The organism is Novosphingobium aeonii (assembly GCF_052279045.1).
Classification (GTDB): Bacteria; Pseudomonadota; Alphaproteobacteria; order Sphingomonadales; family Sphingomonadaceae; genus Novosphingobium.
The window spans coordinates 2,558,921-2,614,901 of record NZ_CP176832.1; the positions used below are offsets into that span (position 1 = coordinate 2,558,921).

Consider the following 55,981-nt stretch of genomic DNA (forward strand, 5'->3'; position numbering starts at 1 on the left):
CTACCTCACGACTGACCTCTAGGCGCATTGCCTTCTCCAGCGCGGGAATGAAAAAGAGGGGCGCAGCCAGTAGCTGCGCCCCCGATCGTTGCCCGGCGATATGGTGCCTTCGCGGACGCTTGCAGGAGGAGAAGCGCGCCCGCCCGCGGAGGATCACCGAGACATCAGAAATTCACGCTCGCCCGGACGCCGTAAGTGCGCGGCGGCTGGAACTGGTAATTGTTGGTGAACGACACGAAGTTCTGCTGCGCATAGGCCAGCACATTCTTGTCGAAGATGTTGCGTACGAAAGCCTGGATCTTCCAGCCTCCAACGTCAGGCTGGTAGGCCAGAGACGCATTCGCCATGAAGAAGTCTTCCGTAGAGACATCATCCAGATTGAAAACGGAGAAGTAATATTTCGAGGAATACTTCCCGTCGAGATGAGCCGTGACCTTTCCACCGGCGAAGAGGAAGTCCTGATCCAGTGAGCCGGTCACGGTGAACGTCGGGGCATTTGGCAGACGGTTGCCGCTGATATCCACGGGGCTGTTGTCGCCATCGTTGACCTCGATACCGTTGCCGAACTTGGTGTGCAGGTAAGTGCCGTTGACGCCGATCCGCGTATGCTCGGCCACCAGCGCCTTCACTTCCGCCTCGGCACCGAAGATCTTGGCATTGCCGACATTGAAGATGCCGCTGCCGCCGTCGATCACGCTGGATGTCTGCGAGGCCTGATAGCCCCGATAATTCGAGTAGAAGACGTCAGCGTTGATCTGGAGCGAGTTGCCCAGGAACGAATTCTTCGTACCCAGTTCGAAGGCGTCCAGCTTTTCCGGACCGTAGGGTATCGAGGCCGCGCTGCCGTTGGAATTGAAGCCGCCCGATTTGTAGCCGCGGTCGTACTTCGCATAGATCAGCGTATCGGGCGTGGGATGGTAGTTCAGCCCGGCGTGCCAGGTCGGCTGGCTCTCGCTGAGCTTGCCTTCACCCGGCGTAACGATCGGGTCCGCAGAGATGAACGGGCTGGCCAAAGCTGCAAGGTCCAGCACGGCCTGACCTGTGCGGCTCTTCTTGTCCCAGGTGTAGCGGCCGCCCACGCTCAGTTCGAGTTGATCGGTAAGATCGAAATCGACCTGCCCGAAGACCGCCTGCGAGCGGGTCTTGATCCTGTAGTCGAACTTGATGCCGTATTGATCGGGCTGCCCCAGTGCCGCCAGCGGGCCGCCGATCGCAAAGTCGCCGGTCATGTCGCGGTTGTAGAGCCCGGAATCGACGGTGTTGTTCTCCTGGAACCGGAAATAGCCCGCCTGGAAGAACAGACGCGAAGCGGAGTCATTGCTCACGCGGAATTCGTGGTTCCAGGTCTTGGGGGTCTCGCTCTGGCGGAACTGGCGGTTCGCCGGATAGGATGGCCCGGTGGCATCGACCACGTTTTTCCAGTGCTGTTCGTCGTAGCCGCCCGAATAGATGAAGTTCAGGTTGCCGCTGGTGTTGTAGGCCAGTTCCCAGCGAACGCGGTCCCCTTCGAGCCGCGTGGAAATCGGCGTGGTACCCACGAAGTCTCCGATATCGTCGAGGTCAGGCTGAGGGCCGCCGAGCGTCCCCCGCAGCACGGCATCGCCATGGACCTTGCGGGAGTCGTGCTGGTAGGAAACCCATGCCGAGAAGCCACCCGACTGATAAAGCGCCTGAAGCCGACCCGATGCAAAATTCTCGTCGTCGGCATCCTTCGTCGGCGCGTCCAGCTTGCGGTAGCCGTCATGGGTCATGAAAGTGCCCGAAGCGCGGATCGCGAAGTTGTCGCTCACCGCGAGATTGGCGCCCATCTCCCCGTTGAAGGTACCGAAGTTGCCCACTTCGACCGAACTGTAGCCCCCGTTGGAGAACTGCGGCCGGTTGGTAATGATGCTGACGAGACCGCCGGTGGAGTTGCGCCCGTTGAGCGTGCCCTGCGGCCCCTTGAGCACCTCGATACGCGCGAGATCGTACATCGAGGCGTTTATCGAGAACGGTCGGTTGGTGTAGAATCCGTCGCGTGCAATCGGCACGGAAGGATCGCCGATCTCCGTCACGTCGGTGGAGGCAACGCCGCGCACTGCAACGAATGCTGCGCCCGCCGAAGGCGAGATGTTCACGCTGGGGTCGATCAGGGCGAGGTCCCGGACCGACACGACGCCGGCATCGCGCAGTGCATCGCCGGAGTAGACGTTGAGCGCGATCGGGGTGTCCTGCGCGTCGGAGGCGGTGCGGTTTGCCGTAACGATGATATCGCCCAGACCCTGGCTCTGCGCGGCCGTATCATCGCTTGCCTGAGTGGCAGTCTGCGCGTGGGCCATGACAGGAACGGCCAGCGCGGACGTCGAAAGAAGCACGAATGCCAGTCTCATCAAACTCTCCCATGTCGGCGCTACCCTCAACTCGGCGCACCTTTTATAAAACCGGAATACCTATTCTAATTATGACGCGAATCGCGCCCCGTCAAGCGGCGAGCGGTCCAAACTGCGGGACATGAGAAAAGCGGCGTGCTGCCAGAGCTATCGCCCTGGAAACACGCCGCTTTCGATATTGCTGTTTACAGCGTTAGTGCGCCGCGAACGCGGATGCCGGCTGCCTGTAGGGAAGAAGTTGCCCTGCCGCTTCCACCAGCGGGTCTCTCCCGACGGCGATGGCGAGGCCCTGAGTCACCTGGCGCAACTGCGCACAGTTCAGCCATGGATGGCCCGCGCCATACTGATTGACCATGACGCCATACAGCCGGTCCAGCGCCCGGACACCGTTCTTCACGCCATAAAGGTGAACGTAATCAGCCCTGACCCGGCGCGCGGCGAGATCGAGATCGCCACGATGCACGCGGCTGAATGTCCGATAGTCGGCCTGAAAATCGTCGCCGGTGTTTTCACAGCGCATGGCTGTCACTTTCAGCATCGCATCGAGGCGTTGCAGGCGTTCCGCGCTGGCGTCAGCATGCAGGGCGGCGGCCGGCGGTGCCAATCCCAACGTGGCAACGCAGACGGCAGCGATCAGCGATCCGGCTCGAACCCGGCGTTTCGCAAGGCAGGTGCGCATGATGGTGCTCCTCCTCCTTGGCGGGAATTGGCTCCCGTCTCGTTAGGAAAATTCCCATAACGTAGTTAACATCACCTAAACAGGCACCCCGGCCTGCGAGCCTCATTGCCGGAAGGCATTCGGCGTCTATATCTGCGGTCCTTGCGGTTCATTTGCATGAGAAGGATTCACACCATGACCATCGCCGTTGGTGACAAGCTGCCCGACGTAAAGCTCATCAAGGCCACCGAGAGCGGCCCTGAACCGGTACAGAGCGCCGACTTCTTCGCAGGCCGGAAAGTGGCGCTGTTCTCGGTCCCCGGCGCGTTCACCCCGACCTGCTCCGCCAAGCACCTGCCCGGCTTCGTCGACAAGGCGGCCGATCTGAAGGCCAGCGGCATCGACGAAATCGCCTGCACCGCCGTCAACGATGCTTTCGTCATGGGTGCGTGGGGCAAGGCTTCGGGATCGAGTGATGTGACCATGCTGTCCGACGGCAACGGCGATTTCGTGAAGGCGATCGACCTCGTCATGGATGGCACCGGCTTCGGCATGGGCCATCGCGGCAAGCGCTTCTCGATGGTCGTCAACGACGGCGTGGTCGAACAGCTCAACGTCGAGGCGCCGGGTGCGTTCGAGGTCAGCTCGGCAGACTACATGCTCGGCCAGCTCTAAGCGCCCTGCGAAAACCGGAAAAAAGGCGGCCTTCCTGTGGGAGGGCCGCCTTTTTTCACGTCCATTCCATCGACGGGGCGTTGGCTTGCCCTCTCCTGTCCTGATCGCCTTGCCCGGCTGCCGGGGGACGTTTAGCGTCGCCACAAAGCGAGGAGTTTTCATGGCACGTTCGGTTATCGTCACCGGTGGTTTCGGCATTCTTGGCGCCGCTGTCGCCGCCGCATTCGCGCAGGCCGGCAACAAGGTCGCCCGCATCGACTTCGCCCCTGCCGCCAGAGAGCCGCTCGCAGGCGCACTGGATATCGGCGGCGTGGACCTGGCCGACGCCGGCGCCACCGGCGAAGCACTGGCCCAGATCGTTGCGGCGCACGGCGGGATAGACGTGCTGGTCAACGTCGCGGGCGGCTTCACCTGGGAAACGCTGGAAGGCGGATCGATCGCTGCCTGGGCGAAGATGCAGGCCATGAACCTGACAACCGCCGCCACCATCACCCAGCTCGCACTACCCGAACTGCGGAAGTCAGAGGCCGGCCGCATCGTCAACATCGGCGCCGGGGCCGCCATCAAGGCCGGCGCGGGCATGGGCGCCTATGCCGCCTCCAAGTCGGGCGTCCACCGCCTGACCGAAGCTCTTGCGGAAGAACTTGCGGGCACCAGCGTCACCGTGAATGCCGTGCTGCCCAGCATCATCGACACCCCGGCCAATCGTGCCGACATGCCTGACGCCGATTACTCCACCTGGGTGCAGCCCTCGGCCATCGCCGAAGTCATCGGATTCCTTGCCTCGGATGCAGGACGCTCGATCACCGGCGCCCTGATCCCCGTCACACGGGGAGGGTGAGCCCGCAGGCTTGCCCGGCGCCGCTTTCAGGCCCGGTCAGCGCCTTTTCGGAACATAGACCTGCATTCCGTCCTGCCCCCTGAACACCCGCCGCCATTTTGGCGAGCGGCCCAGTTCACGCGCGAGCGGCGCATTGTGGTCTTCCTGAATGAGAAACGCGGCCGGATGCCATTTGGCAATGACGTCGACCAGAGGAACGTACCCGTTCTCGATGCCGCCGTTGTATTGCCACTCGTCATGGCCGTAGCGGTAGTACCGGCCGTCGTAGGCAACGCGCCAGGCCGGCCAGCCTGCATCGATGATAGGCCCACCATAAGGAAAATCGGCATAGACCGTGCCGCGCACGCCCTGCTTCTTGAGATGCGCGATCGCCTCCAGCGGCAGGTTGGGACCGAACCGGGTAGGAGCGGCAAACGGGACGACCAGCACCACCGCCAGGACGGCGGCAACGGGCAGCCAGCGCGGAACCGGCCGGACCTCATCCGGCGATGCCGTTCCTGTCGCAGTCGCCGCGCGGGCGATCACCGGCACCATCGCCAGCGCCCAGAACAGCACGAAACGATAGGCCGTCACGGTCATGACGAGAAGCGCCAGCGCCACCAGCAGTTCGCTCCAGTCGAAGCGGCGTTCTTTCTGGCGCAGCAATAGCCAACAGGTCACCAGCAAGGTCAGGAGAACCGGAATCGCGTTCTCCCAGTTCGCCGATATCCATAGCGGGCGCCATTCGCTCGCACCGATGGCAAGGCTCATCTCGGCATTGGTCGCCGATATCGCCAGAATCGAGAAACCATCGGGTGTCGCGAACATCGCGGCGATCGCCGCCACGGTGAGGATGGCCGAAGCAATCGGGATGCGCCGGGTCCGGCCGCGCAGCCAGGCCAGTGCGTCAACGGCGGTGTGAACGCCAAGCGCCAGCACGCCGACGCTCACCGAAGGGTGAAAGTTCTGCCAGAGCACCAGCAACGGCAGCCCCAGCCCGATCATCACGAGCGGCTTCGGCCGAAGCCGCAGCATTGCGAGCAATAGCCCAAAGCCCAGCGCGGCGAAGCTTTGCGGGCGAATGCTGGCCGTGGGCAATGCGGCCAGGAATGCAAGGACAAGCGCCAGCGCAACAGCATGAGCGGCTGCCCCTCGGCTGCGACATGCGGCGGCAACGGCCCAGAACCCGCCAAGCCAACAGAGCGCATCGAAGGCGCGAAGCGCGCCCCAGCCGCCCAGAGACCTGACGAGAGCCATGCTCGCCTGCGCCAGCCAGCCGACCGCCGGAAGCGGCTCGCCCAGATGGAGCGCGGCGAAGGGTTCCCGCGCGATCGGGCCGCCATGATCGAGGATGATCTCGCCCAGCTTGAGCTGCCAGAAGATGTCCACATCCCAGACGCTGCGCAGCAGCAGGACGAGCAGCATGGCAGCCGGGACGAGCGCGATCATCCCATGCAGCAGGCGAACCTTGCTACGCCCTTCGATGCTTTCGATCCGACCGCTCACCTTATCCCCCGCCGCATGGCAAGCCGCTTCCTTCGCCGCAGGCCGGGGACGGTTTCAAGCCCCTCGCCTGCGGAAGCGGGGATAAGCGCGCCGGTTTCCCGGATTGGGGATGGTTTCCGCGATCAGTAGCCCATCAGGCTGAGCACTTCCTTGCGGCTGCGCTCATCGTCGAGGAATGTCCCCATCATGCGGCTGGTGATCATGCTCACGCCCGGCGTGCGCACGCCCCGCGCGGTCATGCAGGCATGGCTGGCCTCGATCACGACGGCGACGCCCTGGGGCTTGAGGTGTTCCCAGATGCACTGGGCCACTTCGGCAGTGAGGCGCTCCTGGATCTGGAGGCGCCGCGCGAATCCGTGAAGCACGCGGGCGAGCTTCGAGATGCCCACGACATGATCCTTGGGCAGATAGGCGATCGCCGCCTTGCCGATGATGGGCGCCATGTGATGTTCGCAGTGCGACTGGAACGGAATGTCCTTCAGCAGCACGACTTCGTCATAGCCGCCCACTTCCTCGAACACACGGCTGAGGTGAACTGCCGGGTCTTCTCCATAGCCCTGGCAATATTCCCGCCAGGCGCGTGCCACGCGCTTCGGCGTGTCCAGCAGGCCTTCGCGCGAGGGATCGTCGCCCGCCCATTCGATGAGGGTGCGGATCGCCTGCTGCACGTGCTCGGGGACGGCGGGCTTGCCCAGCGGGTTGTCCTCGTCGGGACCGTCGAGGCTGCTCATCCCTTCTTACTCCTTCGCAATCTATCCATAAGGTGCAGCCGCATGAGCTGCCCCTTGCGGCGGAAGAGACCGCGCCGCTCGATCGGCTCGAACATCTCCCCGGGACGTTCCGGGTCGAGCAGAGCACTTTCACCGAGCGCTCTTTCAGCTTCGGTGAGATGTTTCAAGGGCAAGGGTTCCAGATGTTTGCCCAAGGGCACAAGGCTTTCGATCATGGCCGCCATCGAACCCTTGCGATCGAGCGCCTCGGCGATGGTCTCCTCGGTCACACCGCAATGCTCGGAGAGCAGGCGATAGCGCAGGCCCGTGATCGCGGAAGACACATGGGCATTGGCGGGCCGCGCGGCATCGATGAACACGTCGCATTCCGAATCGAGGCCCATCGAGCGGTTGTTCATGTTCGCGGAACCCACCCGCAGTATCTCGTCGTCGACGATCATCAGCTTGGCATGAACGTATATGGGCGTGCCGTCGGAGGCGACCGGATAGAATATGCGGAACCGCCCGGCATGATCGGCATTGCGCAGCGTGCGGACGAGTTCGACGCGCGCGGTATCCATCGCGATCTGCTCCAGCCAGCCGTCGGCGGTGCAGGGATTGATGATGAGAAACTCGGGCGGATCGTCCTCCAGAAGCCGCTCGCAGATGGCCTCGGCAATGGCGCGCGATGCGAAGTACTGGGTCTCGGCATAAACGAAGCGCTTCGCCCGGCGGATCTGCTCCACGAACAGCGCCTCGATCTCGCTCACTTGCGGGCAATCGCCATATTCGGCGCGGGTGCGGGCGATACCGATCTCCACGTTCTCGAATTCGGCGCGCAGTTCCTCGGGCCACGGGCTGAAATCCTGCGGCGCGCAAGGCACCAGTTCGGCGCCGCCCGCCACCTTCCAGCGTTCCCGCCCCAGATCGCCCAACGCGCCTGCCACCTCGCCTTCCATCACCATGGTAACGTCGTGCCACGGACCATAGAGCTTTCCGGTCGGCTTCCGCCGCCGCTTGTCCCTGGGCAAGTGCTCGGGCGTGTCCCAGCGGTCGGAAGTCATGTCGATCCCGCCGCAGGCCGCGAAAACATCGTCCACCACCACGATCTTCTGGTGATGGCTGCATCCGATGGGATGGGCGCCGTCGAACTTGAAATCGATTCGATCGCGCAAGGCCCAGCGGATCAGGTCAACGATCATGGTGCCCCGAAACAGCGACTTCACCAGCGAGAAATTCCACTTCAGGAGCAGGATTTCCAGACGAGGATTGCTCTTCACCAGCCAGATGATGAACGAGCCGAGCCGCGCCGGAAACTTCTCGTGCCGCCCTCGCTGCCACCATCGCCTTCCCGAAGAGAGCAATATGCGCGAATCGAAGTCCCAGCCGATCATGAAGATGCGCTGGCGTGCCTCCTCCATCACCCCGCGCATCAATTCGAAATAGTCCGCCGCGTCGATAACGACGTAAGCGCGCTTCGCCATGGCATAACGCCAGACCGTCGGCGACGCAGGGCCATCGCCCTCGCCTCCGTTTTCAGAATCCCGATCCATCGCTTGCCTTGCTGAACCACCCACCATCCGCGATCAAGCGTCCAGCCCACAGGATGTTCCCTGCCCCATTTGTCCGACAGATGGCACAGCCTGTCGCCCCGGGAATCTCCGTATGGCGGATTTCCGCCATTTCGCCGCGAAAATACGTCAACTGAGCGGTTGATCCGGCACAGTTCAGCCGCCATTCCGTTTCGCGGATGCAACATGCATCGTTCTCGTCCGTTCCTTCCCACGTGACAAATGCACGCGGAACGGACTTTCGGCTTCAAGCCGAAACCAACCGTCCGGGTCGTGTTTTCCGGACCACCATTCACGCTTCTGCGCTGCGACTGTGCAGAAGCCGAGCCGGGACCGTTGGGTCGGTTCCCGCATCGAGAAGGAGTACGCCATGAAGAAAACTCTCATCGCCGCCGCGATCGCCGCAGCGACCCTGTCTCCGGTCGCCGTGATGGCGCAGGGCGCGGCCGCAACCGCCGTCGCACCGACGGTGGGCGCCAAGGTCTATGGCCCCGACGGCACCGAAGTTGGCTCCGTTGAAGCGGTGCAGAGCGGTGTCGTGACCGTCAACACCGGCACTGCGCGCGCCGGCCTCCCGGTCGCTTCCTTCGCCATGCGCGAAAAGGGCCTGACGATCGGGATGAACAAGGCGCAGCTCGAAGCCGCCGTCAGCGGCGCCAAGGCCGAAAGCAGCGCCGAGCTTGCCAGCGCATTCGTTGCCGATGCCCCGGTAAAGAGCAGCGACGGTGTCGTCCTTGGCACCATCAGCAAGGCTGAAGGCGACGACGTGTTCGTCAACCTCAGCAATGGCTCCGTGGCCCAGCTCAAGAAGTCCTACTTCGGCCTGGGCGCGGACAAGTCGCTGGCGCTGGGCATGACGGCCGCCTCCTTCAACTCGCAGCTCCAGTCCAGCTCGGGCGGTCAGCCCGGAGCCGATGCCCAGGCAGCACCCTCGGGTGCGGCGGGCGCGGCTGCGACGCCCACCGGCCAGTAACGCTTCCGCCTCGACGCGGATCAAAACAAGGAGCCGGGGACACGCCAGTGTTCCCGGCTTTTTTTCGCCCTGACGCGCCCGGAGCGCATTCTTCGGGACCGGTGCGCATGAAGCGCGAATCTCAGAGCGGCAGACGCGAAAAACCCCGCCCGAGCCAAAGCCCTGCGGGGTTTTTCGTGGGTGCTGCAATGGTGCGCCCGGAACGATTCGAACGTCCGACCCTCAGATTCGTAGTCTGATGCTCTATCCAGCTGAGCTACGGGCGCATATTGCAGTATCTATGTCTGTACCCCCATCGGCCAAAGGCCTTTGAAGGAGAAATGGTGCGCCCGGAACGATTCGAACGTCCGACCCTCAGATTCGTAGTCTGATGCTCTATCCAGCTGAGCTACGGGCGCAAAATTTCATTTTCCAACCAATGCCCACACCCCCGAAGGAGAATGGTGCGCCCGGAACGATTCGAACGTCCGACCCTCAGATTCGTAGTCTGATGCTCTATCCAGCTGAGCTACGGGCGCGTTGGAGAGGCGCCAATAGGAGCGGTTCGCTCTGCCGTCAACGCCTATATTGCCTTCTGGCGCAGGAATATGGATAACTTTTTCGCAAGGGGATAATCGAGCGGCGGCATCGAGAGATCGGCGATCGCATCCGGGCCATACCATCCGAGCGCTTCCGCCTCGATCGGTCGCGGTTCGCGGCCCCATTCACTGCATGCATATAAAAGAATGACAATGGCCCGTCCTGCCCGGCCATCCTTTCCGGCGGCACCCGGCCCACTGGCGAAGCCTACAGGCATCAGGGAAGCCGGATCGACCAATAGGCCCAGTTCCTCTTCCAGTTCCCGCGCAGCGGCCTGCTCCGGCGTTTCGCCCGGATCGACCTTGCCGCCGGGGAACTCCCAAAGCCCGCCGTGCATCGACGTGTAGGGCCTTTGCTGCATCAGGACCTGCCCATCCCCGCGCACCAGCGCCACGGCGACAACCAACAGGGGTGTAAAGGAATTTTCCAGTTTAACGCCCTCCTTTAGGAACTCTTTAACGCTAAAATGCTATTTTATGAAATACTCAGGTCAGGTGCAGGTATTCATGACTATTGATTCAGTCATAATCAGACTCATCAAAGACAAGTCCGGCGCCACTGCCGTTGAATACGCCTTGATTCTTGCGATGATCGTCCTCGTCATGATCGTTGCTCTGGATGGCGTCGCCACCGAGACCGTTGGCATTTGGGACAATATCGCTGAAAAGTCGGCCGCAGCCACATCGGGTCAGTGAAAACGTTTCCGGTTTAAGTTTTTTTCAACACTTGTGGGGCATTCCTAAGCCTGTCCAAAGCGCCGAAGCGAGTGCCTGGCGGGGCGGACCGGGTACACAAGACTGCTTTCATTCAGGAGACACCACATGAAGTTCCTCGCCAAGCTGCGCCGCAACGAACAGGGCGCCACCGCCATCGAATACGGCCTGATCGCCGCCCTCATTGCCGTTGCCGCGATCGCCGCGATGCAGGGCATGGGCTCGCAGCTCAAGTCGACCTTCGAAAAGACCTCGACCACGCTTGAGAACGCGAACGCCGACTAAGCCCGGCCGCGACAAGCGAAAACAGATCGGGGCGGCGGGGAAACCCGCCGCCCCTTTCGTTTGCGGTTCGTACGAAGGCGAACTCAGTAAGTCACTATCTTGACCTTTTGCCCCGGAACCAGGCGCGTTCCGGCCTGCATGCCGTTGAGCACCAGGAACCGATCCAGCGCGGCATCCGTGTAAGCCATCCGGCCGGCCAGCGATTGCACGGTGTCGCCCGCCTTTACAGTCAGCACGGAGAGACGGCGCGGACGGACCTGCCCGGCTTCGGCAACTGAAATCCGGCGCATGCTCTTGAACATCCCATTGAACGCCCCGGCACCGCCCACACGGGTGATCGTCACGAAGTGATAGGCTTTTCCGCCTCCAAAATCATAAGCGAAGACCGTCACGTCCACCGGCCCGCTCGATGCCTGAACCCTCGCCACGCCGTAAGCAGCCGAAAGACCGTTCACATTCGCCCGCTCGATGCTGGAAGGCACGATTCGCGCCTGCCCCGATTCGGTCAGGCTGGAAAACACCGACTGGATGTAGGCGTCGAGCCCGGTCCCCATCTGCCCGCCGGAAAACTGCGCCTTGCCCGATTCCCCATTGATCGACACGGCCTGGGTTCCGTTGACGAGATAGAAGCCGTTAGGTGCCTCGAAGGCCAGCCGCAGTTCCGGATGCGTGAAGCGATTCCCGTCGATCATGCCCTGCTTGGGATCGTCTCCGTAGACCAGCCCGTCGATTCGGGTGAGGAATACGTCGCGATTCGTCATTCCCGATGCGCCGCTCCCCGCCTGCGCAAGCGCGTCCCGCACGCGAGAGGCAGGGTCCGGGTGCGTGGAAGCCCATTGCGGTACCTGATTCGCCGAGCCGCGCAATTGCGCCTCAAGCGCATTCTGGCGCGCCAGGCTGTCGAGCACGGTACTCATCGCACGCGGATCGTATCCGGCGCGCTTGAGATAGGTAATGCCGAGACGGTCGGCTTCCAGTTCCTGGGAGCGCGAGTATTTAAGCGTCAGCATCTGCGAACCTTGCGAAGCGATCTGCTGGCCCAGCCGCCCGAACGCATTGTCGCCCAGCAGAACCCCGGAGAGAACCGAGCCGAGCACGCCCAGCAACTGGTTGCGCGATGCCGCTTGCTGCCGCTTGGCCGAATGTCGCGCCGCCACGTGGCCGACCTCATGACCCAGCACGCCCGCCAGTTCCGCCTCGTTGTTCATGAGTGCGGTAAGCTGCCGGGTGACGTAGATGTAGCCACCGGGGATGGCGAAGGCGTTGTTCACCGGCGAATTCAGCAGCGTCACGGTGAAATCGCCGCGCGCGTTGGACAGACCGGACTGCACGGCGATGGTCTTGCCCACCTGCTCGACATAGGCGGCCTGCGGCCCCGTCACCGAGCCGCCGAATTCGGCGAGCAGGTCGGGATGGGCCTTGGCGCCTTCCGCCTTGTCGGCGCGGCTGATCGCACTGACTGTCGCGGGATAGGCCGCGGCGGCGGCCGACGCCATGCCGGTGGCGGTCGGAAGGAACGACATGGCGGCGGCAGTAACCGCCATTACCGACCGGCTCCTGACTGAATGAACTGCGAACATGGCCCCTTCCCCTCCGGCTATCTTGATCTGCGTCTTCTTCCCGTCAGGCAACGGCAAGCGCAAGTGGTTGTTCCCGCTCTTTTCACCCCCGCGCGAGGGGGTGGCGGGCATTCACCAGTGCGACCAGCCGCGCACTGTCGACATGCGTGTAGATCTGCGTCGTCGCGATGTCGGCGTGTCCCAGCAACATCTGGAGGACGCGCAGGTCCGCGCCGCCTTCCAGCAGATGCGTCGCGAAGGCATGGCGCAGGACATGCGGCGAGACGCGCGTGGGATCGATATCCGCCCTCGCGGCCAGTGCGCGCAGCAGCTGGAACAGGCGCACCCTTGTCAGATGCCCGCTCTCTCCGCTCGAAGGGAACAGGAACTTCGAATTTCCGCGCCGCACCGCCAGCCACTGGGTCAGCACCGACCTTGCGCGCCCGCTCACCGGCACCATGCGCTGTTGCCCGCCCTTGCCGGTAACATGGAGAAACGGCGCATCGCGGGGCACCGCCGCGAGCGGCAGGGAGACCAGTTCGGTTGCGCGCAGCCCCGATCCGTAGAGCAGTTCCAGCAAGGCCAGCAGCCGGACCGCATCCGACCGTCCGCCCCGTGCCTCCGCTTCGGCCGTGGCCAGAAACCGTTCGACTTCCTCGTGAGAAAGCAGGCGCGGCAAGGGACGGCGGGTGCGCGGACGCGGCAGGGAACCTGAGGGATCGTCGCCCCGCACCCCCTCGTCGACTAGGAAGCCGTAGAACTGCCGCAGCGCGGAGCAGCGCCGCGCAAGGCTCGACGCAGCAAGGCCGCTCCACGCATCTCCGAGCCTGGCCAGAGCATCGCCATCGGCCGTCTCGATATCGCCGAGCGCCTCAGCCGCTGCCACGAGGTCGCGGCGATAGGCGGCCAGCGTATTGGCCGCCGCTCCGCGTTCGGCCGCCAGCATGGCCAGGAAACGCTCGGCGTGACCTTCGCCGACCATGCCGCGTCAGGCCCGTGCCACGGCTTCCGCAGCGATCATCCGCGCCTCTGCGTCAAGCCCGACCGTGCGCAGCGCCGAAACGATGTGATAGAGATAGCGCGGGGTCATACGCTGCCAGTTGGCCCCTTGCATGCCGAGCCCGGCCAATAGCGCCACACTGGCCGGATCACCGGCTGCAGCCGCCTTGTCGATCGCGGCCGTGAACAGGGTCGTGCTGTCGAGTTGCAGGCCCCATTCGCCCGAGTAGCGTGAGGCCACGCCCTGATCTACGCGTTCCAGACCGGCAAGCCCCGCGACGAGGAAGGCGCTCTTTCGCTTGTTCCGGCTTTCGTCGGCATCGAAATACGTGCTGATCGCCCCCGAATCCACAGAGCGTATCCGGCCCGGCGCCGCCAGTGTCAGCAGCCCCCAGCCCTCGCTACCGGACGCAACGATCGAAGACCACGCCAGCGCATTGGTATCGTAACCGGCTGCCAGCATCGAGGCGATCAGCGCCGAGGCATCCGCTTCCATGTCCTTGCTCGGCGCGATGCGGGCGGCGGCGGCGGCCGTCAGCACCTGCCGCGAATAGGCCGCATCGCCCCCGCCGGCGCCGTTCCACAAGCTCTGCATTGCCGAGAACCGCGCTGCGGGAGCGTCCAGCGTATAGGCATCGCGCAGGCTTTCCGCCCGCTTCTGCCATTCGCCGGTAACATCCCCATCCGCGTAGATCTGGGCGTAGAGATCGACCATCGCCGCATTCGAGAGCACGCCTGCCCCGCCCGCCCGGTCTGCCGCGACCGCGCGCCGTTCCAGCCCGACCATCGGGGCCAGCGCCGTGGCATAGGCATACATCGGTCCGGCGCCGGACATCGCGCTTTCCGGCGGGGTCAGGCCCACGCCAATGGCAAGGCCATAGCGCCAGGGCGTCATCGTATCGACGTTGTTCCACTCGATCGTAACGGCCTTGCGCGAACGCCCTGCCGCGCCGGCGTATTTCTGCGCCAGCAGCGAATCGATGCGCTCCAGCTTGCCGCTGACACGCGCGCGTTCAAGCTTCGAGATCGCCGAGGCACCGCCGCCCCGGAAGGCCTCGCAGATCGCCTGGGCTGCGTTCCATTCAGGATCGTCCCGCAGCGAACCCTGGATCGACATGACCGGGCACATGCCCGTGAAATCGGCGGAACGCTGATAGACGTCGAACGCCTCGTTTCCGATCTCGGGCGTGAAGTTCGATATGTCGATACCTTGCAGCAAGGCGCGGGCGGCATCGGTTTCACCCATGCGGAGCAGCAGGCCGACCCGCAGGGCCAGGAACTGCTGCGGGCTCATTCCCGCCGGAGTCTCGAGACGCGAGGCAAGCGCGCGGCGCAGCAGGATATGGCCCCATCGCGAAAACACCGCGCCCCGGTTTGCCGCGATCGCGGACTGGACAAGATAGGGATTCTGCTCGGCGAGCGACGCCTCCGGCATCCCGCCCTCGCTCTCGTCGATAAGGCCGATCCGCTCCATCGAGCGGCGCGCGCCCGAAGGCATGTCGAGGTCGAGCTTGTCCCCCAGCAGGGCTTCGAAATCCTCGGGCGACATGCGCTCCAGTTCTTCGAGGCTCGGCAGGCGTGACAGCGTGCTCTTGCCGTTCACGTCAGTGGTAACGAAGGAATCCGTGGCGAATGGCGGCACCTGCGCAGGCAACGGCTGGACCACGGGGGTCGACACCGAACGCGGCGCCGTGGCCGGCGTGCCCGTGGCAGGGCGATTCGCAGGTGGCGGCGTAGCGGGCGCCTGCGTGGGCGCGGGCTCTGAGAACATCTTGGGCAGCAGCGATTCCGGGGCATCCTGCGCCATCGCCCACGCGGACGTCACGGCGAGCGAAGCGCCGGCGAGCAAGTGCCAGGTCCTCATATATGTTCCCTTGCGAGGCTTCATCGCGGCAGCTCCGGAACCGGCACCGGCTGGACGATATCGCGGACCGGAGAACGACCGCCATCCATCCACGCCCAGACACCCAGAACGACCGCCAGTACGACGATGGAAACGGCAGCCACGCCTGAAAACCTGCGCCTGCGTTTTTGTATCGTCACTCGCCTTCCTTCACCGATGCTTGCGCTGCGACCTAGCGCAACTATAGGCGATGGAGCAATGGACGTTCAACAAACCCGGTTTTCCGCACAGGAAATTGCCGCACTCGCGCGGCGCATCGATCGCCCCATCGTGCTGGTCGGAATGATGGGCGTGGGCAAGTCCAGCGTCGGCAAGCGCCTTGCCACGCTGCTCGACTGCGCCTTCGTCGACGCCGACGATGAGATTGAGCGCTCGGCGCAGATGACGATCCCCGAGATTTTCGAGACTTACGGCGAGGATTACTTCCGCGACGGCGAACGCCGGGTAATCTCCCGCCTCATCGAATCCGGCGTGGAACGCTGCGTGATCGCCACCGGCGGCGGCGCGTTCTGCAACGAGACGACGCGGGCGCTGATCCTCGACAAGGCGATCACCGTCTGGCTCGACAGCGAGGTGGACACCCTTGTCGAACGCACCGCGCGCAAGGATCACCGTCCGCTCCTGCGCGGCGGAGATCCGCGCGACATACTCGCCCGGCTGCGCGAAGACCGCAGGCCGCACTATTCGCAGGCACCGATCCATGTGATCAGCAACAGCGGGCCTCACGTTCAGACCATCAACAAGGTCCTTCAGGGAATTTCGCAATGGCTGTAATCCCCGTCGATATCGCCGGTCGTCCCTATGAAGTCCGGGTCGGAGCCGGTCTGCTCGCGGAACTCGTGCCGCAGTGCCGCGGGCGCCTGCGAAAGCGCGGCGTGCCGATCATCACGGACATCAACGTCCATGCGGCCTGGGGTCAGGTGGTCGAGGCAAGCCTGCGCGAAAGCGGCCACGAGCCGCACTGGCGCATCCTGCCTGCCGGTGAGGCGACCAAATCCTGGGAAGAACTGGCGGCGACCGTCAACTGGCTCCTGTCGCTCGAAGTGGAGCGCGGCGACCATATCATCGCGCTGGGCGGCGGGGTGATCGGCGACCTTACGGGCTTCTGCGCCTCGGTTCTCAAGCGCGGCTGCAAGTTCATCCAGGTTCCCACCACCCTGCTCGCCCAGGTCGATTCGAGCGTCGGCGGCAAGACCGCGATCAATACGCCGGCGGGCAAGAACCTCGTCGGCGCGTTCCATCAGCCCTCGCTGGTGCTGGCCGACCTTTCCGCCCTCGAAACGCTGCCGGAACGCGAGCTTCGGGCCGGTTATGCCGAAGTGGTGAAATACGGCCTGATCGACGATGCCGACTTCTTCGCCTGGTGCGATGCCAATGGCGGCGCGATGATCGCCGGAGACAGCCAGCTTCGCGAATATGCCGTGGCGCATTCCGTGGCGAGCAAGGCGCGGATCGTTGCCGAGGATGAGTTCGAAACCACGGGAAAGCGTGCGCTTCTCAACCTTGGCCACACTTTCGGCCATGCGCTGGAAGCGGAAACCGGCTTCTCCTCCCGACTGCTTCACGGCGAGGCGGTCGCGCTCGGCATGGTGCTGGCGGCCCGCTATTCGGCCCGCCGCGAACTGCTGCCCCGGGCCAGCGCCGAGCATATCGCCAACCATATCCGCGAGATCGGCCTGCCCTCCAGCCTTCCGGAACTGAGCCTCGATTGCGATGGCGGGAAACTGGTCGGTCACATGCTCCACGACAAGAAGATGGACGCCGGAACCCTGCCGTTCCTGCTGCTCAAGGGCATCGGACAGACCTATCTGGACAAGCAGGTTTCGCTCGAAGACGTCGCCGCATTCCTTGACGAGGAACTGACCCGCCAGCCCTGAACCGCCTGCTTTCAGGCACTTGGCGGCCCCGGTATTGAACGACACCTAAAGGGTACAGAGAAGGCGAGAGCCGTAACCGGCACCCCTGCATCGCACTTAGCTCTCATAGACGGGGCTCGTGCGTGACATTACAATAACGCGCCACTATGGTGCGCGCTTGGACAACAAAAGTACCGGGCCGCACCAGACCGCCATGACACTTTCAGAAGCCACTCCCGAGCTCGACTTCCCCGAGGAGATCGAGCGAGACGACCGCGCCTTCCTGGGCCACCCCAAGGGCCTCGGCTACCTCTCCTTCGTCGAGGGCTGCGAGCGATTCTCCTACTACTCCATGCAGACGCTGCTCGTGCTCTACATGGTCAAGTACCTGCTGCTGCCGGAGAACGTCGGCAAGGTCATGGGGCTGTCGTGGCTGCGCGGCTGGCACTATGCCGGGCTTGAGGGGCAGCCGCTCGCATCGGCGATCTTCGGCGACTATACCTCGCTCGTCTATCTGACCCCTATTCTCGGCGGCATCGTCGCCGACCGCTGGCTCGGTCGCAAGGCCACCCTGATCGCTGGCGCCGTGGTCATGTCGCTCGGCCACTTCCTCATGGCGTTCGAGGGCATGTTCCTCTTCGCGCTGATCTCGCTGGTCGTGGGCGTCGGCCTGTTCAAGGGCAATATCGCCAGCCAGGTCGGCGAACTCTACAAGCCCGGCGACCTGCGCCGCGCCATGGCGTTCCAGATCTTCTACATCGCCATCAACGTTTCGGTCATCGCCGCGCCGCTGATCGCCGGCACCCTGGGCGAGAAAGTGGGCTGGCACTACGGCTTCGGTACTGCCGGCGTGGTCATGGTGCTGGGCCTGATCATCTACCTGAGGGCCGGACACTGGCTTCCCGCCGATAACCGCGCTCCGAAGGGGGAAAAGGCGCAAAAAATCCGCCTGACCCGTTCCGACTGGCCCCGCCTCGGCGCACTGGCCGTGCTGGTGCCGGTGCTGGCCATCGCGATGATGAGCAATCAGGAAATCTTCAACGCCTACCTCGTCTGGGCGGACGACAAGTTCCAGCTGACCTTCTTCGGCGATACCCTGCCGACGAGCTGGATGATCACCGTGGACGCCACCCTCAGCTTCTCCATGCTGGTTGCCGTGGCGGCATTCTGGAAGTGGTACTCGACCCGCACCGGCCGCGAGCCCGACGAACTGGGCAAGATGATCATCGGCTCGGTGTTCAGCATCATGGGCGGCATGTGCCTCGTCATCGCCGCCGCAACCGCAGGCAATGCCAAGATCGGCCTGTTCTGGCCGGTGATGTTCCACCTGTTCAACTCGATCGGTTTCGCGCACATCATGCCGGTCAGCCTGGCACTGTTCACCAAGGTCGCCCCGCGCGCGCTCAATGCGACGGTGGTGGGCATCTACTACCTTGCGTTCTTCGGCGCCAACAAGGTGGTGGGCGAAGTGGGCGGCTGGTATTCCTCGATGGATACCGTGTCTTTCTGGCTGATCCACGTCGCCTCGGCCGCCGTGGGCCTGATCGCCTTCGCGGCGTTCAAGATCGCACTGGGCAAGACGCTGGCCGGTGAGCCCGGCCCCGCCTGATAGCAAAGCGGCGCCCCTGCTCAGGCAAGGGCGCCGTTCTGGGACCAAGCGGAAAGCCCGTCAGCCGAACACGGCGACCGACTGCATCCCCGCGATCACCGGCCTGCCCGCTGCATTCCACTGAAGGATTTGCTCGCTCGCCCCGCCGCCGCGCGCGAATTCGCTGGTGGAGCGCAGCAGCCACCAGCCATCCTCCGTCGTCGGCACAGGCTCCAGCATGTTGACGTGCCAGTGCATCGAGCTGATCGGCACGCGGAAGCCCAGCAGCGGCAGCACCGCCGTTGGCAAGGCATCGCCCACGAGCACCGCTTCAAGCGCCGGGTCGAGATTTTCGCGCGCCCTGAGCCGCACCCACCAGCACAGATCCGCTTCGCCCAGCGCCGACTTCGGCAGGGCAAAGCGCGCATCGAAGTTCTGCTTCAGGAACTGCGGTGCATGGTCCATCGGCACCGGTTTGGCATCCGCGACCGGGCTCACGCCTTCCGGCAGCGGATAACCGGCGATATCGGCAGCGCTTTCGATCTGGCGCATGAACACGAAGCTGGCGCTGAAACCCACGCCCTTCTCGTTCGACAGTTCCGCCGCAACCCAGGTGGCGTTGCGCCCCTTGCGCACGATCCGCGCCCGCACCTCCACGCGGCCTGCCAGCGGCGCGATCATCGCGAACTGGCCCGAACGCAGCGGCGGCAATTCGGGATCGACCCGCTGCGCCGCTGCCAGCGCCAGCGCCGAAGTCAGCCCGCCGTAAGCGGTGCGGCCCTGAAGCCAGTCATCGGTGATATCGAACGCGAAACCGCCCTCGATTTCCTCTGCCTCGGCCAGAAGCGCGGCGAAACCCGTCATCAGAACAACCTCGAACCATTGGGCACCGGCTGGTCCGGTGCGAATAGGACCACGCGCCCTTCCTCGTCCGCGAAGCCGAGCGTCAATGCCTCGGACAGCGCCTTGCCGATCTGGCGCGTGGGAAAGTTCACGACCGCCGCCACCTGCCGCCCGACCAGGTCCTCCGGCGCATAGAGCGCGGCGACTTGCCCCACGCTCCTGCGCTCGCCAATGCCGGGGCCGAAATCGATCCGCAGCTTGCAGCTTGGCTTGCGCGCGCCCTCGTAGACTTCCGCGGCGACGATGGTGCCGACGCGGATGTCCACTTTCAGGAAGTCGTCGAAGGATATCTGCTCGGCCGCGAATGCGGCGGGGTCGTGGTCCAGATGCATTTATTCCATTTCGAGGATCACGGCGTCCACCGCAAGGCTTTCGCCCGCCTTGGCATTGACCGCCTTCACCACGCCCGACTTTTCGGCGCGCAGGATGTTCTCCATCTTCATGGCTTCCACCACGGCCAGCGGCTGGCCGGCTTCCACCTTGTCGCCCTCGCCCACATGGAGCGCGACGAGCAGGCCCGGCATCGGGCAGATCAGGTACTTCGAAAGATCCGGCGGAATCTTTTCGATCATGTGCTCGTTCAGCGAAGCCACCCGGCTCGGCAGGATCAGCACATCGTGGATGCAGCCGCGCGTGGTCATCTTCAGGCCCGTGCGCGTGGGCGCAACGCGGATGCCGATGGCCTCGCCGTCGATCTCGGCATCGATCAGGCGGTCGCCCGGCGTGTATTCCATCGCGAGATCAACCGAGATGCCGTTCACCGTCACGTCCTCATCGTCGATGACGACTTCGAAAGGCGCCTTGTCGATGATGACGGTCCATTCCGAAGGCGGCGCCAGACGGCGCGAAGCCAGTTGCCCGTCCACGCGGCGCGCACGGTCGGCCCGGGCGGTGGCGACGAACGCGGCAACGGCGGCCAGCTTGCCCTGGAGTTCCTCGGACGCAGGCGCGCCGGTGAAGCCTTCGGGATATTCCTCGGCGATGAAGCCGGTGGTCAGTTCGCCCGAGCGGAAGCGCGGGTGCTGCATGATGGCCGAAACGAAATCGATGTTGTGGCCAAGGCCCTCGATCTCGAACAGGTCGAGCGCGGCAACCTGCTTGTCCGCCGCTTCGTCACGCGTCTCGCCCCAGGTGATCAGCTTGGCGATCATCGGGTCGTAGAACATCGAGACTTCGCCGCCTTCGTAGACGCCGTCATCGACACGCACGCCGTCGATACCGCGGCGGCCGTTTGCGGAGCCATCGTCGTCCCAGCCGTCAACCGGCGGCTGATAGCGCACGAGGCGGCCGGTCGACGGCAGGAAGCCGCGATAGGGATCTTCGGCGTAGACGCGGTTTTCGATGGCCCAGCCGTCGATCTTCACGTCCGCCTGCGTCATCTCCAGCTTTTCGCCGGCGGCGACGCGGATCATCTGCTCGACCAGATCGACGCCGGTGATCGCCTCGGTAACCGGGTGCTCCACCTGAAGGCGGGTGTTCATTTCGAGGAAGTAGAAGCTCTCGCCCGTCGGGTCCGCGCCCGAGACGATCAGTTCGACGGTGCCCGCCGAATAGTAGCCCACCGCACGCGACAGGGCGACGCACTGCTCGCCCATGGCCTTGCGCATCTTCTCGGTGACGAAGGGCGACGGCGCTTCCTCCACCACCTTCTGGTGGCGGCGCTGGATCGAGCATTCGCGCTCGTTCAGGTAGAGGATGTTGCCGTGCTTGTCGCCGAGGATCTGGATCTCGATGTGGCGCGGGTTGAGGATGAACTTCTCGATGAAGACGCGGTCGTCGCCGAAGGAATTGAGGCCCTCGCGCTTCACGCTCTCGAAGCCCTCGCGCACGTCCTTTTCGTCATAGGCAAGGCGCATGCCCTTGCCGCCGCCGCCCGCGCTGGCCTTCATCATCACCGGATAGCCGATCTCGTTCGAGATGCGCACGGCGTGCTCGGTATCCTCGATCTCACCGACGAAGCCGGGCACCACATTGACGCCGGCCTGCTTGGCAAGCTTCTTGGACTCGATCTTGTCACCCATCGCAGCGATCGCGCCGACGGGAGGGCCGATGAACTCGATACCCTCTGCGGCCAGCGCCTCTGCGAAGGAGGTACGCTCGGACAGGAAGCCATAGCCCGGATGGACGGCTTCGGCGCCGGTCTGCTTGCAGGCCTGGATGATCTTGTCGGCAATCAGGTACGACTGCGCGGCGGGCGCGGGGCCGATGTGGACGGCCTCATCGGCCATCTGCACGAAAGGCGCACGGGCATCGGCGTCCGAATAGACGGCCACCGTCTGGATGCCCATCCGGCGCGCGGTCTTGATCACGCGGCAGGCAATCTCGCCCCGGTTTGCGATGAGGATTTTCTTGAACATCTCAATCCCTGTCTTTTGTCATGCGCCAAGCGGCGAAAAGTCCCACCAAGATCAGAACGATCAGGCTCCCCGGAAACATGAGGAACTTGATCAACCCATCGTTCTTGCACTCCGCACTGCCAGGGCGACCGCAGTCTCCCATTGCTGCCCCGCCCAGCAACGTCACCACAAAGGCGCTGCCAAGCAGGCCACCGCCAATGCAGCCCAAATGCTGTTTCAGGCTTGTGCCGGAATCGCTAAAACTCACCGGTCGCCGCCCCTCACACCGGTCGAACGTCACCGCTCGCCCGTTTCCACAACGGCGCGCAGTTGTTTTGTGCGCGCCTCGGTCAATTCCTTGAGGCAACCGTTCTGCTGGAGCGGCCAGATCGTGCCGCTTTCCTCACGCGGGCCGTTTTCTGCGAGGCACTGGGCATCGCGATAGGCGAGCCACTTGCGCTGCGCATCGAGCAACCGATTGAAATTTCCGCCGGGGCCCTGCCTGTCGGCGGCCTTCGCCGCCGCTGCCGCCTTCCCCCAGGCCTCGTTCATCGCCCGGTCGGCCGACTGGAAGTCGCGGTACGAACACACGTTCATGTCCGTCTGCGTCATCGCATTGGCGCAATCGATCGCGGGCTCCGAGGCCAGGAGAAGGATCGGCAGGATCACGCGCGGATCACTCAGCCGCTTCCAGCTTGGCGCAGCCCTTGGGCATGCGCTGGGCTTCGACCTGAGCCTCGGTCAGTTCGATGGCCATCGGCTTGATGCCGAGGCGGGCGAACATGGCCATGTCGCTGTCGTCACCGGCATTCGGTGCGGTGAGCAACTGGTCGCCGGTGAAGATCGAGTTGGCGCCGGCCATGAAGCACATCGCCTGCGTCATTTCGGACATCGATTCGCGGCCCGCCGAGAGGCGCACCATCGACAGCGGCATGGTGATGCGCGCGACCGCCACGGTGCGCACGAATTCCACGTCGTCGATCTTGGCGAGCGGGGTATCGGCCAGCATGTCGCCCAGCACCGTGCCCTTTACCGGCACCAGCGCGTTGACCGGAACCGACTGCGGGTGATCGGGCAGCGTCGCCAGCGTGTGGACGAAGCCCACGCGATCGGCGCGCGTCTCGCCCATGCCGACGATGCCGCCGGAGCAGACGTTGATGCCCGCCATGCGCACGTTCGACAGCGTGTCGAGACGGTCGTCCATCGTGCGCGTGGTGATCACCTGGTCATAGCGCTCGGGCGAGGTGTCGATGTTGTGGTTGTAGTAATCGAGACCCGCGTCCGAAAGCATGTCCGCCTGATCGGGCGTCAGCATGCCCAGCGTCATGCAGGTTTCGAGCCCGAGCGCGCGCACGCCCTTCACCATCTCGATGATGGCGGGCATGTCGCGGTCCTTGGGGTTGCGCCAGGCGGCGCCCATGCAGAAGCGGGTGGAGCCCTGGTCCGCCGCCTGCGCCGCGCGCTGGAGCACCTGCTGCACTTCCATCAGCTTCGTTGCCTTGACGCCGCTGTTCGCCGAAACCGACTGCGAGCAATAGCCGCAGTCTTCCACGCAGCCGCCGGTCTTGATCGAAAGCAGCGTGGAAAGCTGCACTTCGTTCGCCCGGTGATTGGCCCGGTGAACCTCGGCCGCGCGGAACACCAGTTCGGTGAACGGCAGGTCGAAGAGTTCGGCGATCTCTTCGCGGGTCCAGTCGTTGCGCGGTTCAAAACGGGGGTCGGTCATCAAAATCTTCCTGTTACGTTCGGACGCGCGGCACGGAGCCGGAGTCCAGTCGATGCCGCCCGCATAGAGCGGAGCGGCGTCTCGTGCCAGTTTCCCGTGTTCCCCCGCACGGCAATCATCACTCGGCCGTGGCCAGCGCGTCGCCCACCGGCGGCATGTTGTGGCCGAGCAGGCGCAGCACATCGGCCGCGCATTCCACGACGTTGGAGCCGGGGCCGTAGATGCCCTGAACGCCCGCACCGCGCAGATATTCGTAGTCTTGCGGCGGGATGACGCCGCCCGCGATCACCTTGACGTCCCCTCGCCCGGCTTCGCGCAGCTTCTGGATCAGTTCGGGAATCAGCGTCTTGTGGCCCGCCGCCAGCGACGATGCACCCACCACGTCCACGTCGCTTTCCAGCGCCAGCACCACGGTTTCCTGCGGAGTCTGGAACAGCGGACCGGACACCACGTCAAAGCCCATGTCCCCGAAGGCCGAGGCGATCACGTTCGCGCCGCGATCGTGGCCGTCCTGCCCCATCTTGGCGACCAGCAGCTTCGGCTTGCGGCCGAGGCGGCGTTCCACCGCGGCCACGCCGTCCAGCACCTGCTGCCAGCGGCTGTCGCCCTCGTAAGGCGCACCGTAAACACCCTTCACCGGGGTCGGCTGCGTACCATAACGCTGGAAGCTGTCTTCCATGGCCGAGCTGATCTCGCCCAGCGTGGCGCGCGCACGGGCGCATTCCACCGCCAGCGCGAGCAGGTTGTTCTCGATGCTCGATTCGCCCGCCGCACCTTCGCGAAGGGCCTTGAGAGCAGCCTGGCACGCCGCCTCGTCGCGATCCGCCTTCATCTTCTCGATGCGGGCGATCTGGCCTTCGCGGACCTTGGCGTTGTCCACTTCCAGCGTTTCCAGCAGGTCTTCGCTGGCAAGGCGGTACTTGTTGACGCCGACGATCACGTCGTCGCCCCGGTCCACGCGGGCCTGACGGGCAGCGGCAGCGGTCTCGATCATCGCCTTGGGCCAGCCGGCGGCGACAGCCTTGGCCATGCCGCCCTCGGCCTGCACGCGCTCGATGATCTCCCAGGCCTGATCGACCAGCTGCTTCGTGAGCGATTCGATATAGTAGGAGCCACCCAGCGGATCGACGACATTGCACATGCCGGTCTCTTCCTGGATGATGATCTGCGTGTTGCGGGCGATGCGGGCCGAGAAGTCGGTCGGCAGCGCGATCGCCTCGTCCAGCGCGTTGGTGTGCAGCGACTGGGTGCCGCCCAGCATCGAGGCCATCGCCTCGATCGTGGTGCGAATGACGTTGTTGTAGGGGTCCTGCTCCTGCAGCGAAACACCCGACGTCTGGCAGTGCGTGCGCAGCATCTTCGACCGTTCGTCCTTGGCGCCAAGCTCCGTCATGACCCGGTGCCACAGCACGCGCGCGGCGCGCAGCTTGGCCACTTCCATGAAGAAGTTCATGCCGATGGCGAAGAAGAACGACAGGCGACCCGCGAACTTGTCGATATCGAGGCCCGATGCCACGCCGTACTTCACGTATTCCGCGCCGTCGGCGATGGTGAAGGCCAGTTCCTGCACCTGCGTCGCACCGGCTTCCTGCATGTGGTAGCCGGAAATCGAGATCGAGTTGAATTTCGGCATCTCGCGGCTGGTGTAGCCAAAGATGTCCGAGATGATCCGCATCGAAGGCTCGGGCGGGTAGATGTAGGTGTTGCGGACCATGAACTCCTTGAGGATGTCGTTCTGGATGGTCCCGTCGAGCAGCTTGCGGTCTACGCCCTGCTCCTCGCCCGCAACGATGAAGAAAGCCAGGATCGGGATCACCGCGCCGTTCATCGTCATCGAGACCGACATCTTGTCGAGCGGAATGCCGTCGAACAGGATCTTCATGTCCTCGACGGAATCGATGGCGACGCCCGCCTTGCCGACGTCACCCACGACGCGCGGATGGTCGCTGTCGTAACCGCGATGGGTGGCAAGGTCGAAGGCGACCGAAAGGCCCTTCTGGCCCGCCGCAAGGTTGCGGCGATAGAAGGCGTTCGATTCCTCGGCAGTGGAGAAACCCGCGTACTGGCGGATGGTCCAGGGGCGGCCGGCATACATCGAGGCGCGCACGCCGCGCGTGAACGGCGCGAAGCCGGGAAGGCCGGGATCGACGGTCACGTCCTCGGCGGTGTAGAGCGGCTTCACCGCGATACCCTCGGGCGTGTTCCAGGTCAGGTCCCTACCCTTGACCTCCTTGTCGGCGGCTGCCTTCCAGTCGTTGATGTCTGCCATAGTCCGCATCCCTTCCGGCCCGCGCTGGTTGCGGCGGGCCGTGATCTTTCTCAGTGAGCGCCCTTGGGCGTTTCCATGATCTCTGTAAGCTGGCCGCCCATGTCCCTGGGGTGGACGAAGAAGATCAGCGTCCCATGCGCGCCCATGCGCGGCTCACCCAGCACGCGCTTGCCAAGGCTTTCGAACCAGGCCTTGGCGGCGTGAATGTCCGGCACTTCGTAGCAGATGTGGTGCTGGCCCCCGAGCGGGTTCTTCTCCAGCCACTTGCCCACGGCCGAGTCCGTCGCTGTCGGCTGGAGCAGTTCGATCTGCGTGCCTGCCGTGCCATCCTCACCCGGCGTATTGACGAAGCAGACGCGCACTTGCTGGCTTTCCAGCACGAACGGCTCGGTAATATCGGTGGCACCCATCACGTCCCGGTAGAACGCGATCGAGGCGTCGAGATCGGGCGTGGCGACGCCGATGTGATTGAGACGGCCCAGCTTCACGCCACGTTCTCCAGCACGAGGGCGATGCCCTGCCCGCCGCCGATGCACATGGTGACAAGGCCGTACTTCCCGCCCGTGCGCTTCAATTCGTACATGCACTTGATGGCGAGCATCGTGCCGGTCGCGCCAACCGGGTGGCCGATGGATACGCCCGAGCCGTTGGGGTTCACCTTCTCCGGATCGAAGCCGAGCACCTTGGACACGGCGGCGGCCTGCGCGGCGAAAGCCTCGTTGCTCTCGATCACGTCAATCTGACCCAGCGAAAGCCCGGCCCGCTCCAGTGCCACCGGCACCGCCTTGATCGGGCCTTCGCCCATGTAGGCGGGCTCGACCCCGGCATGGCCCCAGGCGAGGATCTTCGCAAACGGCTTGAGGCCGCGCTTTTCCACTTCCGAGGCCGTCGCCAGCACCACGGCGGCAGCACCGTCGTTGATGCCCGAGGCATTGCCTGCGGTAACCGTGCCGTCCTTCTTGAACGCTGGACGCATCGCGCCGAGCGTTTCGACGGTGGTGTCCGCGCGGACATGCTCGTCGGTATCGAATACGGTCACGCCCTTGCGGGTCTTCACTTCGACGGGGAGGATCTGCTCCTTGAAGCGGCCTTCCGCGATGGCCTTGGCGGCGCGCTGGTGGCTGGTCGCGGCAACCGTGTCCATGTCCTCACGCGAGATGCAGTGGCGTTCGGCCACGTTCTCGGCGGTGATGCCCATGTGGTAGCCGCCGATGGCGTCCGACAGGCCCAGGGTCAGCGCGTCTTCCTGCGCGTTGTCGCCCATCTTCTTGCCCCAGCGCACGCCGTGGTCGTGATAGGGCACGTTCGACATCGATTCCGCGCCGCCCGCGACGGTGATCCCCGCCTCGCCCAGCTTCATCATCTGCGCGGCCGAAACGATCGCCTGCACGCCCGATCCGCAGAGGCGGTTGAGCGTCATCGAAGGCACTTCGAACGGCACGCCCGCGTTAAGGCCGATCACGCGGCTGAGCATCTCGTCCCTGGCGCTGGTCGGCATGACCTGGCCGATGACGATATGGCCAACGTCCTCAGGCGAAACGCCTGCACGGGCCAGCGCCTCGGTCACGACCTTGCCGCCGAGATCGGACGGCATGAACGACTTCAGCGAGCCGCCGAAATCGCCGACTGCCGTGCGTACGCCGCTGACGATGTAGATGTCTTCCATGACCTGACTTCCCAATCTGGTTTTTCGATGCGTGCCGTCTTTCGCGGCTGGAGTGGATCGCAGCGCTCGCCCCCAGGCGATGCGCCGCGATCCGTGACGCGATCAAAGCGGAATGTTGTCGTGCTTCTTCCAGGGGTTTTCGAGGCTCTTGGTCCGCAGCTTGCGCAGACCCAGCGCAATGCGCTTGCGGGTCGAGTGCGGGTAGATCACCTCATCGATGTAACCCCGGCTCGCCGCCACGAAGGGGTTGGCGAAGCGGTCTTCGTATTCCCTGGTCTTCTCGGCAATGCCTTCGGGCGAAAGGCCGCGGAAGATGATCTCCACCGCGCCCTTGGCGCCCATCACCGCGATTTCGGCGGTCGGCCAGGCATAGTTGAGATCGCCGCGCAGGTGCTTGGACGCCATGACGTCGTAAGCGCCGCCATAGGCCTTGCGAGTGATCACGGTGATCTTCGGCACGGTCGCTTCGGCATAGGCGAACAGCAGCTTGGCGCCGTGCTTGATGATGCCGTTGTGCTCCTGATCGGTGCCCGGCAGGAAGCCCGGAACGTCCACGAAAGTGATGATCGGGATGTTGAAGGCATCGCAGAAGCGCACGAAACGCGCAGCCTTCTTGGACGAGTTGATGTCCAGCACGCCCGCCAGCACCATCGGCTGGTTGGCGACGACGCCCACGGTCTTGCCCTCGATACGGCCGAAACCGACGATGATGTTGCCGGCATGCAGCGGCTGGACCTCGAAGAAGTCGCCCTCGTCGAGCGTCTTCCGGATCACCTCATGCATGTCGTAAGGCTGGTTGGCCGAAGGCGGGATCACGGTGTCGAGGCTTTCCTCGGCACGGTCCCACGGATCGGCGCAGGGACGCTCGGGCACTTCCTCGCGGTTGCTCAGCGGCAGGAAGTCGAAGAAATCGCGCGCCGCCAGCAGCGCCTCGATGTCGTTCTCCAGCGCCAGGTCGGACACCGAGGTCTTGCTGGAGTGCGTGATCGCGCCGCCCAGTTCCTCTTGCGTGACGACTTCGTTGGTCACGGTCTTCACCACGTCCGGCCCGGTGACGAACATGTAGGACGAGTCCTTCACCATGAAGATGAAGTCGGTCATGGCGGGCGAATAGACCGCGCCGCCGGCGCAGGGGCCCATGATCAGCGAAAGCTGCGGCACCACGCCCGAGGCGAGCACGTTGCGCTGGAACACTTCGGCATAGCCGCCGAGCGAGGCCACGCCTTCCTGGATGCGCGCGCCGCCGGAATCGTTGAGGCCGATCACCGGCGCGCCGACCTTCATCGCGTTGTCCATCAGCTTGCAGATCTTCTGCGCGTGACGGTGCGAGAGCGAACCGCCGAACACGGTGAAGTCCTGGCTGAACACGAAGACGAGGCGGCCGTTGATGGTGCCCGAGCCTGTGACCACGCCGTCTCCGGGGATCTTCTGGCTCTCCATGCCGAAATCGGTGCAGTCATGTTCGACGTAGAGGTCGAACTCCTCGAAGCTGTCCTCATCCAGCAGGATATCAAGGCGTTCGCGCGCGGTGAGCTTGCCCTTGGCATGCTGCGCGGCAATGCGCTTTTCGCCCCCGCCCAGCTTTGCGGCGGCGCGGCGCTTTTCCATCTCGGCGATATTGGCTGACATCCGGGTTCCCTTGGCAGTGACCTTGACGGCACGAATTCGTTGCCCTGCTAAGGCAGGTTGAAGCGCCAAGGTCAATAGTTTTAATCGAACGGTTAAACCACAAAAGCGGCAGCTTCGCGTCGATTTCGCCCCACCGATGTGTTTGCACGGGCCAAGATCGCCTGCACGGATTGATCCCGCCGACCTTGCGGTTTTCCGCCGCTCCTTGCCTCCAACGGAAAAGGCGCCGCGACTGTATGGACAGTCACGGCGCCTCTCTATTCCGCCGGGGGCAAAGCACCGGCCGATCGCGGCGATGACCGCTGGTCGGACAGGACTGTCCAACCAGCGACCAGCCTTACTTCATGAGCACGAGTTCTTCCGACATCGTCGGGTGAACCGCGACGGTGGCGTCGAAGTCCGCCTTGGTGAGCCCGGCCTTCACCGCGATGGCAGCGGCCTGGATGATCTCGGGCGCATCCGGCCCGATCATGTGCAGGCCGACGACCTTGCCCGTCGTGCCTTCGCAGACCATCTTGTAGAGCGAGCGTTCATTGCGATGCGCCACGACGTTCTTCATCGGGCGGAAGTCGCTGGTGTAGATTTCCACCGAACCCAGCTGCTGGCGGGCCTGCGCTTCCGTCAGGCCCACCGCGCCGATCGGCGGGTGGCTGAACACGGCGGAGGGGATGCAGCCATAGTCCACCGTCGTCGGCTTGTCGCCGAACACGGTATCGGCAAAGGCCTGCCCTTCGCGGATGGCGACGGGGGTGAGCTGCACCCGGTTGGTCACGTCGCCCACGGCATAGATGTAGTCGACATTGGTCTGCGAATAGTCATTCACCCGGATCGCGTTCTTGTCGTCAAGCTCCACGCCGACGTTCTCCAGCCCGAGCCCCTCGATATTGGGTACGCGGCCGGTGGCGAAGAGGACGCAGTCCACCTCGATCGGTTCGTGATTGGTCATCGAGACGGTGAGCGAACCATCGGCGTTCTTCTCGATGCCGCGGAAGTCGGCATTGAAGCGGAAGTCGATGCCCTTGGTGATCGAGATCTGGAGGAGACGATCGCGCATGGATTCGTCATAGCCGCGCAGAAGCTGGTCCGAGCGGTTGATGAGCGTCACCTTCGATCCGAACTGGTGGAAGATGCCCGCGAACTCGTTGGCGATGTAGCCTGCGCCGGCGATCAGGATGCGCTTGGGCAAGGCATCGAGGTGGAACGCCTCGTTGGAGGTGATGCCGTGTTCGTGGCCGGGGCAGGACGGCACCATCGGGCGGGCGCCCGTGGCGATGAGGATGACCCTGGCGGTCTTCTTCTCGCCGCTGGCCAGCGTGATTTCGTGCGGGCCGGTGATCGCGGCGCGCTCGTGGAATATCTCGACCTTGTTGTTCTCGAGCGTCTGCGTGTAGATTCCGTTCAGCCGGTCGACGTCGCCCAGCACGTTGTCGCGCAGCTTCACCCAGTCGAACGTCGCTTGCGGAATGTCCCAGCCGAACTGCCTGGCGTCCTCGAGGTCCTCGGCGAAGTGCGCGCCGTAGACCAGCATCTTCTTGGGAACGCAGCCGCGGATCACGCAAGTGCCGCCGACCCTGTACTCTTCGGCCACCGCCACGCGCGCGCCGTGCGCCGCCGCGATCCGGCTGGCGCGCACGCCGCCCGATCCTGCGCCGATGGTAAAGAGGTCATAGTCGAATTCTGGCATGCACTTGGCTCCTGCTGCGCCGGCCTGGTTCCGGGGCACCGGCGCATATGGGGCAGGACATCGCCGATTGCCAACGGGTGTTTTGCCCACCCCCATCGCCTCCACCCGCATCCCGCAAGGCCGCCCGCGCCGCATGCCCCCGCAGAAGCGCGGGAACGGATCGTCGAAACGCGCGCTCCGCTGGCCGCAAATACATTGTCAACTAAAACAGTTGAGTTTATAGGAGTCGCATCGAGAGCCGCTCCCTACAGGACAGCCTGCGCCGGCGGACATCCCCTCCTGCATCGGGAGAAGAGAGAATGGCAAAGACGAACCAGCACGCAGCACCCGCGCAAGAGCCCCTGGTGCTGCTCATCCCCGGTCTTGACGGCAGCGGCCCCGGTCACTGGCAGCGCCGCTGGGCCGAAGAGATGGACAATGCCCAGATGGTCGACCTCGGCCTTTGGGAAAAGCCGCATCGCAACACCTGGATCAACCGCCTGAACCTATCGGTCCAGCGCGCCGGCCGGCCGGTGGTGCTGGTGGCGCACAGCCTCGGCTGCCTGTTGACGGCGTGGTGGGCGAAATTCGAACAGCCCGGCTGGTCTTCGCCCGTCGTGGGCGCGCTGCTGGTGGCCCCGCCGGAAGTGGACTTCTTCCCGCGCGACGACCGCCTGAACGGCTTCGCGCCAACGCCGAGCGACGAACTGCCCTTCCCCTCGATCCTCGTGGCCAGCCGCAACGATCCGTGGATCGGCTTCCCGACGGCACGGCTGCTGGCCCGCCAATGGGGCAGCCAGTTCGTGGACGCGGGCGAGACCGGCCACATCAATGCGGATTCGAAGATCGGAAGCTGGGAAGACGGCAAGCAGCTGCTTCGCCAGTTGACCGGCAGCGCCGCTGCCTCTGCCCGGCACTACCCATCGGCCCATGCCGACGGGTCGGACGGCCTTGAACTGGGCCACTGAGCGCCAGGGCCGAATTCAGCAACAAGCCGAAGGGGGCATGATCACGCCCCCTTCGGCTCAGGCTCTCGTTCAGGCGATCCCGGAAAGCTGAAGCAGCGCCTCGGTCGAAGGATCGAACGTGGTGCCGCCCTTCTCGATCTGCTTGGCGATCTCCTTGCCCAGTTCCACGCCGAACTGGTCGAACGGGTTGATCCCCATCAGCACGGCATTGGCGAACGTGCGGTGTTCATGGAACGCCACGAGCGCGCCGAACGTGGCGGGCGAGACTTCGTCGAGCAGGATCGTCGCCGAGGGACGGTCCCCCGGATAGGCGCGCGCGGGATCTTCGCTGCCCTTGCCCGCCATCAGCGCCGCGCCCTGAGCGAAACAGTTCGACAGGAGGATGCGGTGATGCGCGGGGTTGAGATCGTCGCCCGGCGCGATGGCGGCGATGAAGTCCACCGGGACGAGGTTGGTGCCCTGGTGGAGGAGCTGAAACACCGCATGCTGGGCATCGGTGCCGACTCCGCCCCAGGTGATCGGCGCGGTCGGCGCGACCACCGGCGAACCGTCCACCTTCACGCTCTTGCCGTTCGATTCCATCTCCAGCTGCTGGAGATAGTCGGGCAGCAGGGCGAGACGCTCGTCATAGGCGAAGACCGCGCGGGTCTGGCAGCCGCGCAGGCGCGTATAATACTGGTCGGCGAAGGCGGCGCGCAGCGGCAGGTTGTCGAGGCCGTCGGCGTCGCGGAAATGGATGTCCATCGCGGCCGCGCCGTCCAGCATTTCGGCGAAATCCGGCCAGCCCAGCGCCATGGCGACCGGGAAACCGATCGACGACCACAGCGAGTAGCGGCCGCCCACGCTTTCCGAGAACGGCAGGATGCGGGTTTCGTCCACCCCCCACTCCATCGCCTTGTCCGGCGCGGCGGTCAGCGCGACGACGCGGCCGTACGGGTCTTCGACGCCGTGCTCGCGCATCCAGCCCAGCACGCTGTCCGCATTGGTCATCGTCTCGATGGTGGTGAAGGTCTTGGAAGCGACCGCCAGCATCGTCGTGGCCGGATCGCACTTTGCAAACGCGGCTTCGAGCGCGCATCCGTCGATATTGGAGACGACATGAACGTCCACCATGGCACCGTCGCGGGCCAGCGCGTCGATCGCCAGCGCCGGGCCGAGCGCCGATCCGCCGATGCCGACGTGGATCAGGTGCTTCACCTCGCCCATGGCGCCGCGGTGGATGGCCTCGACGATGGCGGCCATGCGGGCATGGTTCTCGAACGCGGTCGCGACGCCTTCCTCGCTGCCGACACCGCGCTGGGCGGTATGCTCGGCCGCGCGGCCTTCCGTCTGGTTGACGATCTCGCCCGCGAACAGCGCCGCGCGGCGACCGTCGAAGTCCATCGCGGCGGCCAGTTCCTCGAAGGCGGCGACATGGGCGGCATCGAGGTGAGTCTTCGACCAGTCGAACCGGATTGCGCCGGGGCTGGTCTCGTCACCGAGTTCGAGACGGGTCGCGAGCAGGTCCAGACGGCCGGAATCGGCATCGAAAAGCTCGGAAAGCGTCGGTTTGGGCAATGCTTCCAGCTTGTTCCACACCGCTTCGCTCATGCCATGGTTCCTTGTCTCAGGGTTGGGGGCCAGCCTTATGCATAGCAGGCGGGAGAAGGCCAAGGTCATTCTTGTGCACAGATGCACGTCGGGAACATGACGTTTTTGATCGATACCGGTACGCTTTCCCTCGGTATCTCACTTGACGGATGCCCCTGCGCGCAACAAGGGTTCGAGCCATGAGCGACATCGAAACCGCGACTTCCGGCCTCACCACCGAAACATCTGCCGCGCCCGCGTCGGGCGCCAGCGGAAAGCCTGTCAAAAAGGACGCCAAGAAGGATGCCAAGAAGGACGAGGGCTTCTTCTCCTTCCTCCTCTGGCTGGTTCTCGGCGTGGTGGTGCTGCGCAGCTTCATCATCTCGCCCTTCAACATCCCCAGCGAGTCGATGCTGCCGCGCCTGCTGAACGGGGACTACCTGTTCGCGTCCAAGTGGTCCTACGGCTATTCGAAGTATTCGCTGCCCTTCAGCCTGCCGCTGATCCCGGGCCGCATCCTCGCCAGCCAGCCCGATCGCGGCGACGTGGTGATCTTCAAGGCGCCTCCCGGCAACGACGTCGACTACATCAAGCGCGTGATCGGCCTGCCCGGCGACGAAGTGCAGGTGAAGGGCGGACAGGTCTGGCTCAACGGCAAGGCCGTGCCGCGCGTCAAGCAGCCCGATTTCGTGCTGCCGGTCACCGCCAACACCCATTGCTACGCGCCGGAGTTCGAGGGCAAGGACGCCGCGGGCGACCCGGTCTGCAACTATCCGCAGTTCCGCGAGACGCTGCCCGGCGGCAAGAGCTACAACGTGCTCGACCTCGGCCAGACCCCGCAGGACGACACCGGCGTCTATATCGTGCCCGAAGGCCACATGTTCCTGATGGGCGACAACCGCGACAACTCGCTCGACAGCCGCTTCCCGGCGATCGAGGGCCAGGGCATCGGCATCGTCCCGCAGGACAACCTGGTGGGCAAGGCCGCCGTCATGATGTTCTCCACCAACGGCGGCGCCGAATGGCTCAAGCCCTGGACCTGGTTCACCGCCGCGCGCTGGAGCCGGATCGGGAGCGTGATCTGAGTGCTTGACCAAAAGGACCGCGAGTTCCTCGCCGGCGTCTCGGGCGGCAAGCCCGCCGACGAGGCACTCTGGCTAGCCGCCCTCACTCACGGCAGCACCGGCGAGAAGCGCAATTACGAACGACTGGAATTCCTCGGCGACCGGGTTCTCGGACTCTCGGTCGCCGAATGGCTTTTCGAAAACAGCGAGGAAGCGGAAGGCCGCCTCTCGCAGCGCCTCAACGCGCTCGTCAGCCGCCAGACCTGCGCGCAGGTCGCCCGTCAGATCGGCCTCGGCCCGCACATGCGGCTGGGCAAGCAGGCCCGCGACGATGGCGGCCTCGACAGCGACAATATCCTGGGCGACGTGATGGAGGCGCTGATCGGCGCCTGTTTCACCGAGCGGGGCTTCGAAGCCGCGCGCGATATGGTAAGGGCTCTCTGGGCCGAACCGATGCAGGGCAAGACGGGCAAGCGCAAGCATCCCAAGTCCGCCCTGCAGGAATGGGCGGCGGGCAATCGCCGCCGCACCCCCGAATACAAGCTGGTCGAGCGTTCAGGCCCCGACCATGCCTCGCAGTTCACCGTCGAGGTGGCAGTACATAATGTCGGCGCAGCGCGTGCCACGGCCAATTCCAAGCAGGATGCCGAAACCCGCGCCGCCGAGGAATTCATGAGGAAATTCGCATGACCCAGCATTGCGGTCTCGTTGCCGTCATCGGCGCCCCCAACGCGGGCAAGTCCACGCTCGTCAATGCGCTCGTCGGGCAGAAAGTGGCGATCGTCTCCGCCAAGGCCCAGACCACCCGCGCCCGCCTGATGGGCATTGCCCTGCTCGATGAAACGCAGATCATCCTGGCCGACACGCCCGGCATCTTCGAGCCGCGCCGCAGGCTCGACCGCGCGATGGTCGCCGCCGCCTGGGAAGGCGCGCAGGAAGCGGACGCCGTGCTGCTGGTGGTCGATCCCATCAAGAAGCGCCGCCATGAACTTGAGCCCCTGCTCGAAGCCCTGGCCGCGCGCCCGGAACGCAAGATCCTGGTCATCAACAAGGTCGATGCCGGCGCCAAGGAACCGCTTCTCGTCCTGGCCCAGGAACTGACCGGCAAGGTCGAGTTCGACGAAGTGTTCTTCGTCTCGGCGCTCTCGGGCGACGGCGTGCCCGAACTCAAGACCCATCTTGCCGGGCTGATGCCCGAAGGCCCCTGGCACTATCCCGAGGACCAGGTGTCCGACGCCAGCGAACGCCTGCTCGCCTGCGAGATCACGCGCGAGCAGCTCTATCGCCAGCTTCACGAGGAGCTGCCCTACGACGCCGCCGTGCGCCCCGAAGGCTACGAGCAGCGCAAGGACGGCTCGGTGGAGATCCGCCAGCAGATCGTCGTCACCCGCGACAACCAGCGCGCCATCGTGCTGGGCAAAGGCGGTTCCAAGATCAAGTCCATCGGCGAGGCCGCCCGCAAGGAACTGGCCGAAGTGCTGGGCCAGAAGGTCCACCTCTTCCTCCACGTCAAGGTCGAGGAAAACTGGGCCGACGCCCGCGACATCTACGAAGAGATCGGGCTGGACTGGGTCAAGTAATGACGCGAATCACGTCGACGGCGATCACGGCCGCCGTCCTGCTGCTGGGCGGCTGCGCCACCCCCTACATGAAGGCCCGCGCGGCCGAGAACGACCAGGTCGCCGCCGTCGAGGAAAGCCTTGCCGGTCAGCGCTATGTCGCGATCGGCTCGTCGTTTGCCGCCGGCCCGATGCTGCCCCCCGCCAAGCCCGGCGCGCCGGTGCGCTGCGGGCAGAGCATGAACAATTACCCGACCCTGCTGGCCGAACGCTTCGGCATGGTCCTGACCGACCGTTCCTGCTCGGGCGCGACGACCAACAACGTGCTGGGTCCATGGGGCGACATTCCGCCGCAGATCAACTCCGTCACCCCGCAGACGCGGCTGGTGACGGTGACCATCGGCGGCAACGATCTCAACTACATCGGCAACCTTTTCACCGCGACCTGCCTCCACCGCGCCAGCCAGTTGCCGCCCGGCAGCAAGCGCGCCGCCTGCGGCACGGTGAAAGTGCCCACCGAAGTCGAATATGCGCGCGACGAGATGCAGATGATGGAGATCGCGCGCCGCATCCGCACGGTGGCCCCGCGCGCGCGGCTGGTCTTCGTGCAGTACCTCAATCCGCTGCCGCAGCCCGGCTCGCTCTGCGCCGCCACGCCGATCAGCGAGGAACACGCCGCGATCGTCCGCCGCATCGGCCTGCGCCTGTCCGAGATCACCGGCCGCGTGGCACAGGCCTACGGCGCCATCGTCGTCGAGATGAACCAGTCTTCGGCCGCGCATACGCCCTGCGATGCGGTGCCGTGGATGATCGGCTCGCCCGAGGGTTATGATGGCAGGCAGGGCCTGCAATGGCACCTCAATTTCGCCGGAATGCAGGCGACCGCCAACGACATCGGCTGGTGGCTGACCCGCAGCGGCGTGAAGCAGACGAAGCCGACGGTAACCGTCCAGCCGCAGTCCGTACCGCAAGGTGTACCCACGATCGTCGTGCCGCCCGCCGTTCCCGGCACCGCGCCCACGCCGAAACCGTCCCCCACGCCCACCGCGACGCCGACAGCCTCGACCGCCACTGGCAAGCCCAGTCGGCGCTAGGCCCTTTCCGCCAGCCTCCACCGCGCGAGGCTGGCGATGGCCGCGATGGCCGCCAGTCCGGCGGCCGCCAGCATCGGCGCCGGCGCCGGCCCCTGTCCCGCGCCGAGCGAGAGCATCGCCCCGATCATCGCCGCGCCGAGCGTCTGCCCGAACAGGCGCCCGGTAGCGAGCAACCCGCCCGCCGCCGCCGAGCGCTCGCGCGGGGCATTGCCCACGATCATGCGCGCGTTGGGCGAGAAGAACAGACTGAAACCGAACGCGGCCACGACCAGCCGCCAGGCAATTGCGAAAGCGCCGGCATGGTCGGGCAGGAAGCCGAGCAGCACCAGCCCGGTCACCGCGATGGTCATTCCCACCAGTCCCATGATCGACGGCGAGACGTGGTCCGACAGCCACCCCGCAAGGGGCGCGACGACCAGCATCGTCAGGGGAAACGGCAGGACCAGCAGCCCGACCTGCTCGGCGCTGTAACCCATGCCCTGCTCCAGCCGGAACGGCAGCGCCACGATCAGCGCCGCCGAACCGATGAAGGCGGCGACGGCGGCGATGGTGGACAGCCCGATGGCGGGACGGGCCATGAGGTCCACCGGAAACACCGGGCTCGTTTTTCCGCGCTCCCGGCGGGCCAGCAGCAGGGCCGAGCCGATGCCTGCCAGCGCCGCCGCAATGCCCGGTTCCACCATGCCGCCATGCGCCGCCAGTTCCACCCCGCCGATCAGCAATACGAAGCTACCCGCACTCCACAGGCCCGATACCCAGTCGAACGGCGTGTCTCCGCGTTCGGGATCGGGCAGGAAGCGCCCGATCACCAGCGAGATCAGGGCGAACGGCACCGCCGCCACGAAGACCCAGCGCCAGTCGGCATGGGCGACGATGAAGCCGCCCAGCACCGGCGCCAGCGCGTTAGACGAAGCGACGATCACCGAATTGATGCCCAGCCCGCTGCCGAGCCGCGCCTTGGGGTAGATCTGCCGGATCAGCGCGGTACCGACGCTCATCGCCATGCCCGCACCAAGCGCCTGCCCGGCGCGGATCGCCAGCAGCATCGGCAGCGAGTTGGCGAGGAATGCCAGCGCCGAGGCTGCCATGAAGATCACCTGCCCCGTCTGGTAGACCCGCCGCAGCCCCAGCCGCTCGCCAAGATTGGCGAAAGGCAGCAGGGCCATGACCATGACGAGCTGGTAGACCGTCACCACGTTGACGACGACGCCCTGCTCCACCGACAGTTCGCGGGCGATCGTCGGCAGCGCCACATTGGCAATGGTCCCGTCGAGCACGAACAGGGCCGTGCCGAAGGAGATCGCCACGATCGCCCACAACCTGCGCGGCATAGGCAGGCCGGAATCGTGGTCATCAACGGCAGCGGGTTCGAGCGCCGCCTCTTCGTCTCGCATACGCAGCATGGCACTCCAACGCCCGAGTTCGGGATCGGTCGCAAGTTGCCCGGTGTAAGAATTTGTCGCAAGCCATACGAAAGTCCGTCCCCGTCACGCGGTAGTCGCCGGACTGCAATCTTGGCGCGCCATGAAGCCCCCGCCCTTGTCACCCGCCCGGCTTCCTCCAACGGCGATGGGGGCTGAAAGGGTCGCGCAATGATCGCAATCGGACGAGCGGCGGCAAGGCGCCTTGCCGCACACCCCGGCTTCACGGCCGGGCGGCGGCTCGGTATCGCCTCGCCCCTGCTCTATCTCGCGGCCGGTTTCGTGCTGAGGCTTGCGATGTTCGGCAAGCCGGCATTCCAGTCGGACGAACAGTTCTACCTGCTTGTCGGCCAGCGCATGGCCGAAGGCGCCCTGCCTTACGTCGATATCTGGGACCGCAAGCCTTACGGCCTGTTCCTCCTGTATCGCAGCCTGATCGCGCTGCCTGGCGATCCGGTGTTGGCGTATCAGCTTGCCGGGCTGCTGTTTTCGGTCCTGACGGCGCTGGCGATCGAGCGCATGGCCCGCCGGATCGCAACCCCGCGCGGCGCGCAGGCGGCGGGGCTGGCCTACCTGATCTACCAGCCGGTGTTCAACGTGGCGCTGGGGCAATCGCCGGTGTTCTACAACCTGCCTGTCGCCCTCGCCGCAATGCTGGCGATCGGTGCATTCGCGCGCAGGCAGGACGCCGCACTCGGCAGGCGCGGCCTCGGCGTCATGCTGCTGCTCGGCCTTGCCATGCAGATCAAGTACAGCGTCGTCTTCGAGGGGGTCGGGCTCGGGCTCATGCTGCTGTCACGGGGGATCCGCGATGGCTGGAGCCTGCCGCGCCTCGGCGCGACGGCGCTGCTCTGGGCCGGAGCCGCCCTCGCCCCGACGCTTGCGGTCTGGGCAGGCTATGCCCACACCGGGCATGGCGAGGCTTTCGTGCAGGCCAATTTCCTCTCGATCTTCGGCCGCATGACCGACCAGAAGGACGCCTTCGCCCAGCTTGCCAAGGAGGCGCTGGCGCTGATCCCCTTCGCGCTGGCCATCATTCTGGCGCCGCGCCGCTTGTCGCCCCTGCCCGCCTTTCATCCGGCTATCCTGACCGGCATCCGCATCTGGGCGCTCAGCGCCGTGCTAGGGTTTCTCGCGTTCGGGACGTGGTACGATCATTACCTCGGCCCGGTGCTCGTACCGCTCTGCGTCCTGGCCGCCCCTGCCTTGGCACGCAGCGCCCCGGGCGAGCGATGGTACGGACGGTTGCTGCTCGGGTTCGGCCTGCTCGGCGCCGTCATCGTCCCTGCGCTGCAAGTCCGCGAGCGCGGAACCTCGACCGAGTTCGCCGCCGCCAGCGCGGCCGTATCCCGCGAATTGCACGGCCGCTGCCTCTACGTCTACGAAGGCGACAGCGCGCTCTATCGCACCACCCGCGCCTGCATCCCGACACGCTTCGCCTATCCCAGCCATCTCAACGCGATGAACGAAGCCGGAGCGCTCGGCGTCGATCCGGTGGCGGAAGTCTCCCGCGTGCTCGCCTTGCGTCCCGGCGTGATCGTGGTCGCGGAATCGAGCCGCCCCAACCAGCCCAATTTCAGAACGCGGGCGCTGATACGAAACGCCCTCGCGCGCTCCTACGAGCGCTACGAGGGCGTGGTAATCGGTACGCGGAAATTCGGTCTCTACCGCCTCAGGCGGTGAACCTCAGCGCGCCTTGGCGACGGCGATGCCGTGCTGGCGCGCGGCATCCTTGGTCGATTCCTCGGTGCGGTTGAGGGCCTTGGCGATTTCCTTCAGGCCCTTGCCCTTTCCGGCGAGAACCTGGAGCTTCTGCAGTTCCTCCGGCTTCCAGGGCTGCTTGTGCTTGGCGATCTTGTCGCTCATTCCGCGGCTTCCTTCTTGGCCTTGGCCGGAGCCTTGGCAGCTGTCTTTTTGGCGGCAGGCTTCTTTGCAGCAGGCTTCTTCGCGGCGGCGGGCTTTTCTCCGTCGTCCTTCGCGGCAGCCTTCTTAGCCGGAGCCTTCTTGGCCGGAGCCTTCTTGGCGGCGGCCTTCTTCGGCGCTGCCTTCTTCTTGCCCTTGGCCGGCCCCTTGGCGGCCTTTTCATCGATCAACACGATCGCCTGCTCGGCGGTCAGATCTTCCGGCTTCTGGTCACGCGGGAGGGTCGCGTTGGTGGTGCCGTCGGTGACGTAGGGACCGTAACGGCCCGCCAGCACCTTGATCTCGCCGCCCGAAGTCGGGTGAGCGCCCAGCACCTTGATCGGCTCTGCCGCGGCACGCGAACCGCGCGCACCGGCGCCCGCCGCCGCTTCGGCAAGCTTGGTGACGGCCATGTTCATACCCGTCTCGAACACTTCGGCGGTCGAACGCAGGCGGGCATACTTGCCGTTATGCGCCAGATAGGGACCGTAGCGGCCGATGCTGGCGGTGATGTCGTTGCCGGTTTCCGGGTGCGGGCCGATGGTACGCGGCAAGCTGAGCAGCTTGATCCCCCACTCCAGCGTCAATTCGTCGATGTCCTTGGGGATCGACGCGCGCTTGGCTTCCTTGCCCTCGCCGAGCTGGATGTAAGGTCCGAACCGGCCGGTGCGGCGGACGATCTCGAGCCCGGTCTCGGGGTCCTGGCCCAGCACCTCGTCGTCGCCGCCCTCGGCACTGCCGCCGGGCTGCGCGAACTTGCGCGTGAACTTGCACTCCGGATAGTTCGAGCAGGCGACGAAGGCACCATAACGCCCGCCGCGCAGCGACAGGCGGCCTTCGCCGCACTTGGGGCAAAGGCGCGGATCGGTGCCGTCGGCCTTCGGCGGGAAGAGGTAATCGGACAGGAATTCGTCAAGCGCCTCAGTCACTTCCGAGGGCTTCTTCTCCATGACCTCATCCGACTTCGGCTTGAAGTCACGCCAGAAGGCTTCGAGCAGCGCCTTCCATTCCTGACGGCCGCCGGAGACGTTGTCGAGTTCGTCCTCCATGCCCGCCGTGAAGTCATAGGCGACATAGCGCTGGAAGAAGCGTTCGAGGAACGATGTGAGAAGTCGGCCCGATTCCTCTGCAAAGAAACGGTTTTTCTCGGTGCGGACGTAGTTGCGATCCTTGATGACCTGGATCGTCGCCGCATAAGTCGAAGGACGGCCGATGCCCAGTTCTTCCAGACGCTTGACCAGGCTCGCTTCCGAGAAGCGCGGCGGCGGCTGGGTGAAGTGCTGTTCGGCGGTGACGTCCTTCTTGGCGGGCATGTCGCCCGACTTCATGAACGGCAGCAGGCCGCCGTCCTCATCGTCGGACTTGTTGTCCTGCCCTTCCTCGTAGACGGCAAGGAAGCCCGGGAACTTCACGACCTGGCCCGAGGCGCGCAGCTCGTGCTGGCCGGTGCCGTCGCGCAAGGTAACGGTGGTCCTCTCCAGCGCGGCCGAAGCCATCTGGCTGGCCATGGCGCGCTTGAAGATCAGGTCGTAGAGGCGCGCCTCATCGCCCGAGCCGAAGCGGTCGCGGGTGAACTCGGTAGGACGGATGGCCTCGTGCGCTTCCTGCGCGTTCTTGGCCTTGGTCTGGTAGATGCGCGGCTGCTCGGGCAGGTAGTGCCCCGAGAAACGGTCCGTGATCGCGGCGCGCGCGGCGGAGATCGCGCTCGGGTCCATCTGCACGCCGTCGGTACGCATGTAGGTTATGGCGCCCGCCTCGTAGAGCGTCTGCGCCACGCGCATCGTCTGGCTGGCCGAGAAACCGAGCTTGCGTGCCGCCTCCTGCTGCAGCGTCGAAGTGGTGAACGGCGGCTGCGGATTGCGCTTGTGCGGCTTGGTCTCGACCGACTCGACCTTGAAGGCGCCGCTTTCGACGGCGGCCTGGGCCCGCATCGCGGTGCCTTCCTCGCCGATGCTCAGGCGGTCGAGCTTCTTGCCCTCGAACGCCACGAGCTTGGCGGTGAAGTCCGTGCCGTCATGCGCCATCTGCGCCGCGACCGACCAGTACTCCTGCGGCTTGAACGCCTCGATCTCGCGTTCGCGATCGACGATCAGGCGCAGCGCCACCGACTGCACGCGGCCGGCCGACTTGGCACCCGGCAGCTTGCGCCAGAGCACCGGCGACAGCGTGAAGCCGAACAGATAGTCCAGCGCGCGGCGGGCGAGGTAGGCATCGATCAGGTCCTGGTCCAGCTCGCGCGGCTGGGTCATCGCCTTGGTGACGGTTTCCTTGGTGATGGCGTTGAAAGTGACGCGCTGCACGTCCTTGGGCAGCACCCGGCGCTTGGCCAGCAGCTCGCGCACGTGCCACGAAATCGCCTCGCCCTCGCGATCAGGGTCAGTCGCCAGGATCAGGCGATCGGCCCCCTTGGCGGCATCGGCGATCGCCTTCACCTGCTTCTGCTTGTCGCCGTAGAGCTCCCAGTCCATCTCGAAACCCTCGTCCGGACGGACGGAGCCGTCCTTGGGCGGAAGGTCGCGGACATGGCCGTAGCTGGCGAGAACCTTGTAGTCCTTGCCGAGGTACTTCTCGATGGTCTTCGCCTTGGCCGGCGATTCTACGATGACTAGCTGCATACTTTTAGACTCTGTGTGCCCCTAAGCGCCAATGCGCCCTTACGCGTGCGCATATACGTGTACGCATAGGGTGGGAAGCGATTGAGGGCTTCGTCAAGCGCGGAGATTCGGCGCCCGACATTCCGCCCGGTTCAGGCGAAAAGCGATTCCAGATCGTCGCGGCGCTCGCCCAGCAGGCGGAAGGCTGCCGCCACGATGGCCCAGTTGCCCACCGTGAACACGGTAACCATCAGGTTGAGCAGCACTGTCTCGACCCAGCCCGGCGTCGCTCCAGAAAATCCGAGCGAGAAGCCGATGCCCACCAGAATGACCAGCGAAGGCACCGCCAGGACCAGATAGACGAGCATCAGCGGAAGCCAGTTTTCCCGTGTCGCATCCCAGCTCGACGACAGCGATTCCGAAGCCCGCTGCCCTTCGGTCACCACATAGGCCGGCGCCAGCGCCCACCGCACGGCAACGAACAATCCCGGCAGCACGAGGAAAACCAGACCGACGATGATACCCAGCCCCGCCAGCATACTGGCGCCGAGCATCGATCCGAACCGCCGCCGCTCCGAACGCACGGAGAGCACTTGCTCAAGGAAGATATACTGGACGAAAACGCTCGAAATGATGCCGCTGAAGTTGCCGAGCTTGTCGGAAACGAGGTCCATCACGGCAAACCCCGCCGTCATTGCCGCCACCAGCGGGATGATCAGTGCCTTATGCTCCCGCAGGATGGCGAAGGCCTCTCCCGTGATATCTCCAAAGCTGATCTTCATTCGCGTGCTCCCCCGATCCCTGTCCGCAGCCCAATAGCATCAACGCGTTACCGATCCTTCTCCGCGGCGCAATAGCCGTGAAGCGATACTGCCGCCGCCGCGACAGCGCTTTTGCATAACCAGGGCCACTGGCAGGCTTTTCGCAAGTTTGCCATACCGGCGCCATGCAGAATACCGACACCATGGCACAGACGGAACTGGATCACGGCATCGCCCTGTTCACGCAAGGCCGCAAGACCGAAGGCCTGACGATCATCCAGCGCCTTGCCGTCGGAGGGCTGGCACGCGCGATATACACGCTGGGGATCATGCGCTGGGGCGGCGATATCGAACAGGATCCCGTCGATGCCCGGCGCCTCTTCGAACTTGCCTCCCTGCGCGGCGATGCGGATGCCCATGTTTTCGCGACCAATCTCCTGGCGAACGGCGTGGCCGGGCGCAGGGACTGGCAGGCCGCCCTTGCCCGGCTCCGGCTCGAGGCAACGAAGATCGCGCCCCGCCGCAAGGCACTGGACCTGATCGGCTCCATGAAGCTCGACGCGGAGGGTAACCCGGTTGGGCAAGCCATAGCGGAACAGGCGAGCTCCGCTCCGTTCGTGCAGGTGTTCCGGAAGCTCTTCACACGGGAAGAATGTGATTACGTCACCGCCGTGGCGTCCAGCAGCTTCCAGCCCTCCATGGTCTACAATCGGCAACGCGAGCTGGTGCGGGACCCGATCCGCTCTTCCGATGGCTCGGTCCTGCACTGGCTGCTCGAAGACCCTGCGATCCATGCCCTGAACCGCCGCATCGCCGCGCTTGCCGGGCTCCCTCCAGAGAACGGCGAAGCGGCGCAAGTGCTGCGCTACCGCGATGGCCAGCAATACCGACCGCATTACGATTTCGTGCAAGCCTCCCCCAACCAGCGCATCGCCACCGTGCTGGTCTGGCTGAACGACGGCTATGAAGGCGGAGAGACCGCCTTCCTCAAGACCGGCCTGCAATTGAAGGGCCGTGTCGGCGACGCCGTGCTATTCCGCAATGCGCTGCCGGACCGCAGCCTCGATACCCTCACCGAACATGCCGGCCTCCCCGTCACCCGGGGCACGAAGCTGCTCTACAACCGCTGGATTCGCGAAAACCGCTGGGCACCCTGAGCGACCGCGCCCGTTACCCGAGGCTGACCCTTCCGCCAGCATGGCGCAGCAGGCGCCCGCCGATCTCGAGTTCCAGCAAGGCCAGCTGGACCGAAGCCGCGCCGGCGCCCGATTGCCGGATCAGTTCGTCCACCGTCACCGGCGCGGTTGTCAGAAGGTTCTCGATATCGCCGTCCAGATCGGCCGGCGGGGCGCCGAGATCCACGTCGGAAACGGCATGCCATGCTGCCGAGACTTCGCGGAAGCTGCTGCGCGGCAAGCCGTCGAAGCCCGACAACAGCTCGATCACATCCTCCACCGACTGCACGAGCATCGCGCCGTCACGGATGAGCTGGTTGCAGCCATGGGAACGCGGATCGAGCGGCGATCCGGGAACGGCCATGACTTCCCGGCCCATCTCGCCCGCCAGCCTTGCGGTGATGAGCGAACCGGATTTCGGCGCGGCCTCCACCACCAGCGTTCCGGCAGCAAGCCCGGCGATGATGCGGTTGCGGGTCGGGAAATGGCGGGCCAGCGGTTCGGTTCCGGGCGGCTGCTCAGCCAGCAGCACGCCTTCGCGGGCGACCCGTTCCTGCAAGGCGGCATGTTGCGGGGGATAGGCGATGTCGATGCCGCTGGCGATCACGCCTACCGTTCCGCCCGGCGCCCCCGACGCGAGAGAACCCTCGTGCGCCGCGCCGTCTATCCCGCGCGCCAGACCGGAGACGACCGTGAAACCGGCCTCCGCCAGTCCATGCGCGAAATCCCGCGCGATGCGCACGGCACCTGCCGAAGCGTTGCGCGCGCCCACCACCGCGATGCACGGGCGTGACAGCATGGCACTGTCGCCGCGAAGGGTGAGGATAGGCGGCGCGCCTTCGGAATGGGTGAGCAGCGCCGGATAGTCGGTCGAATCGTGAAACAGGTACCGCGCGCCGGCCTTGCGAACTTGCGCGATCTCGGCGTGGACGGCGCGCTCCGGAGCGGCCTGGTAAGGCTTGCCCGCCCTGCCCGCGAGCCCCGGCAACGCCTCTATCGCCGCACGGGCGCCGCCGAAGCGGCCCATCAACTGCATGTAAGTGACCGGGCCGACATTGGGGGAACGCAGCAGCCGGATGCGCGCGAAGGCTTCCTCCTGCGAAAGCGTTTGCCCTTGCTCCCCCCGAGCCTGCCCCCCGGCCTCGCTCACGGCTTCTTGCCGCTCCCGATCTTCGGCTCGGTGCCGGCGCGAAGCCGGGCGATATTCTCACGGTGCTGGAACAGCACCACCGCCGCGATCACGGCAAGCACGGCCGAAGCCTCTCCATGCCCCAGCGCGAGCGCGGCGATGGGCGCGACCACCGCTGCCGTCATGCCCGCCACCGAGGAGATGCGCACGGTCAGCAGCAGGCCGATCCATGTCAGGGCATAGGCCAGCCCCACCGGCCAGGCGAGCCCAAAGGCGATGCCTGCGGTGGTCGCCACGCCCTTGCCGCCCCGGAAACGCAGCCAGACGGGGAAGCAGTGCCCGATAAAGGCGCCGAGCGCCGCAAGCCAGGTCCATTCCGGCAGGAAATGCGCCGCGATCAGCACGGCGGCGAGGCCTTTCAGCAGGTCGAGCAGGAGAGTGGCGGCGGCAAGCCCCTTGCGCCCCGTGCGCAGCACGTTGGTGGCGCCGATATTCCCGGAGCCGATCGAGCGTAGATCGCCGGCGCCGGCGATGCGAGTGATGAGCAGGCCGAAGGGCACCGAACCGAGAGCGTAACCCAAGACGAGGGCGAGAATCCATTCCATGCGCGTCTCTTAGCGACTTGCGCGGAAATGGCGAAGGGACTTGCAGCAATGAACATTGCTCTTTGGGCCGTTCCGCGATTAACAGGGTGCAAGGTCCAGGAAAAAACGATGTCTTCCGAACATACCAGTGCGTCGCGCTCCGCGCCGCCTTCCCGCAATGGCTGACGCCGGCCCCCCACCCGGCGCGCCGATCCTGCTGTTCGATTCGGGCGTGGGCGGGCTCACCGTGCTCGGAGAGCTGCGCAAGATCCTGCCTCAGGCGCCCGTGATCTACGCCGCCGACATGGCAGGCCTTCCCTACGGCACCAAGACCGAGGCGCAGATCACCGCGCGGGTTGCCGGGCTGCTGGGCCGCATGACCGAGCGGTTCGCCCCGCGCCTCGTCTGCATCGCCTGCAACACCGCCTCGACGATCGCTCTCGGCATGGTGCGCGAGGTTCTCGAAGTGCCCATCGTCGGCACGGTTCCGGCGATCAAGCCCGCCGCCGCCATGACGCGGACCGGCGTGATCGGCCTGCTGGGAACGAAGGCCACCGTGCGCCAGGCCTATGTGGACCGGCTCGAGGAAGAGTTCGCCGCCGACAAGCAATTGCTGCGCTACGGCGGCCCCGGCCTGGTCGAAGCGGCCGAAGCGAAGCTGCGCGGCGAGCCGGTTGACCGCACCGCCATCCTGCGGGCCGCGGAAGCCCTTCGCGCCATGCCCGGCGGCGCCGACATCGACACGCTCGTCCTGGCCTGCACGCATTTTCCCCTGCTGGAAGAGGAACTCGCCGAAGCCTTCGGGCCGCAGGTGCGCTTCGTTCATGGCGCGGAAGGAATCGCCCGGCAGATCGAGCGTCTCACGCAAGGCCAGGAATACGCTCGCCAGGAACCCGACCGCGCGCTATTCACCGGGCCAGGGGAATTTCCCGGAGCGTACGGCGAAGCGCTGGCACGCTACGGTCTGCTGGGGGGCGGAAGGTTTTGACGCCGCGATTGAATCTGTTTCTGCTCGTCGTGCTTCTGCTCGTCGGGGTGCCGCTTTACTGGTTCCAGTTCGATGCCAGCGCACCCGGCGCCAAGCCGCTGCCGCTGACCATCGGGAAACTGCGCCAGTTGGCCGATGAGATCCCCGGAGACAGCCCGACCCATCTGCACGAGGAACTGATCGGCTATCGCTCGGTACTTCACAACCAGATCGCCGCCGGTGGCGGCCTGCGGCCGATCCGCCTTTCGGTTCGCGCCTTCGAACTGACGGTGCCGGATTCCGGGCCTATCATGATCGACGCGGGCACCACGCCCGCAGGGGCCGAGGAACGCCACCTCCAGGACTATGACACCGCCGCCCAGGCCCGGATCGACCGGCATGTGGAAGCGGCCGGCCTCCGGCTCGTCCTGCTCGACCACCTGCTCCACCGCGGCAACCGCGCGCTGGTATCGCCCGGCGCCCGCCCCTTGCCCGACTTTTCCGACGGCGAGCCGCACGCCGTGGCGCACGGCGTGGTGGCCATCCCGCTCAAGGGGCTGCCGAACCGCGCGATGATGGTCTACGCCCGCCTCGAAAACGGGCGCGAGTACCTGTTCACCGGAGACGTCGCCACGATCAACGAGAACTGGGTGGACGCCCGGCCGCCTGCGCGCACCTTCTCCACCGTCGGCGACGTGGACGAACGGGTGCGGATCGTGTCCTGGCTCAAGACCATAAACGCGCTCAAGCATGCCGCTCCCGCGATGTTCATCGTTCCCGGCCACGATCCCGGCCCGGTCCCCGGCGCGCTCAGAGGTTTCACGAAAGATCGATCACGGTGAGCAGGACAAGCGACTGGTCATGTCCGGAACGATCATGTATTTGCCCGCATCAACGGGTAAAAGCCCTTTCAAGGCGAACGCAGGATAGAGCCTAGGTGAACTACGAACACATCTTCGATCAGGCAATCGAGCGGCTCCATTCGGAAGGTCGCTACCGTGTCTTCATCGACATCCTGCGCAACAAGGGCGCTTACCCGAACGCACGATGCTTCGCCGGCCACAACGGCCCGAAGCCCATCACCGTCTGGTGCTCGAACGACTATCTTGCGATGGGCCAGCACCCCAAGGTGATCGAGGCCATGGAAGAAGCGCTGCACGATGTCGGCGCCGGCTCCGGCGGCACGCGCAACATCGGCGGCAATACCCACTATCACATTGAACTCGAAAGCGAACTTGCCGACCTGCACGGCAAGGAAGGCGCGCTGCTGTTCACGTCGGGCTATGTCTCGAACGATGCGACGCTCTCCACGCTCGCCAAGCTCCTGCCGGGCTGCGTGATCTTCTCGGACGAGCTCAACCACGCCTCGATGATCGCCGGCATCCGCAATTCGGGCTGCGAAAAGCGGGTCTGGCGCCACAACGACCTCGAACACCTCGAGGAACTGCTGGCCGCCACCGATCCCGCGCTGCCCAAGCTGGTCGCCTTCGAGTCGGTCTATTCGATGGACGGAGACGTCGCGCCGATCCACGCGATCTGCGACCTCGCCGAAAAGTACAACGCCCTCACCTACATCGACGAAGTCCACGCCGTGGGCATGTACGGCCCGCGCGGCGGCGGCATCACCGATCGTGACGAGGCGGCCCACCGCATCGACATCATCGAAGGCACGCTGGGCAAGGCTTTCGGCGTGATGGGCGGCTATATCGCCGCCGACCAGAAGATCATCGACTGCATCCGCTCCTATGCGCCGGGCTTCATCTTCACCACCTCGCTTTCGCCGGTGCTGGTGGCGGGCGTGCTCGCCTCGGTGAAGCACCTCAAGAGCTCCAGCGCCGAGCGTGAGGGTCAGCAGCGCTCGGCCTCCATGATGAAGCAGATGTTCCGCGACGCGGGCCTGCCGGTCATGGACTCCACGACCCACATCGTGCCCCTGATGGTCGGCGATCCGGTGAAGGCCAAGAAGATCAGCGACATCCTGCTCGCCGAATACGGCGCCTATGTGCAGCCGATCAATTTCCCGACCGTGCCGCGCGGCACCGAACGCCTGCGCTTCACGCCCGGCCCGGCCCATACCGAAGAGATGATGCGGAACCTCACCGAGGCTCTCGTGGAGATCTGGGAACGCATGGAAATGCGCCTCGCCGCCTGAACGGCGCCGCGCGCTTTCGCGGTTGCAATATTTTCTTTCGAAATGGGCTCCCCGTTAAAGCGGCGGGGCCCTTTTCATTTTCCCGCGCGACCCCACGTTCGCCCGGTCGCTCCCGCGCGCCCTTCTCCCGGCGCCCTCCCCCCGCGACGACGTGACCAGAAGGACTTTCATGGCCAAGCTGTTCGAGCCGATCACCATCGGCAACCTCACTCTCGACAACCGCATCGTCATCGCACCGATGTGCCAGTATTCCGCCGAGGACGGCCGGATGACCGACTGGCACACGATCCATCTCGGCAACCTCGCCCAGTCCGGCGCCGGCATCCTCACGATCGAGGCCACCGCCGTCAGCCCCGAGGGCCGCATCTCCTATGCCGATGTCGGCCTGTGGGACGATGCCACCGAGGAGGCGATGGGCACGGTCCTCGCAAGCGTGCGTCGCTGGTCCGACATGCCGATCGCTATCCAGCTTGCCCATGCCGGTCGCAAGGCCAGCACCGCCAAGCCCTGGGACGGCGGCGCCCAGATCGCTCCTGACGCCGAAAACGGCTGGCAGACGGTATCGGCCTCCGACCTTCCCTTCCTCGGCCATGAGAACCCGCCCGAGGCGCTCGACAAGGCCGGTCTCGACCGCATCCGCGAAGCCTTCGCCGATGCCGCCCGCCGTGCCGACCGGCTCGGCATCGATGCGATCCAGATCCACGGCGCCCACGGCTACCTGCTCCACCAGTTCCTCTCGCCGCTCTCGAACAGGCGCGAGGACGAATATGGCGGCAGCCTGGAGAACCGCATGCGCTTCCCGCTGGAGGTCTACGACGCCGTGCGCGCCGCATTCCCTGCCGACAAGCCGGTGACGATGCGCGTCTCCGGTACCGACTGGGTGGAAGGCGGCTGGGACGTCGAACAGAGCATCGCTTTCGCCAAGGCGCTGGAGGCACGCGGCTGCGCGGCCTATCACGTCTCCAGCGGCGGCCTCGACGCCGGACAGAAGATCCCCGTTGGCCCGAACTACCAGGTTCCGCTCGCGCGCAAGGTCAGGGAAGCGGTCTCGATGCCGGTGATCGCCGTGGGGCTCATCACCGAGCCCGAGCAGGCCGAGGCCATCGTCGCCACCGGGGAGGCGGACATGATCGGCCTTGCCCGCACCGTGCTCTACGATCCCCGCTGGCCCTGGCACGCAGCCGCCGCGCTCGGCGCGAAGGTCAAGGCGGCGCCGCAGTTCCTGCGCAGCCAGCCGCGCGTCTACAAGGACCTGTTCGTCCAGGCCTGAGCCTGCGGGCGGACAAGAAAAAAGGCCCGCCGGAACATGGTTCCGGCGGGCCTTTTTGCCAACTTTCCGCTCGGTTCAGCGCAGCGAAACCACGTTGTCCGACACGCGCGGGTCCTTGCGCTCGCCGGTGTAGAGGCTCGCCATCGGCTCGTCCGTGGCAACGAGCACCTCGCCGGTGCCGAAGCCGTTGAACGCCGTGCGCATGGCCGCGCCGTAGGCGCCGAGCATGCCCACTTCGATCCAGTCACCCGCCTTGATATCGGCCGGGAGCATGAACGGGCCTTCCATGAAGTCGGCATCGTCGCAGGTCGGACCGTAGAACGCGAATTCCTGGAGGTCCTCCGAACGCTCGCCGCCAACGGCGGTCTCGCGCGAGATGCACTTCACGGGGAAGCGCCAGGCAACGTGCGCCGCATCGTAGAGCGCGCCATAGGCACCCTCGTTGATGTAGAGTTCGTCACCGCGACGCTTCTCGACCTTGACGATCATCGAGCTGTACTCGGCCGAAAGCGCACGGCCGGGTTCGCACCACAGTTCCGCGTTGTAGGCGATCGGCAGGGCTTCGAAGTGACGGTGGATCACCTGGAAATAGTCTTCCAGCGGCGGCGGCTCCATGCCCGGATAGACCGAGGGGAACCCGCCACCGACGTCGATCATGTCGATGACGACACCGGCGTCGGCGATTGCCGCACGCGCACGCTCCAGCGCCTGGACATAGGCGAAGGGCGTCATCGCTTGCGAACCGACGTGGAAGCATACGCCCAGCCAGTCGGCAACCTGACGGGTGGCCTGAAGCAGTTCGCCGGCATCAGCCAGATCGATGCCGAACTTCGAGGCCAGGCTCAGTTCCGAATATTCGGAAGAGACGCGCAGGCGCACGCAAAGACGCAGGTCGGCGGCGCGATTGCCGTCGGCGTCAGTGGTCGCTTCGAGGATCTTCTCGACTTCCTCGATCGTGTCGAGGCTGAAGGTCCGCACGCCATGTTCGAAATAGGCTTCGCGGATGGCGCTGGCGGTCTTGACCGGGTGCATGAAGCACAGGGTCGCGTCCGGCAGGGCCGCGCGGGTCATGCGAACTTCGCCGATCGATGCGACGTCGTAATGCGTGATGCCGTTCGCCCAGAGAATCTTGATGAGATCGGGGGACGGGTTGGCCTTCACCGCATAGAGCGACTTGCCCGGAAACTTCGTGGCGAAGAAACGGGCCGCGCGCGCAGCAGCGTGCGGGCGGTTCAGGATAACGGGTTCGTCGGGCGCGAGAGCGCGCGCTACAGCCGGTGCGTCAAGAAATTCGAGCAACTCAAGGGACCCCCAAACGGAATTGTTAACAACAAGAGCTGCCTTGCGGTTTGGAAGTCCCCATGGGGCAGCGAGGGGCGGGATATAGGGCTCCCAAGCTGAATCGCAAGTGAAAAAAGTCCCCTTTCACGGAAACGTCACATAAGGGGATAGCGCGAAGATCCATGCCGCCTCTCAGTTTCATTTTATTGTCTTGTTACAGACATTTACCTGAAAATCATCACCCCGGACTTCCGTCGCGAACGGAATGCCCGAAAGGCGCGTTTCACGGTTACAATGCAAACGGCACGGGTTCGGTTCTCTCGAGTCGATCTATCGGAGCCCGAACGGGGCAATCGCGGGACGGATCGAGCCGTTTTTCATGGATTCGGCAGAGCGGGAACAAAGGAAAGGAGCGGCCACCCAAGGCGGGACCGCTCCTTTCGCAATGAAGAGTTGGCCTGCCTGCGCTCAGCTCAGACGGCCGCGGAAATCCTCGTAATCGAAGCGGCGGGTGCATTCGAGCAGGTCGGTTTCGGAATCCCACAGCCAGATCGAGGGCAGCGGCACCCCGTTGAAAGTGGTGGTCTTGACCATCGAGTAATGCGCCTGGTCGAGGAAAGCGAAGCGCACGCCCGGTTCCGCCTCGACCGGCAGGACATAGTCTCCGATCACATCCCCCGCGAGGCACGACGGCCCGCCAAGACGCACCGGCTCGCCTTCGCTCTCCGCCCGCTCACCCAGCATGGCCGGGCGATAGGGCGCCTCGATCACGTCGGGCATGTGGCAGGTGGCGGAAACGTCCACCACCGCCACCGGCATGCCGTTATGGCCGATGTCAAGCACGGTTCCCACGAGAATGCCGGCATCGAGCGCGACGGCTTCGCCGGGCTCGATATAGACCTCGGCGCCGGTATCTTCCTGAAGATCGATCAGGAATTCCACCAGTTCGTCGCGCTGATAGTCGGACCGGGTGATGTGGTGGCCACCCCCGAGGTTGATCCACTTGAACTGGCCGAAGAACGGTTCGAGGTAATCGAACGCCTTGTCCCAGGTACGGCGCAGCGGCTCGAAGTCCTGCTCGCACAAGGTGTGCATATGGATGCCGTCGATCATCTCGACATGCTCTTCGGTGAGCTGGTTGATCGGGAAGCCAAGGCGCGAGTGCGGCGCGCAAGGGTCGTAGCGCGGAACCTCGCCTTCGGCATGCATCGGATTGACGCGCAGGCCGATGTCGAAGTCCTCGCCCCGCGCGCGGGCGTTCTCGATCTGCGCCCAGAAACGCTCGATCTGCATCGGCGAATTGAAGATCACATGATCCGACAGGCGCAGGATCTCGTCGAGATCCTCCTCCTTGTAGGCCGCGCAATAGGTCGCGATCTCGCCGTCGTAGAATTCCGAGGCAAGCCGCGCTTCCCACAGGCCCGAAGTGCATACGCCGTCGAGGTATTCGCCGACGATCGGCGCGGTGGACCACATCGAGAAGGCCTTGAGCGCGGAGAGCACCTTGGCGCCCGAACGCTCGCCGATGTCGGCCAGCACGCGCAGGTTCTCGCGCAGCTTGGCGGCATCCACCACGAAACTGGGACTGTCGACTCGCGACAGATCGAAGTGAGCGAAGGCTCCCGGATCGCCGGCGCGGGTTTCCATGTTCGGTTCAATCCTTTTCGGTGGGCTCGCACATCATCGGCTGAGCCAAATTTCCAACCAGATGGCCTTCGCGGCCGCCAGCTTCAAGGATGCCTCAGGCAAACGGACCCTTGAAGATGAACCATGCCCCTGCGCCGACCAGAGCGAAACCGACGATCTCGTTGAGTCCCGGCTTCTGCCCGAACAGCAGCCATGCCACCAGCACGAAGGCCGTGAGCGACATCGCCTCCTGAAGCACCTTGAGCTGCCCCAGAGAGTAGACCTGGCTGCCAATCCGGTTGGCCGGCACGGCAAGGCAATATTCGAAGAATGCGATGCCCCAGCTCATGGCAATCGCCAGCCACAGCGCCTTGCCGGGCATCTTGAGATGCAGGTACCACGCCGTGTTCATGAACAGATTGGATCCCGCGAGCATGGCCACGGGGGCAACGAAGGTCCAGTTCACGAACCCGCTCAGTCGATGCAGATCGCATTGACGGCCTTGCCGCCCTTGATCTCCGCATGGCAGCCGAACAGCCGATCGTCCGCCTGGCAGGTGCCGCTGGCCGAGGCATCGGCAGAAGCGGCGCCGGCACTGCCGATGCACTTGCCCTGGCACTGCGAGGAATCGGTGCACTGCTTCCCGGCATCGGCAAAGGCGTGGACACACTGTTCCATGCCCAGCCGTCCCCGGCGCTGCACGCTGCCGCCCGAACCTTCGCAGGCCGTGCGGTCGGCAGCGCTCATGTCACGGGAATAGCCCGGCCCGGCCTCGCCGTTTCCGGCAGGTTGAGCGGGCTGCTGCGGACCGCCCTGCGGCACGCAACCGGCCAGCGCGAGAGCGCCGGCCGCAGCGACGAGAACGGTCCGCAGCATCGTCATCAGAAGGCCAGAGGTCCGTCGAGTTCCTCGACCGTCCAGGGCAGGCCATGCTGGTTGAGCATGTCCATGTAGGGGTCGGGATCGAACTGCTCCATGTTGAACACGCCCGCACCGCTCCACTTGCCGGTCACCAGCATGGCGGCGCCGATCATCGCCGGAACGCCGGTGGTGTAGCTGACGGCCTGGTTGCCGGTTTCGGCATAGGCATCTTCGTGGTCGCAGATGTTCTTGATGTAGAACGTCTTCTCGCCCGAACCGTCAAGCGCTTCGCCGGTCGCGATATCGCCGATGTTGGTCTTGCCCTTGGTGGTCGAACCGAGCGAGCTGGGCTCGGGCAGCACGGCCTTGAGGAACTGGAGCGGAATGATTTCCACGCCGTTGTAGATCACCGGGTCGATGCGGGTCATGCCGACGTTCTGCAGCACGGTGAGGTGCTTGATGTACTCGTCGCCGAAGGTCATCCAGAAGCGCGCGCGCTCCATCTCGGGGATGAACTTCGCAAGGCTTTCGAGTTCCTCGTGGTACATCATGTACATGTTCTTCGGGCCGACGGCCTCGAAGTCGAAGCTCTGCTTCACGCCCATCGCCGGGGTTTCGACGAACTGGCCGTTTTCCCAGTGGCGGGCCGGCGCGGTCACTTCGCGGATGTTGATTTCCGGGTTGAAGTTGGTCGCGAAGGCCTGGCCATGATCGCCGCCGTTGCAGTCGAGAATGTCGAGCGTGCGGATGGTCTTGAGCTTGTGCTTCTTCAGCCACATGGCGAAGACCGAGGTGACGCCCGGATCGAAGCCCGAGCCGAGCAGCGCGGTCAGGCCCGCTTCCTTGAAGCGCTCCTGATAGGCCCACTGCCAGTGGTATTCGAACTTGGCCACGTCCTTGGGCTCGTAGTTCGCTGTGTCCATGTAGTTCACGCCGGTTGCCAGGCACGCGTCCATGATCGCGAGATCCTGATAGGGCAGCGCGAGATTGACGACGAGCTTCGGCCCGATCGAGCGGATCAGCTCGCTGGTTGCCGCCACGTCATCGG

General features: G+C 65.0%; 53 protein-coding genes and 3 tRNA genes (2 of these 56 cut by a window edge). 20 read left to right on the forward strand and 36 right to left on the reverse strand.

The window, feature by feature from the left end:
* Positions 1-22 carry the 3' portion of a TetR/AcrR family transcriptional regulator gene (locus tag ACLIMP_RS12370; RefSeq protein ID WP_324695758.1) on the forward strand. 668 nt of this gene lie to the left of the window's left edge, so only the last 22 of its 690 coding nucleotides appear in the window; its start codon lies beyond the left edge, outside the window; its stop codon occupies positions 20-22.
* Positions 23-164: 142 nt separating this feature from the next.
* Here ACLIMP_RS12370 and ACLIMP_RS12375 read toward each other — a convergent pair whose 3' ends face one another.
* Entirely contained in the window at positions 165-2,369 is a 2,205-nt protein-coding gene (locus tag ACLIMP_RS12375) for a TonB-dependent receptor (RefSeq protein ID WP_324695760.1), read from the reverse strand.
* 193 nt (positions 2,370-2,562) lie between these two features.
* Positions 2,563-3,048: an S-adenosyl-L-homocysteine hydrolase gene (locus ACLIMP_RS12380; protein ID WP_443477883.1), complete on the reverse strand. Its 486-nt coding sequence runs from the start codon at positions 3,046-3,048 to the stop codon at positions 2,563-2,565.
* Positions 3,049-3,222: 174 nt separating this feature from the next.
* Between ACLIMP_RS12380 and ACLIMP_RS12385 the strand changes: the two genes are divergently transcribed.
* Positions 3,223-3,702 carry a peroxiredoxin gene (locus ACLIMP_RS12385; protein WP_185997144.1) on the forward strand — a complete coding sequence of 160 codons (480 nt, stop codon included), beginning with the start codon at positions 3,223-3,225 and terminating at the stop codon, positions 3,700-3,702.
* A gap of 160 nt (positions 3,703-3,862) precedes the next feature.
* Positions 3,863-4,543, forward strand: a complete 681-nt coding sequence (locus ACLIMP_RS12390; RefSeq protein WP_324695765.1) for an SDR family NAD(P)-dependent oxidoreductase — start codon at positions 3,863-3,865, stop codon at positions 4,541-4,543.
* A gap of 36 nt (positions 4,544-4,579) precedes the next feature.
* On the opposite strand, the gene ACLIMP_RS12395 is transcribed toward ACLIMP_RS12390, so the two are convergent.
* From ACLIMP_RS12395 to ACLIMP_RS12405, 3 genes are all read right to left on the reverse strand, one after another.
* Positions 4,580-6,028 carry a hypothetical protein gene (locus ACLIMP_RS12395; protein ID WP_324695766.1) on the reverse strand — a complete coding sequence of 483 codons (1,449 nt, stop codon included), beginning with the start codon at positions 6,026-6,028 and terminating at the stop codon, positions 4,580-4,582.
* A gap of 122 nt (positions 6,029-6,150) precedes the next feature.
* The gene (folE, locus tag ACLIMP_RS12400) at positions 6,151-6,759 is read right to left on the reverse strand and encodes a GTP cyclohydrolase I FolE (RefSeq protein ID WP_054438811.1); all 609 of its coding nucleotides are present in this window, start codon (positions 6,757-6,759) and stop codon (positions 6,151-6,153) included.
* Positions 6,756-8,222: a phospholipase D-like domain-containing protein gene (locus tag ACLIMP_RS12405; protein WP_443477884.1), complete on the reverse strand. Its 1,467-nt coding sequence runs from the start codon at positions 8,220-8,222 to the stop codon at positions 6,756-6,758. Before ACLIMP_RS12405 ends, folE begins: the two co-directional genes overlap by 4 nt.
* A gap of 457 nt (positions 8,223-8,679) precedes the next feature.
* Here ACLIMP_RS12405 and ACLIMP_RS12410 point away from each other — a divergent pair, with 457 nt between their 5' ends.
* Entirely contained in the window at positions 8,680-9,282 is a 603-nt protein-coding gene (locus ACLIMP_RS12410; protein WP_185997141.1) for a hypothetical protein, read from the forward strand.
* 189 nt (positions 9,283-9,471) lie between these two features.
* Here ACLIMP_RS12410 and ACLIMP_RS12415 read toward each other — a convergent pair.
* The 4 genes from ACLIMP_RS12415 to ACLIMP_RS12430 form a co-directional block, all read right to left on the reverse strand.
* Positions 9,472-9,548: transfer RNA gene (locus ACLIMP_RS12415), tRNA-Arg, on the reverse strand.
* Between the two features lie 55 nt (positions 9,549-9,603).
* Positions 9,604-9,680 (reverse strand) — tRNA-Arg (locus ACLIMP_RS12420).
* Positions 9,681-9,723: 43 nt separating this feature from the next.
* A tRNA-Arg gene (locus ACLIMP_RS12425) sits at positions 9,724-9,800 on the reverse strand.
* A 44-nt stretch (positions 9,801-9,844) separates the two neighbouring features.
* A complete protein-coding gene (locus tag ACLIMP_RS12430; RefSeq protein ID WP_324695771.1) occupies positions 9,845-10,267 on the reverse strand; it encodes an NUDIX domain-containing protein in 423 nt (140 codons plus the stop codon).
* 100 nt (positions 10,268-10,367) lie between these two features.
* Here ACLIMP_RS12430 and ACLIMP_RS12435 point away from each other — a divergent pair, with 100 nt between their 5' ends.
* Together ACLIMP_RS12435 and ACLIMP_RS12440 are read left to right on the forward strand one after the other, a co-directional pair.
* Entirely contained in the window at positions 10,368-10,556 is a 189-nt protein-coding gene (locus tag ACLIMP_RS12435; protein WP_185997140.1) for a Flp family type IVb pilin, read from the forward strand.
* A 126-nt stretch (positions 10,557-10,682) separates the two neighbouring features.
* Positions 10,683-10,859, forward strand: coding sequence for a Flp family type IVb pilin (locus tag ACLIMP_RS12440; protein WP_054434193.1), 177 nt, complete (start codon positions 10,683-10,685; stop codon positions 10,857-10,859).
* Positions 10,860-10,942: 83 nt separating this feature from the next.
* Here the strand turns inward: ACLIMP_RS12440 and ACLIMP_RS12445 are convergent, their stop codons facing one another.
* From ACLIMP_RS12445 to ACLIMP_RS12460, 4 genes are all read right to left on the reverse strand, one after another.
* Entirely contained in the window at positions 10,943-12,403 is a 1,461-nt protein-coding gene (locus ACLIMP_RS12445; RefSeq protein ID WP_443477885.1) for a M48 family metalloprotease, read from the reverse strand.
* Positions 12,404-12,521: 118 nt separating this feature from the next.
* Positions 12,522-13,400 carry a tyrosine recombinase gene (locus ACLIMP_RS12450; RefSeq protein WP_324695776.1) on the reverse strand — a complete coding sequence of 293 codons (879 nt, stop codon included), beginning with the start codon at positions 13,398-13,400 and terminating at the stop codon, positions 12,522-12,524.
* Positions 13,401-13,406: 6 nt separating this feature from the next.
* A complete protein-coding gene (locus tag ACLIMP_RS12455) occupies positions 13,407-15,281 on the reverse strand; it encodes a hypothetical protein (protein ID WP_324695778.1) in 1,875 nt (624 codons plus the stop codon).
* A 20-nt stretch (positions 15,282-15,301) separates the two neighbouring features.
* The gene (locus ACLIMP_RS12460) at positions 15,302-15,424 is read right to left on the reverse strand and encodes a hypothetical protein (protein ID WP_255351691.1); all 123 of its coding nucleotides are present in this window, start codon (positions 15,422-15,424) and stop codon (positions 15,302-15,304) included.
* Between the two features lie 94 nt (positions 15,425-15,518).
* On the opposite strand from ACLIMP_RS12460, the gene ACLIMP_RS12465 reads away from it, so the two are divergent.
* From ACLIMP_RS12465 to ACLIMP_RS12475, 3 genes are all read left to right on the forward strand, one after another.
* Positions 15,519-16,094, forward strand: coding sequence for a shikimate kinase (locus tag ACLIMP_RS12465; RefSeq protein WP_054440877.1), 576 nt, complete (start codon positions 15,519-15,521; stop codon positions 16,092-16,094).
* On the forward strand, positions 16,085-17,197 hold the full coding sequence (gene aroB, locus ACLIMP_RS12470) for a 3-dehydroquinate synthase (protein ID WP_324695782.1): 1,113 nt from the start codon (positions 16,085-16,087) through the stop codon (positions 17,195-17,197). The genes ACLIMP_RS12465 and aroB overlap by 10 nt, the downstream gene beginning before the upstream one ends.
* 193 nt (positions 17,198-17,390) lie before the next feature.
* Positions 17,391-18,785: a peptide MFS transporter gene (locus ACLIMP_RS12475; RefSeq protein ID WP_185997134.1), complete on the forward strand. Its 1,395-nt coding sequence runs from the start codon at positions 17,391-17,393 to the stop codon at positions 18,783-18,785.
* Between the two features lie 60 nt (positions 18,786-18,845).
* Here ACLIMP_RS12475 and ACLIMP_RS12480 read toward each other — a convergent pair whose 3' ends face one another.
* From ACLIMP_RS12480 to gor, 11 genes are all read right to left on the reverse strand, one after another.
* Positions 18,846-19,628, reverse strand: coding sequence for a thioesterase family protein (locus tag ACLIMP_RS12480; RefSeq protein WP_324695785.1), 783 nt, complete (start codon positions 19,626-19,628; stop codon positions 18,846-18,848).
* Positions 19,628-19,999, reverse strand: coding sequence for a tRNA-binding protein (locus tag ACLIMP_RS12485; protein ID WP_324695787.1), 372 nt, complete (start codon positions 19,997-19,999; stop codon positions 19,628-19,630). Before ACLIMP_RS12485 ends, ACLIMP_RS12480 begins: the two co-directional genes overlap by 1 nt.
* The gene (locus tag ACLIMP_RS12490; protein WP_324695789.1) at positions 20,000-22,024 is read right to left on the reverse strand and encodes an acetyl/propionyl/methylcrotonyl-CoA carboxylase subunit alpha; all 2,025 of its coding nucleotides are present in this window, start codon (positions 22,022-22,024) and stop codon (positions 20,000-20,002) included.
* Position 22,025: 1 nt separating this feature from the next.
* Complete coding sequence (locus tag ACLIMP_RS12495; RefSeq protein ID WP_185997130.1) at positions 22,026-22,271, reverse strand: hypothetical protein; 246 nt, start codon at positions 22,269-22,271, stop codon at positions 22,026-22,028.
* Between the two features lie 29 nt (positions 22,272-22,300).
* A complete protein-coding gene (locus tag ACLIMP_RS12500) occupies positions 22,301-22,672 on the reverse strand; it encodes a lysozyme inhibitor LprI family protein (RefSeq protein WP_324695791.1) in 372 nt (123 codons plus the stop codon).
* Between the two features lie 7 nt (positions 22,673-22,679).
* Entirely contained in the window at positions 22,680-23,729 is a 1,050-nt protein-coding gene (bioB, locus tag ACLIMP_RS12505; protein ID WP_185997129.1) for a biotin synthase BioB, read from the reverse strand.
* Between the two features lie 118 nt (positions 23,730-23,847).
* On the reverse strand, positions 23,848-25,998 hold the full coding sequence (scpA, locus tag ACLIMP_RS12510) for a methylmalonyl-CoA mutase (protein ID WP_324695794.1): 2,151 nt from the start codon (positions 25,996-25,998) through the stop codon (positions 23,848-23,850).
* Positions 25,999-26,048: 50 nt separating this feature from the next.
* Positions 26,049-26,486, reverse strand: a complete 438-nt coding sequence (mce, locus tag ACLIMP_RS12515; RefSeq protein ID WP_054440867.1) for a methylmalonyl-CoA epimerase — start codon at positions 26,484-26,486, stop codon at positions 26,049-26,051.
* Positions 26,483-27,664 (reverse strand): beta-ketothiolase BktB, encoded by a 1,182-nt coding sequence (bktB, locus tag ACLIMP_RS12520; protein ID WP_324695796.1) that lies wholly within the window; start codon positions 27,662-27,664, stop codon positions 26,483-26,485. Before bktB ends, mce begins: the two co-directional genes overlap by 4 nt.
* A 102-nt stretch (positions 27,665-27,766) precedes the next feature.
* Positions 27,767-29,293 carry an acyl-CoA carboxylase subunit beta gene (locus ACLIMP_RS12525; protein ID WP_132468976.1) on the reverse strand — a complete coding sequence of 509 codons (1,527 nt, stop codon included), beginning with the start codon at positions 29,291-29,293 and terminating at the stop codon, positions 27,767-27,769.
* 337 nt (positions 29,294-29,630) lie between these two features.
* Positions 29,631-30,977 (reverse strand): glutathione-disulfide reductase, encoded by a 1,347-nt coding sequence (gor, locus tag ACLIMP_RS12530; protein ID WP_324695800.1) that lies wholly within the window; start codon positions 30,975-30,977, stop codon positions 29,631-29,633.
* 299 nt (positions 30,978-31,276) lie between these two features.
* Between gor and ACLIMP_RS12535 the strand changes: the two genes are divergently transcribed.
* Positions 31,277-31,924 carry an RBBP9/YdeN family alpha/beta hydrolase gene (locus tag ACLIMP_RS12535; protein WP_132468974.1) on the forward strand — a complete coding sequence of 216 codons (648 nt, stop codon included), beginning with the start codon at positions 31,277-31,279 and terminating at the stop codon, positions 31,922-31,924.
* Positions 31,925-31,993: 69 nt separating this feature from the next.
* Here ACLIMP_RS12535 and pgi read toward each other — a convergent pair whose 3' ends face one another.
* A complete protein-coding gene (gene pgi / locus ACLIMP_RS12540; RefSeq protein ID WP_324695803.1) occupies positions 31,994-33,514 on the reverse strand; it encodes a glucose-6-phosphate isomerase in 1,521 nt (506 codons plus the stop codon).
* 179 nt (positions 33,515-33,693) lie between these two features.
* Here pgi and lepB point away from each other — a divergent pair, with 179 nt between their 5' ends.
* From lepB to ACLIMP_RS12560, 4 genes are read left to right on the forward strand one after another with little or no spacing between them, the layout of a single operon-like run.
* Positions 33,694-34,578 (forward strand): signal peptidase I, encoded by an 885-nt coding sequence (gene lepB / locus ACLIMP_RS12545; protein WP_443477886.1) that lies wholly within the window; start codon positions 33,694-33,696, stop codon positions 34,576-34,578.
* Positions 34,579-35,247 (forward strand): ribonuclease III, encoded by a 669-nt coding sequence (rnc, locus tag ACLIMP_RS12550; RefSeq protein ID WP_054440863.1) that lies wholly within the window; start codon positions 34,579-34,581, stop codon positions 35,245-35,247.
* Positions 35,244-36,137 carry a GTPase Era gene (gene era / locus ACLIMP_RS12555; protein ID WP_054440861.1) on the forward strand — a complete coding sequence of 298 codons (894 nt, stop codon included), beginning with the start codon at positions 35,244-35,246 and terminating at the stop codon, positions 36,135-36,137. The genes rnc and era overlap by 4 nt, the downstream gene beginning before the upstream one ends.
* Positions 36,137-37,210 (forward strand): SGNH/GDSL hydrolase family protein, encoded by a 1,074-nt coding sequence (locus ACLIMP_RS12560; protein WP_443477887.1) that lies wholly within the window; start codon positions 36,137-36,139, stop codon positions 37,208-37,210. The genes era and ACLIMP_RS12560 overlap by 1 nt, the downstream gene beginning before the upstream one ends.
* On the opposite strand, the gene ACLIMP_RS12565 is transcribed toward ACLIMP_RS12560, so the two are convergent.
* On the reverse strand, positions 37,207-38,613 hold the full coding sequence (locus ACLIMP_RS12565; protein ID WP_420719843.1) for an MFS transporter: 1,407 nt from the start codon (positions 38,611-38,613) through the stop codon (positions 37,207-37,209). The two genes, ACLIMP_RS12560 and ACLIMP_RS12565, sit on opposite strands and share 4 nt — an antisense overlap.
* A 189-nt stretch (positions 38,614-38,802) precedes the next feature.
* On the opposite strand from ACLIMP_RS12565, the gene ACLIMP_RS12570 reads away from it, so the two are divergent.
* Positions 38,803-40,314: an ArnT family glycosyltransferase gene (locus ACLIMP_RS12570; protein WP_324695808.1), complete on the forward strand. Its 1,512-nt coding sequence runs from the start codon at positions 38,803-38,805 to the stop codon at positions 40,312-40,314.
* A gap of 3 nt (positions 40,315-40,317) precedes the next feature.
* Here the strand turns inward: ACLIMP_RS12570 and ACLIMP_RS12575 are convergent, their stop codons facing one another.
* The 3 genes from ACLIMP_RS12575 to ACLIMP_RS12585 form a co-directional block, all read right to left on the reverse strand.
* Positions 40,318-40,497, reverse strand: a complete 180-nt coding sequence (locus ACLIMP_RS12575) for a hypothetical protein (protein WP_054440854.1) — start codon at positions 40,495-40,497, stop codon at positions 40,318-40,320.
* The gene (gene topA, locus ACLIMP_RS12580) at positions 40,494-43,148 is read right to left on the reverse strand and encodes a type I DNA topoisomerase (RefSeq protein WP_132468971.1); all 2,655 of its coding nucleotides are present in this window, start codon (positions 43,146-43,148) and stop codon (positions 40,494-40,496) included. Before topA ends, ACLIMP_RS12575 begins: the two co-directional genes overlap by 4 nt.
* A 131-nt stretch (positions 43,149-43,279) precedes the next feature.
* Positions 43,280-43,909 (reverse strand): DUF7847 domain-containing protein, encoded by a 630-nt coding sequence (locus ACLIMP_RS12585; protein ID WP_324695813.1) that lies wholly within the window; start codon positions 43,907-43,909, stop codon positions 43,280-43,282.
* 182 nt (positions 43,910-44,091) lie between these two features.
* Between ACLIMP_RS12585 and ACLIMP_RS12590 the strand changes: the two genes are divergently transcribed.
* Complete coding sequence (locus tag ACLIMP_RS12590; RefSeq protein ID WP_443477888.1) at positions 44,092-45,045, forward strand: 2OG-Fe(II) oxygenase; 954 nt, start codon at positions 44,092-44,094, stop codon at positions 45,043-45,045.
* Between the two features lie 13 nt (positions 45,046-45,058).
* On the opposite strand, the gene dprA is transcribed toward ACLIMP_RS12590, so the two are convergent.
* Together dprA and plsY are read right to left on the reverse strand one after the other, a co-directional pair.
* The gene (gene dprA, locus ACLIMP_RS12595; protein ID WP_324695817.1) at positions 45,059-46,213 is read right to left on the reverse strand and encodes a DNA-processing protein DprA; all 1,155 of its coding nucleotides are present in this window, start codon (positions 46,211-46,213) and stop codon (positions 45,059-45,061) included.
* Entirely contained in the window at positions 46,210-46,797 is a 588-nt protein-coding gene (plsY, locus tag ACLIMP_RS12600; protein ID WP_132468970.1) for a glycerol-3-phosphate 1-O-acyltransferase PlsY, read from the reverse strand. The genes dprA and plsY overlap by 4 nt, the downstream gene beginning before the upstream one ends.
* Before the next feature lie 157 nt (positions 46,798-46,954).
* On the opposite strand from plsY, the gene murI reads away from it, so the two are divergent.
* The 4 genes from murI (at position 46,955) to ACLIMP_RS12620 (ending at position 51,165) form a co-directional block, all read left to right on the forward strand.
* Positions 46,955-47,764, forward strand: coding sequence for a glutamate racemase (gene murI / locus ACLIMP_RS12605; RefSeq protein ID WP_054440849.1), 810 nt, complete (start codon positions 46,955-46,957; stop codon positions 47,762-47,764).
* An 8-nt stretch (positions 47,765-47,772) separates the two neighbouring features.
* Positions 47,773-48,585 (forward strand): MBL fold metallo-hydrolase, encoded by an 813-nt coding sequence (locus ACLIMP_RS12610; RefSeq protein ID WP_324695820.1) that lies wholly within the window; start codon positions 47,773-47,775, stop codon positions 48,583-48,585.
* A gap of 95 nt (positions 48,586-48,680) precedes the next feature.
* Positions 48,681-49,895 (forward strand): 5-aminolevulinate synthase, encoded by a 1,215-nt coding sequence (gene hemA / locus ACLIMP_RS12615; RefSeq protein WP_054440846.1) that lies wholly within the window; start codon positions 48,681-48,683, stop codon positions 49,893-49,895.
* 169 nt (positions 49,896-50,064) lie between these two features.
* Positions 50,065-51,165 (forward strand): NADH:flavin oxidoreductase/NADH oxidase, encoded by a 1,101-nt coding sequence (locus ACLIMP_RS12620; protein WP_324695822.1) that lies wholly within the window; start codon positions 50,065-50,067, stop codon positions 51,163-51,165.
* Positions 51,166-51,240: 75 nt separating this feature from the next.
* Here ACLIMP_RS12620 and ACLIMP_RS12625 read toward each other — a convergent pair whose 3' ends face one another.
* The 5 genes from ACLIMP_RS12625 to ACLIMP_RS12645 all read right to left on the reverse strand — a co-directional run.
* Positions 51,241-52,464 carry a type III PLP-dependent enzyme gene (locus ACLIMP_RS12625; RefSeq protein WP_185997113.1) on the reverse strand — a complete coding sequence of 408 codons (1,224 nt, stop codon included), beginning with the start codon at positions 52,462-52,464 and terminating at the stop codon, positions 51,241-51,243.
* 450 nt (positions 52,465-52,914) lie between these two features.
* Complete coding sequence (locus ACLIMP_RS12630; RefSeq protein WP_185997112.1) at positions 52,915-54,093, reverse strand: carboxynorspermidine decarboxylase; 1,179 nt, start codon at positions 54,091-54,093, stop codon at positions 52,915-52,917.
* A 94-nt stretch (positions 54,094-54,187) separates the two neighbouring features.
* Positions 54,188-54,538, reverse strand: coding sequence for a DMT family protein (locus tag ACLIMP_RS12635; RefSeq protein ID WP_054440842.1), 351 nt, complete (start codon positions 54,536-54,538; stop codon positions 54,188-54,190).
* A gap of 8 nt (positions 54,539-54,546) precedes the next feature.
* On the reverse strand, positions 54,547-54,954 hold the full coding sequence (locus ACLIMP_RS12640; RefSeq protein ID WP_054440839.1) for a hypothetical protein: 408 nt from the start codon (positions 54,952-54,954) through the stop codon (positions 54,547-54,549).
* On the reverse strand, positions 54,954-55,981 hold the 3' portion of the coding sequence (locus ACLIMP_RS12645) for a saccharopine dehydrogenase family protein (protein ID WP_185997111.1). It continues 184 nt past the right edge of the window; the window shows 1,028 of its 1,212 coding nt (coding positions 185-1,212); its start codon lies off the right edge, out of view — the gene reads right to left on this strand; it ends in the stop codon at positions 54,954-54,956. Before ACLIMP_RS12645 ends, ACLIMP_RS12640 begins: the two co-directional genes overlap by 1 nt.

Coding starts and splice junctions, on each gene's coding strand:
- ACLIMP_RS12375 (WP_324695760.1), bottom strand. CDS start 2,369: ATGAGACTGGCATTCGTGCTTCTTTCGACGTCCGCGCTGGCCGTTCCT.
- ACLIMP_RS12380 (WP_443477883.1), bottom strand. CDS start 3,048: ATGCGCACCTGCCTTGCGAAACGCCGGGTTCGAGCCGGATCGCTGATC.
- ACLIMP_RS12385 (WP_185997144.1), top strand. CDS start 3,223: ATGACCATCGCCGTTGGTGACAAGCTGCCCGACGTAAAGCTCATCAAG.
- ACLIMP_RS12390 (WP_324695765.1), top strand. CDS start 3,863: ATGGCACGTTCGGTTATCGTCACCGGTGGTTTCGGCATTCTTGGCGCC.
- folE (WP_054438811.1), bottom strand. CDS start 6,759: ATGAGCAGCCTCGACGGTCCCGACGAGGACAACCCGCTGGGCAAGCCC.
- ACLIMP_RS12405 (WP_443477884.1), bottom strand. CDS start 8,222: ATGGCGAAGCGCGCTTACGTCGTTATCGACGCGGCGGACTATTTCGAA.
- ACLIMP_RS12410 (WP_185997141.1), top strand. CDS start 8,680: ATGAAGAAAACTCTCATCGCCGCCGCGATCGCCGCAGCGACCCTGTCT.
- ACLIMP_RS12435 (WP_185997140.1), top strand. CDS start 10,368: ATGACTATTGATTCAGTCATAATCAGACTCATCAAAGACAAGTCCGGC.
- ACLIMP_RS12440 (WP_054434193.1), top strand. CDS start 10,683: ATGAAGTTCCTCGCCAAGCTGCGCCGCAACGAACAGGGCGCCACCGCC.
- ACLIMP_RS12445 (WP_443477885.1), bottom strand. CDS start 12,403: ATGGCGGTTACTGCCGCCGCCATGTCGTTCCTTCCGACCGCCACCGGC.
- ACLIMP_RS12450 (WP_324695776.1), bottom strand. CDS start 13,400: ATGGTCGGCGAAGGTCACGCCGAGCGTTTCCTGGCCATGCTGGCGGCC.
- ACLIMP_RS12455 (WP_324695778.1), bottom strand. CDS start 15,281: ATGAGGACCTGGCACTTGCTCGCCGGCGCTTCGCTCGCCGTGACGTCC.
- ACLIMP_RS12465 (WP_054440877.1), top strand. CDS start 15,519: ATGGACGTTCAACAAACCCGGTTTTCCGCACAGGAAATTGCCGCACTC.
- aroB (WP_324695782.1), top strand. CDS start 16,085: ATGGCTGTAATCCCCGTCGATATCGCCGGTCGTCCCTATGAAGTCCGG.
- ACLIMP_RS12475 (WP_185997134.1), top strand. CDS start 17,391: ATGACACTTTCAGAAGCCACTCCCGAGCTCGACTTCCCCGAGGAGATC.
- ACLIMP_RS12480 (WP_324695785.1), bottom strand. CDS start 19,628: ATGACGGGTTTCGCCGCGCTTCTGGCCGAGGCAGAGGAAATCGAGGGC.
- ACLIMP_RS12485 (WP_324695787.1), bottom strand. CDS start 19,999: ATGCATCTGGACCACGACCCCGCCGCATTCGCGGCCGAGCAGATATCC.
- ACLIMP_RS12490 (WP_324695789.1), bottom strand. CDS start 22,024: ATGTTCAAGAAAATCCTCATCGCAAACCGGGGCGAGATTGCCTGCCGC.
- bioB (WP_185997129.1), bottom strand. CDS start 23,729: ATGACCGACCCCCGTTTTGAACCGCGCAACGACTGGACCCGCGAAGAG.
- scpA (WP_324695794.1), bottom strand. CDS start 25,998: ATGGCAGACATCAACGACTGGAAGGCAGCCGCCGACAAGGAGGTCAAG.
- bktB (WP_324695796.1), bottom strand. CDS start 27,664: ATGGAAGACATCTACATCGTCAGCGGCGTACGCACGGCAGTCGGCGAT.
- ACLIMP_RS12525 (WP_132468976.1), bottom strand. CDS start 29,293: ATGTCAGCCAATATCGCCGAGATGGAAAAGCGCCGCGCCGCCGCAAAG.
- gor (WP_324695800.1), bottom strand. CDS start 30,977: ATGCCAGAATTCGACTATGACCTCTTTACCATCGGCGCAGGATCGGGC.
- ACLIMP_RS12535 (WP_132468974.1), top strand. CDS start 31,277: ATGGCAAAGACGAACCAGCACGCAGCACCCGCGCAAGAGCCCCTGGTG.
- pgi (WP_324695803.1), bottom strand. CDS start 33,514: ATGAGCGAAGCGGTGTGGAACAAGCTGGAAGCATTGCCCAAACCGACG.
- lepB (WP_443477886.1), top strand. CDS start 33,694: ATGAGCGACATCGAAACCGCGACTTCCGGCCTCACCACCGAAACATCT.
- era (WP_054440861.1), top strand. CDS start 35,244: ATGACCCAGCATTGCGGTCTCGTTGCCGTCATCGGCGCCCCCAACGCG.
- ACLIMP_RS12560 (WP_443477887.1), top strand. CDS start 36,137: ATGACGCGAATCACGTCGACGGCGATCACGGCCGCCGTCCTGCTGCTG.
- ACLIMP_RS12565 (WP_420719843.1), bottom strand. CDS start 38,613: ATGCTGCGTATGCGAGACGAAGAGGCGGCGCTCGAACCCGCTGCCGTT.
- ACLIMP_RS12570 (WP_324695808.1), top strand. CDS start 38,803: ATGATCGCAATCGGACGAGCGGCGGCAAGGCGCCTTGCCGCACACCCC.
- ACLIMP_RS12575 (WP_054440854.1), bottom strand. CDS start 40,497: ATGAGCGACAAGATCGCCAAGCACAAGCAGCCCTGGAAGCCGGAGGAA.
- topA (WP_132468971.1), bottom strand. CDS start 43,148: ATGCAGCTAGTCATCGTAGAATCGCCGGCCAAGGCGAAGACCATCGAG.
- ACLIMP_RS12585 (WP_324695813.1), bottom strand. CDS start 43,909: ATGAAGATCAGCTTTGGAGATATCACGGGAGAGGCCTTCGCCATCCTG.
- ACLIMP_RS12590 (WP_443477888.1), top strand. CDS start 44,092: ATGGCACAGACGGAACTGGATCACGGCATCGCCCTGTTCACGCAAGGC.
- plsY (WP_132468970.1), bottom strand. CDS start 46,797: ATGGAATGGATTCTCGCCCTCGTCTTGGGTTACGCTCTCGGTTCGGTG.
- murI (WP_054440849.1), top strand. CDS start 46,955: ATGGCTGACGCCGGCCCCCCACCCGGCGCGCCGATCCTGCTGTTCGAT.
- ACLIMP_RS12620 (WP_324695822.1), top strand. CDS start 50,065: ATGGCCAAGCTGTTCGAGCCGATCACCATCGGCAACCTCACTCTCGAC.
- ACLIMP_RS12630 (WP_185997112.1), bottom strand. CDS start 54,093: ATGGAAACCCGCGCCGGCGATCCGGGAGCCTTCGCTCACTTCGATCTG.
- ACLIMP_RS12640 (WP_054440839.1), bottom strand. CDS start 54,954: ATGACGATGCTGCGGACCGTTCTCGTCGCTGCGGCCGGCGCTCTCGCG.